Here is a 57,671-nt window from a genome sequence, read left to right on the forward strand (position 1 = left end):
GCTCGGAGTGGAACTATCAGAAATACGTTCAGTTCCGGTAGGATATTTAAGTATCAAGGAGACATATCCGCTGGATTTTGAAGAATTCATACTGAACTTAGGCGTCGCACAGTGCATAATTGACAGCGTAAGAGAATGCTGGACCGATTGCAGGCCTGTCGACCCGGTGATTCATGAGAAACTGCTCGAATTATACCGCCTTTATACTATAATCGGAGGTATGCCGGCAGCTGTGGAACAATACGTGACCACAAACAATCTCAATATTGTCAGCCGGACTCAATCAGACATTGTTGCCCTTTACCGCAAAGATATCTCGCAATATGCAGAGAAAGACAAGCTCAAGATTAAGGAAATTTTTGATCTCATCCCGTCTGAACTTGACGCTAAAAACAAGCGCTTCATTTTTAAACGGCTTAACGAACACGCAAAGTTTGACAGATTTCAGAACGACTTTCTATGGCTTAAAAATGCAGGCGTAGCGATTCCGGTCTACAATGTCGAGGAACCTAAGATGCCGCTGAAACTGGCTGTCACACGCAATCTGTTCAAACTGTTTTCAAATGATGTGGGTCTGCTGACGGCCCAGTATGCCGATGGCATTCAAACCAAAATTCTGTCGGGAGATCTGACAATCAATTTCGGTGCGATATACGAAAATGTTGTGGCCCAGGAATTATTGAGCCATGACTATCAGCCGTATTACTATAACAATAAGCGGATGGGCGAGCTGGATTTTGTGATCTCAGACCTCAACGGAGTTGTGCCGATTGAAGTGAAATCAGGCAAAGACTACGAAAGACACAATGCTCTCAGCAATGTATTGGCTTGCAAGGACTACGATATAGAGAAAGCCTATGTCTTGTGCAATGGAAATATCCGCCGCAGCGGACCTGTGATCTATGCGCCTGTCTATATGACCATGTTTATCCGTCGGCAGACTGACTGCGGAGGTGTTTTCCAGGTGGATCTGAGCGGACTGGTTTAGGAGGTCGGAAATTGGGGAGGGACACCCGGTTTCCTTTTTCTCTTTCACTGCATATCAGGGCTCTTTCATTTAAGCACAGAATAACGACAAAAATCACTTTAAAAAGAGAGAATGAAGATTTTGGGGTAGTGCTGTCCGTTAAGGCCGTTCATTTCTGTATCTACATTATGGTTAAGGAGAGCAAAAAACAGGTCCTTGTCATCGGGAAAGATCATATCGGCAAACGATGATTTTTCCGGCCAATAACGACGTTCGATTTTTTGGGATTCTACGCGCAGAATTTCGGCTTTCTGTTTAAGGATCTCCTTTTCCGGTTCTCCATCGGCAGGAATGTTTTCAAATCTCTTGAAAGCCTCTATATTGCCGGTCCTTTTCACTGCTTCGGCTATGATGGATTCACGAATCTGGCTGATATATCCGCTATAAAGCTGCTGATTGGAGACGTTTGCCTTAATAAACGAGATCCTGTCGAGACAACCGGCCAGGAAAGGATATTTCGAAAGGAAGCCATATCTTTCCTTTGAGACATCCTCACAAAGATTCCTGATACAATCGAGAAAAGATCGGCATAAAAGATCCGGCTTGAATATCAATGTATTCAGATCTCGTTCTTTAGCATAAGGCTCCACAGACCGAGAACACAAATGTTTTTCGGCCACATCGACCTCTATATTGTAGTTCCTCAATAGAAGAAGGAGCTTATGGATTTGATTGTATTTCTCCTTACTATGAAAAAAGGCTTCCGGGTGAAGCACTTCAAGATCAATTGTGAGTTTTCGAAAATGCTCCTCGGAAGGATAGTGGGAAGAGAATCGTCCTTTAAGTTTTTCAGTCACGGAAATGATGACCACAAGATTTGTATAGAAATGACGGATATAATCGACCAGCAGGCCAATCTGTCCCTCCTTTGTAATTTTCATCGTGTTCCGTTCCGTGCGTTTTTGCCATACAGCCATAAGCCATGCTATTACCAAAGAGATAAAGGCAATCACGATAGCTAGCCAGTCCCAAAGATCTAAACCTCCGTCACGTGCGAGACGTTCCACATACGAACGAATCACACTGATTGAAGCTGAATCAGAGGCTGAGTGATTCTGAACTTGTAATAAAAGATGAATATAGAGATTCGTCATACTTTATGAGATGTTTGAATAAATGGGAAGAAGTCACCGCAAGGGACGCCAATACTTCGATAAGTGCAAAATTACGTTTTTTCGTAAGAATCCCAATAAAATAAGCTACTTAGTTTTATCCTAAATAGCTAATTGCGTTATTATTGAATAGCAATTTTCTTATATCGAACTCACGTTATGTAGCTACTGATGCACATTATATCGGTTAATTTTGAAGAGCTGCCAATGATGCGGGGGTGGAAAGGGTGATGGGGGAGTGAAGTGTTATAATTGCTTTATTAAGAGATTGTTCAGAGAGTTTGACTTGTTTTTATTCGGCAGTTACGGAGCTTTTTTGTAAATTTGTAGCCAAATTGCCCGCCTTAGGGCCAACAGCATTACTAACAATCTAACCATCACCATATTATGAACGATAAAGAAGTGGTTCTCTCCGGCATACGCGCCACCGGAAACCTTCATCTCGGAAACTATTACGGAGCTTTGAGCAAGTTCGTCAAAATGCAGAACGACTATGACTGCCTGTTCTTCATCGCCGACCTCCACGCCCTGACCACCAATCCGGACCCCGACGCGCTGCATGAGAACGTAAAGAATATCCTTGCCGAATATCTCGCCGCCGGCATCGACCCCGAAAAGGCGACTATCTTCGTGCAGAGCGACGTGCCCGAAATCTCGGAAATGTATCTCCTGCTCAACATGCACGTGGGCATCGGCGAACTCCTGCGCACAGCCTCTTTCAAAGACAAGGCCCGCAAACAGCTCGGACTCGGAGCCGCCGGCGCTGACGACGATATCGAGAAGCAGATCATCGGCTCGGACACCAACAAGCGCGTCAACGCCGGCCTGCTCACCTACCCCACCCTCATGGCCGTCGACATTCTGATACAGAAGGCCCACAAGGTGCCCGTAGGCAAAGACCAGGAACAGCACCTGGAGCTCACACGCCGTTTCGCCCGCAGATTCAACTCGTTCTACGGCGTAGACCTCTTCCCCGAACCCGAAAATTTCAACTTCGGTGACCACGCCGTAAAAGTGCCCGGCCTCGACGGCTCAGGCAAGATGGGCAAGAGCGAAGGCAACTGCGTCTATCTTATCGACGAGGAAAAGGTGCTCCGCAAGAAAGTGATGCGCGCCGTGACCGACGAAGGTCCCAAGGAACCCAACCAGCCCATCTCACAGCCGGTTGAAAATCTGCTCACCCTCATGGAGCTGACCTCCGCTCCGGAAATCGTGCAGAGCTACCGCGATGCATATGCCGACTGCTCGATCCGCTACGGCGACATGAAAAAGCAGCTTGCCGAAGATATACTCAAAGTCACAACCCCCATCCGCGAACGCTATCATGACATCCGCAACGACGAGGCCTACATCTCACGCGTAGTGCGCCAGGGAGCAGAACGCGCCCGCGAACGCGCCGCCAAGACTCTCGAAGAAGTACGTCAGGTGATGGGTATCCGCAAATTCTAATACACAATCCTCCCGGAAATCCTCTTTAGCTCTCCCCTCCTCCACATTATTTTACAAACTTCAAAATGAAGAGATACAACCTCATCAACAACTCGCTCGGCTGGCTCTGCTTTGTGATCGCAGCGGTGACCTACCTGCTCACCATCGAGCCTACAGCAAGTTTCTGGGACTGCCCGGAATTTATCTCGCAAGGCTACAAACTTGAGGTCGGACACCCGCCGGGCAACCCGATCTTCATGCTTGCCGCCCGCTTCTTTGTCAACTTCGCCTTCGGCGATGTCAGCAAGGTAGCCGTAATGGTCAACTCCATGTCGGCTCTGCTCTCGGCAGGCACCATACTGCTGCTGTTCTGGACCATCACCCATCTTGTCAAGCGGCTGACAGTCAAGGATGACGCCACTGAAATCAGCCTCGTGCAAATGATGGTGATCTTTGGATCGGGCATCTGTGGCGCATTAGCCTACACCTGGAGTGACACCTTCTGGTTTTCGGCAGTCGAGGGTGAGGTCTACGCCTTCTCCTCGTTCTGCACCGCCCTGGTGTTCTGGCTCATTCTGAAATGGGAAAACCGCGCCGAACAGCCTCATAGCGACAAATATCTGATACTCATAGCCTACGTGATCGGCATCTCGATCGCCGTCCACCTTCTGAACCTTCTGTGTATCCCCGCCATCGGCCTGGTGATCTACTACCGTCTGTGGAAGAACACCACCGCCAAGGGCTCGCTGATCACTCTGGCCTTCTCGGCCATCGTGGTGGGCCTGATCCTCTACGGCCTCGTGCCTGGCTTCATCGAAGTGTCGCAGTATTTCGAACTCTTCTTCGTCAATGTGATCGGATGCAGCTACAATGTCGGTGTACTGATCTACGCTATCCTCGCCGTCAGCTGTTTCATCTGGGCCATCAGCGAGCTCTACAAGCAGAAGAGCGTGGGCAAGATACGCCTGAGCGTCATTCTCAGTATCTTCTTCTCAGGCATCCCCTTCATCGGCGACAACATGCTGATACCGGTGATCATCATGGCCGGAGTCATAGCATATCTCTTCCTCGCGAAGAAACTTCCGGTGCGCATTCTGAACCTTGTGGTGATGAGCATCTTCGTGATCTTCATAGGCTACTCGTCATATGCCCTGCTGCTCATACGCGCCAGCGCCAACCCGCCTATGAACCAGAACGCACCTGACAACGTCTTCGCCCTCGCCTCCTACCTCAACCGCGAGCAGTATGGCGAACGCCCGCTCTTCTATGGCCAGACCCACCAGTCGCGCGTGGTCTATGACGTTAAAGACAACGGCGAGGTCACACCTATGTATAAAGAAGGCCGTCCGATCTACGCCAAGACTGTCAAGACATCCGAAGACCAGCCGGACCACTATGAGATCACCGGCTACAAGAAAGACTATGTGATGGCTCCTGAGCTGAACATGCTCTTCCCGCGCATCTACAGCGGAGCGCATGCCGCAGCTTACAGCGACTGGATCGGCGGGCTGCACGGCAAACCGGTAGAAGCAACCAAATATATGCGCAACGGACAGCCGCTGCAGACAGAGATGCTCGTGAAACCGACTATGGGCGAAAGCCTCCGCTTCTTCCTGGTCTACCAGCTCAACCATATGTACTGGCGCTACTTCATGTGGAACTTCGCAGGACGCCAGAACGACATCCAGGGCAACGGCGAGGTTAACCACGGCAACTGGATCTCAGGCATCCCCTTCATTGACAATCCGCGCCTCGGCGACCAGAGCCTGCTGCCTTACAGCGACGGCGAGGGCAACAAGGGCCACAACGTCTTCTTCATGCTTCCGCTCATCATGGGCATCATAGGCCTCGGCTGGCAGGCATTCACATCGAAGCGAGGCATAGAGCAGTTCTGGGTGATCTTCTTCCTCTTCTTCATGACGGGTATCGCTATTGTGCTCTATCTGAACCAGACTCCGACCCAGCCGCGCGAACGCGACTACGCATTCGCCGGATCATTCTACGCCTTCGCCATCTGGGTAGGCATGGGTGTGGCCGGCCTGTGGGCGCTTCTCAACGAACTGCTCAAAGACAAGAAAACGGCAGGAACCGGAGCCAAAAAGCAGTTGGGCACCGCGATTTTCGCCTGCTTCGTAGGCCTTGCAGTGCCCTTGCAGATGGTTTCGCAGACCTGGGATGACCATGACCGCTCAGGCCGCTACGTGACACGCGACTTCGGCATGAACTACCTTGACTCCGTTGACGAAAACGGTATCATATTCACCAACGGTGACAACGACACCTTCCCCCTCTGGTATGCCCAGGAAGTAGAAGGCCACCGCACGGACGTGAAAGTGGTCAACCTCTCGTATCTGACCACCGACTGGTATGCCAACCAGGTCAAGCACCCCTCCTACGAGGCTGCCGGAATCGAGACCCTGGCCAAGCCTGAAGACTACGGCTATGACCGCATGAACTTCAACTACTTCTCGGCCGAATGTGACACCACACCGGTCCACATCTTCACCGCCTTGCGCCAGCTCTATGACAAGAAGTCGAGCGAGAACCCTTGGGGCGCCCCGATGATGGACTACAACAACTTCATCATCCCCGTCGACATCCCCGCCGCAGTCAAGGCCGGCCGCATCTCCGAGCATGAGGCAGACATGGCAGACACTGCCATCCAGGCCAACATGACCAATGACCGTGAGGCAATGCGCCACGGCGGTCTGACCCTCAGCCAGGTACTTTCGCTCGACATGCTCGCCACTTCGGTGAAAAACGGATGGAAAAACCCGATCTACTTCGCATCGACCGTGCCTTCGGACTATTATCTGGCCCTCCAGCCCTATATGCGCTCGACAGGTATGGCCTACGAGGTGACACCGGTGCGCAACGATGAAAACAGCGACTATGAGATCTCGGCCGTCAACACCGACAAGGCCTACCGCAACATCACCGAAAAATTCCGCTGGGGAGGTCTGGACAAGGTGACAGATCCGAGCCAGATCTATCTCGACGAGACCGTGCGCAAGATGGTGACCACAACCCGCTCCTACATCATCTCTGCAGCCACCGGCATGATCAACGAGGCCGCAATGGCAGAGAGAGCCGACACTGTGGCCGAGCTTGATGACAAAGCGCGCCAGGGACTCGCCGAGTTCAAGGCCGACCGCTACGCCAAGGCGCTCAATCTGCTGAAGCTCATGGAAGAGAAGCTGCCCGAAGCAGCATCGCCCTACGCCATACAGGTGCCACAGAGAATGGCCCAGATCTATGCCCGCATCGGCATAGCCACCGGCAACAAGGAGGCATCGGGCCGTGCGGTAGAGCTGCTTGAGAACGAGCTCATGCGCTATGGCAAGAACGTGAAGTATTACCAAAGCCTCAACCCCTGGCAATACTCCACACTGCCGCAGACCGACAAGTTCATAGAGACCTATTATATGGTATATCTGCTTCAGGACCTGAGCGATGCCGGCGGTGACACCGAGAAAATGGTAGACCGTCTGACCGATCTTGGTATCAACTTCGACCGAATCGTCTCGATACTTCAGAAGTAACAGAGGCTTATCGGATAAGCTACAAGAAGCTGACAGAGCGCATATGTGGATCGAACAACCGCCATTTTTCTACCGCCTGCTGTTCACAGAGGCCATATGGCGTATATTGCAACGCGGGAAGAAGGTCGTCTATCTGACTTTTGACGACGGCCCGATTCCCGAAGAGACCCCTTGGGTGCTTGATGTGCTTGACCGCTACGGAGTCAAGGCGACGTTTTTCATGGTTGGCGACAACGTGCGCCGATACCCCGAACTTTTCGAGGAAGTGAAACGCCGCGGCCACTCCTACGGCAATCACACCATGCACCACCTGCAGGGGCTTAAGGTCGATGCCAAGACTTTTTTCCGTGACATAACGGAAGCTGACAGGCTTATCGGCTCGATACTCTTCCGGCCGCCCCACGGCATCATATCGCCGCTGCAGACGAGCCTGATCAAGCGCCACTACAATATAATAATGTATGATCTTGTGACGCGCGACTATTCGAAACGTGTAAACGGCGAGGAGGTGCTCGACAATGTCAAGCGCTATGCCCGCAACGGGTCGATAATCGTGTTTCACGATTCAAAGAAAGCGCATGTCAACATGCGCTATGCGCTTCCGCGGGCTATCGAATGGCTCAAGGAACAGGGCTATGAGTTCCTGCCGCTGCCTATGTAAGAACATCATATGACCAAGGCCGAGATCAAAGAGCTTCTTGCCGGAGCCGGGGTGTTTCGCTCGGCTGTGGCTCAGGTGTGTCAGGTCGACGAGGCCTCTGCCGATGATTATCGCGCGTGGATTTCCGAAGGGAAGCACGGTGAGATGGCTTATCTTGAAAAATATGACGATCTGCGCTCCGATCCCCGCCGTCTGCTCGACGGGGCCCGGAGCGTGATTTCATGTGCTTTCAATTATCATTGGGGTAATGGCGGCGCTACCGCTGACAGCTCCGGCGGAGACCTCGACGGCTCCGGAGTGATGCGCCCGCTGCTGTGGGCGGAATATGCCTTGGGCGATGACTACCATGATGAGGTCAGGAAGCGGCTGTCAGAGGTGGCGGAGAAGATCAGCAGCGCTACAGGTGCGGAATGCCGCGTGTGTGTCGACACGGCTCCTCTCAGAGAGCGCTACTGGGCGGTGAAGGCCGGACTCGGTTTCATCGGGCTTAACAATCAGCTGATTCTTCCGGGAGCCGGGTCGCGCTTCTTTCTCGGCGAGATTCTTACCACTCTGCCTCTGGAGCCTGACGAGCCTGCGGCTCCGGGAAGCTGCGAAGGCTGCGGATGCTGCCTGAAAGCCTGTCCGGGCAAGGCTCTGAGCGCGGGGGCCGACGGGAGGGTGACGCTTGATGCCCGCAGGTGTCTGTCGTATCTCACAATAGAATATCGCGGCGAACTGCCGGAGGATGTGCGTCTGGGCCGACATGTGTATGGCTGCGACGAGTGTCAGCGTGTATGCCCGCACAATCGTGTCTCGCCGCTGAGCGAGATCGTGGAGTTCAGGCCCCGAGAGGCTGTGGTCGCTCTGAGCGCGGAGCGGATCGCAGAGATGACGCAGGAGGAGTTTTCAGCGATTTTCCGCCGTTCGGCCATCAAGCGGACCAAGCTTTCAGGGCTGCAGCGCAATGCGTTGAGGATTATTGAAGAGGAGACAAGGCGTCGGTCTCGCGAAGACGACGGTCAGGAGGAGTGAGGGCGAAAGATTCGGGATTGTATTTCGCTCCGAACGAGAGGTAGAATCCGTCAGCAAGGAGCTGACGCGCGAGTTGCGGTCTGCCACGGAAGCCGTGTATGATCCAAGGCTGTGCGGGTTTCCATTTACGGCGGAGTCCGATGATTTCAGGGTAGGTTCTGACGATATGGAGCAGGAGGGGTTTGCACCAGAGTTCACTCAATTCAAAATGCAGGTGAAGCAGGTCGGTCTGGAGACTGATCAGGCTTGCTCTGCCTGCAATGTTGAGGTCCGCGTTGTCAGGATTCTGCCGCAGAGGGTCAAGGCCGCATTCGCCAATGGCTTTGACCTGCGGCTGGGCTACAAGGGCGCGGAGGAGGCGCAGGTCGGCAGGGGCAACGCGAGTGGCGTTCCAGGGGTGGATGCCGACCGAATAGCTGTAGCCGGGGCGCAGAAGAGGTATGGCTTGAAGATCCAGCTGACGCGCAAACGCGCTGCAGGGAGTCCGATGATCTACGGGATCAAGATCGACAAGGGCGTTGCGGCGCAGGATGTGGGTGTGGACATCGAAATTCATAGCCTTTCAGGTTACAGGATCATAGCCTGAGCCTCCCCAGGGATGACAACGGCCAATGCGCTTTATGGCGAGCCAGAGGCCGCGGACGGGGCCATGTCGGGTTATCGCCTCGACAGCATATTGGCTGCATGTGGGCGTGAACCGACAGGCTGCAGGAAACATGGGGGAGATACACAGCTGATAGAAGCGGATCGGCAATATGAGGAGGCGACGGATCAAGGGTCTGATTTCAGGAGTTTGCTGATTCGCCTTGGCCGGCTGAGGCGGCGAGGGCCTGGGAGATGCGTGAGAGGATGCGGACCACTGATTTTTCGACTGTGGCGTAGGTCTGAAGGTCAGAGGCTACGTAGACAAAGGCAATGTCAAGCGGGAGGTCGCGCGGAATGAGGTGGCGGTTCAGCCGGTAGGCTTCGCGGATGCGGCGGCGCATGTAGACTCGTTCCACGGCATGGCGCAGCTTTTTCTTTGGCACTGCGATCAGAAACTGAGGGCATGAGGCCGAGCTGCGGGCTTTGTTGACTGTCCAGACAGCCCTCAGGGGGTAGGCCATAACAGACAAGGCAGCGGGATTGCTGCGGTCAAAGAGCTGACCGATTGCAATCTCGCTGCGGAGTTTTTCTATCTTATAAAGCCTGAGGCCGAGCATAAGTGCGAATTGAATTGGAGAGGAGGGGGTTGTTATCCGTTCTTGGCATCCTCTTTCAGGAAGTTGTCAAGCGCTGCGGTCATCGATGGAGCTTTCACCGAGGGAGCTTCGAGGTCGAGGCGCAGACCAGCGTCGCGCACAGCCTGTGCGGTTGTTCCGCCGAAGCATCCGATGCGGATGTCGTTCTGCTCGAATCCGGGGAAGTTCTTAAGCAGGGAGTTGATTCCCGAAGGGCTGAAGAAGAGGAGCATGTCATAGTCGAATTTCTCGTCAGGGCCGAAGTCGTTCGAGACTGTACGGTACATGACTGCTTTTGTGTAGTTGATACCGTTGCTGTCGAGGATGCTTGTGTCTTCCTTGTGTACATCCGAGACGATGTAGAGGAAGCGTTCTTTCTTGTGCTTGATCAGCAATGACATGAGACCGTCGAGCTTGCCGGTCTCGCCGTGGAAGATCTTGCGTTTGCGGTAGACGATGTATTTCTGCAGATATAGAGCTATCGACTCTGTGGTGCAGAAATATTTCATGGTGTCAGGGATGGTGACTCTCATTTCCTCACAGAGGCGGAAGAAATGGTCAATCGCAGTGCGGGCTGTAAAGATAATTGCCGAAAAATCGGTAATTGCTATCTTAGACTGACGAAATTCCTTAGCTGTAAGCCCTTCTACTTTGATAAAAGGCCGGAATACAATTTCAACCCCATACTTTTCTGCTATATCATAGTAGGGAGATTTGTCGGAAGCAGGCTTCGGCTGGGAAACTAATACTTTTTTTACTTTCACTGTCGGATAGTGCTTGTTTAACGTAGGTTAGGACTGCATAGTAGTATTTTGCAGCGAATTGTCTCCATCGGAAGCTTAAACCTCTCAATTTCAAGCTTCCAACTGGCTGAAACGGCCGATACAGCGGAAAATCAGTACCACGGGCACGATTTCGAGCGTGCAAAGATACAAAATAAAATAAAGCAATGAGCCAAAATTATCGTAAAAAAGCCTAAAGCCCTTGAAAATAAATATCAGCCGGGCCATCAGATAGCAGACAATTCCGATTGAGGCCACGGCTGCTGCGCCGCCGGGGTTGAAGAGCACTATGAGGGCCGGGATGGTGAGCAGCAGGCCGAGCAGGGCCTGGGAGGCATTGAAGCCCTTGATCCACTGCCGGGCCGAGAGTTTGTCGGTAAACACATAGCCCACAATGCGGTAGGCACACAGCTGCCAGAGATAGTAGACTCCGGCCACCACAAAAAAAGCGGCTATCTCAGGGAAAGTAGCCAGTGGGGTCGACAGTCCGTGGGAGGTCAGGGCGGCGTTTATTATTATTCCCTCGCAGAGGCAGGTGAGCAACACGATGGAGATCTGGATTCCGGTCTCGCTGAAGGTGCGGACGGTGAATGTGCTGTCTGTGCGGCGCACCGACCAGAGGTCGTAGGAAAAGTTTTTGATGTAGGTGGAGCAGTGGCGCAGATTGAAGGCAAGAATCAGAAACACGGCTATCAGCAGGCAGAGCACTCCGGAGTCATAGCCCGGCAGAAGGGTGCGCGACGCCGGGCGCATGCCGAGTGTGTAGGGGACGGTGCCTATGGTCATTCCGGAAGTCTCCGAGACCGGTGCTTCCCACCGATGGCAGAGCTTCGGGGCAAAGGGCGCTACAGAATCCTGGCTGAATGAAAGCGGGTTCATTTTTCCGACTCTTCTACGTGGTTTCCGATGAGTGAAAGAGCCTCCTCCGGAGTGGCGGCCACCAGCGCGGGAATAAGTCCGTCGCGCATGAAACCGAGTTCGGTCATGCGGCGGAACATATCGAGTAAGGGATCATAATATCCGTCGGTATTCACTATTATGACCGGCCCTGTAAACAGTCCGAGCTGATGCCAAGTCATGATCTCGGCGAGTTCGTCGAGGGTGCCAATGCCGCCGGGAAGGGCTATTGCCGCGCATGACATGGAGGCCATTGTCATCTTGCGCGAGTGCATCGAGTCGGTCACTATGCAGCACGAGAGCCGCGGATGGTTCCAGCGCTTCCGCATCATGAATTCCGGGAGAACGCCAACGGCCTCTCCCCCGGCTTCAACGGCACCTTCAATAGCTGCCGCCATCATGCCGCCGGCACCTCCGCCGCAAACCAGCGGCCGTCCCGACGAGGCTATCAGGCCACCCGTCTGACGGGCCACCTGCAGATATTTCTGATCAATTTCTGATGATGAGGCGCAGTAGACAACCACGCCATTGCGTTCGGATTTGGAATTCATGAGTGCAAAATTAGCAAGATTCTTCAAGAGAAACAAATGATGCACCCATGATGGTCATGCAAAAAAATAGTATTACATAAACCGTTGCCTTACGAAGGGGGCTGCGGGTGCGCGCAGGAGGGCTGTCAGGGAGTCAAGGGCCGTGCGGAGCTTCGAGGCGTAGGCGCCGGCAAGTTCACAGGCCGATGCTCCGCCTGCGGCGAGCAGGGCGGTGTGGATGACGCGGCTGACTACCGTCATTTCCAGCTGACGCCTTATCAGCCCGTGGATTCCGGCCGGACGCTCCCCGCCCGGAGTCGCAGGCACCCGCAGAACGATCTGCATCAGATGGTCGGCAGAATCGTCGGCCGGGTGCTCTCCGGGAGAGACTGCGGGCTTCTCGCCGTCGAGATCGGCATCGTCGACATATGGCATCAGATCAAGCACTGTCTCGGCAAAGGCGTTCTTGATCATCAGAGTCAGCATCCCCCGCCGCTCCGGATCGAGGAGCGGCGAGAGAGCGGTGCGGGTTGGTTCAGAAGCCGAAAGAAGTTCCAGGGCCACAAGCGCATGGACCGTGTCGGCTATAACCTGTGTTGAAAGTGAGTAGAGCATAGCGGGTGGTGACTGTTAGGGAATTACAATACGGCGTGATTTTTGGTCGAAAGAGTTACGCAGCAGGTCCATAGCCCTTGCGGGAGAGATGAAAAACTGCGAGGCACGACCGGAGGCAAGCACGTCGGCGAGAGCATCGCCCAGACGGCAGCCACGGCGCTCCATCAGGCGCGAGGCCCGCGAGTTGAGTTCTTCCCAGAGGGCCAGACGGCGGTCATTGCGCAGCTTCAGCCGTCCGTGGCGCAACACGCGCAGCATGCGCAGGGAATATTCAAACGTGCAGTAGTAGCAGGGGGCGGGCTCAAGAGCTGTGAGCGAGGCAAGATGTTCGAGGCTCACCGGGCGGCCGGCGGGAAGAGTGGAGAGAACACGGCCTGCGGCTTCGAGGAAATGGCGGTTGCGGAGGGTTACTAATGAATACATAAGGTCAGGAGCGGGGGAAAAGGGGGGGTGCGTGTGTGTGTGCGAATGATTAGTAAATGTGCTTCGGAAACGTGAGGTTTTCCATAGGCAAAATTAAGTTCGGAGTCAGGCAGAAAGCGGACACATCAATGTGAAATTGTGTTAATCATCTCGATTGCAATGCGGTCACGGGCTCCGCGGAAAGAGTTGAACGACTCATAGATGTCGAGCAGAGCTATGGCTGAGTTATTTATCTGGCTTTCATAGAGCGAGGCCGAAACATTTGAAGCCTGCAACTGCCCCTGGAGCGCTCCGGAGACTCCTGAAATCTGCTGGAATAGCTTCATTTCGGCATCAAGAAGCTGCGAGGCGTCGCGTGAGGCTCCTGAGGAGACGCTTACCTCCTGAGGCATCATCCGCGCGGCGGGGTTTACAGGAATGACACCGCCCGGACGACTCCAGACGCGGCTGACGTCACGGATGTCGGATTCAGGCATGATGGCATCCATAGGCATCAGCAGCACACCCTTGGCACTGTTGGCCAGAATGTGGTCTATCATGGTGATGAGGATGTTGATGTGTTTCTGCTGCCCTATCAGATCCTCGATGAAGGGATGGACCTTGCCGTCGGTCAGAGGATAGAACTTGAAGGCATAGGGATGTCCACCTGAGGGAAGAGTGGAACGGGTCTCGTCAAGCACGGTGCCGTTTGGCGCCATGAAGCGGCAATGCCAGTGGGGATCATCGGCCGGAGAGGACGGGTCGATGTCAAAGCTCCAGACTTCGGCCACGTGGCAGACCGCGGCGTGGTCTGTGGCGTTGAATCCTGAGGAATTGGCATAGCAGCGTTCGAGCATGGCACAGCGCGAGGCCGATCCGTGACCGAAGCGAAGTTTCAGCTCGGCGAGGCTGACGCGGAAAAAGTGTCCGATGATGCGCACATCGGCCCCGCGCGGATCGGAGAAGCGGTTGACGAAGAAGTCGTCAGGACAGATACTGTCGGCCCATACGGCAAGCGGCGAACCGGGGCGGCGTTCGCAGACGAGTTTCTGGATTACGCAGCCTGAGATCAGAAACTCCTCCAGGCAGCGGCTGTCGAGCTCGTTGATCTGATTGGCCTCGCGGAAAGCCGTCAGGTCTCCGCTTCCGTCCGGCTTCTCAACGGTGGAAAGATTGTAGCGGAAACGGCCCACGATGCTCTTGACAAGCGAGCGCAGAAGATTGTTTGTCAGCGGACGCATGCCCGATTCCAGAGCGTGGTCATACTCGGAAAGTATGCGTCCGTCATCAGTGGTGATGAGGTCGGACCACTGACGGCCATAGGTGTGTTCCATCAGCCTCAGGCGCAAGGCGCGCAGACGCGAAAGCCCGCGGTGGGCATCGACCGCACGGCGGTAGAGACCCGGATTGTATTTCAGCTTCATTACTCGCAGGTGTAGTTGTGAAGGCAGGCAAGTGCCGAATCATCGAATTCATAAAGGCCGTCCTCGCAGACAGCGCAGTCAAGCGAGAGAAGACGGTCAGCGGCCGTGGCGGCCGGATAGAGCCTGAGTTCACCGCCGCTGAAGAAGGCCACAGGCGATGCGGAGGTGGCGCGGGTGAAGCGATGGAGCTGGAGCGGCAGCTGCGGAGACGAAGGGTCGGTGATCACCTCGGCAGGACGCAGCCAGGAGGCAAGACGCACCTCCAGAACGCGGACGGTCCCGGCGGGAAGGGACAAGACTGTGGAAGCGTCGGCCGACGGCGGGGGCAAGGGCAGATCGAGCCTGCTGGGCGCAAGCATGGAGGCGGGGGCTTCGCGAAGCAGTCGGCTGTACCAGCGGTTGATGGCGGCGATGTAGACGGCGGTACTGTCGATTCCGTCGTTACGGCGGAACACAGCATCGGCAAGCGGAGGAGATCCGGCGTAATGCAGGCGCCAGAGATCAAGCATTTCGGATAAATCGAGTGTCAGTTTCATAGTGCGGGAGAATGGAGGGGTGATGTGTGGAGGGTAAATGGTTACGGTGCGGAGGGGGTGTGGAGGGGGGTGTGGTGTGGATTCACTGCAAAGTTAAGACCGCAGGCAAGCGATTTTGGTGCGATAATACGGAGAGGCATGAAATTTTTTTTATTAATTTTGTCAATACATTATCAAGACTCCAATCCTATGACACCGGATGCAATAAACAATCTGAAGGAAAAAATACTTGCCGGGGACAGCCTGAGCACCGTGGAAGCCATGAGTCTCATAGACCTCAGCCCGCAGGAAGAAGATGCCCTGATCGAAGCCGCCGCCGAGATCACAGAGCGCTTCGGAAGCCGCGATTTCGACTCGTGTTCAATCATCAACGCCCGTTCGGGCCGTTGCAGCGAAGACTGCAAATGGTGTGCACAGTCAGCTCATTACAAGACCGGAACGATGTCCTATCCGCTCGTAGGCCATGACACCTGCATGGCTCTTGCCGCCTACAACCGCTCGCGCGGCATAGGGCGCTTCTCGCTCGTGACAAGCGGACGCGCTCTCAGCGGCGAAGCCCTCGAAACTCTCTGCGGCTACTACCGCGAGCTGCGCCTGGCAGGCGGCATGGGGCTATGCGCCTCGATGGGCCTGCTCGACGCGGAAGCCCTCGCCAAACTGAGAGACGCCGGAGTAGAGCGCTACCACTGCAACCTCGAATCGGCACCCTCTCACTTCTCCACCCTCTGCTCCACCCACTCCATAGAAGACAAGATCAAGACCATAGAAGCCGCCCGCGCCACAGGCATGGAGATATGCAGCGGAGGCATCATAGGCATGGGCGAAAGCCGAGCCCAGAGAGTGGAATTCGCCCTGACGCTCAGAAGAGTAAACCCGGTGTCGATCCCGATCAACATACTCGTGCCCATTCCCGGCACTCCGCTTGAAAACGCCGAGCCACTGAGCGGACGCGAGATTCTGCTGACGGTGGCCATCTTCCGCATGATCCACCCCCACGCCGTGTTGCGCTTCGCCGGGGGACGGGCCTCGATCGCCAAGGAAATACAGCGCGAATCGCTCCGCATAGGCATCAACGGCAGCATCATGGGCGACCTGCTGACAACCATCGGCTCGCAGATCGACGAAGACATAGAGCTGATACGCTCTTGCGGCTATAACTTCAAAACTCCACAGCAATGAGCAATCCACTGCCTGATCTGGACCGCGGACAGCAGACCCGCTACCGCGGCCACCTGTCGCTCTGTGAGATTGACTTCGCCGGCCAGAAAGCACTGGCAGCCTCACGGGTACTCGTGGTAGGCGCCGGAGGGCTCGGAAGCCCCGTGAGCCTTTATCTGGCGGCTGCCGGCGTAGGCACCATAGCCCTGATGGACGCCGACACCGTGAGCCTCAGCAACCTCCAGCGCCAGATAATCCACTCCACCCCTGATCTCGGAAGGCTGAAAACAGACTCCGCGGCCGAAAAACTGCGGGCGCTTAATCCGGAGGTCAGCATCATCACCATCAACAGCCGCCTCAGCGAAGAAAACGCCGAAAGCATAATGGCAGGCTATGACCTTATAATGGACTGTACCGACAATCTGCCCACACGACTGCTGATCAACGACTGCTGCGTCAGACTGGGCAAAAAGATGGTGTTCGGCGCCGTGTCGCGCTTCTCCGGCCAGGTGTTCAGCCATGTGCCCGGAAGCGCCTGCTACCGCTGCATCTTCGACCCCTCGTCGATCAGCGGCGACGGCGAGGAACTGCCATGTGCAATCAACGGAATCCTCAACACCGTGGTTGGCGTCATCGGCTCCCTCCAGGCTACCGAGGCCATCAAACTGCTCGTAGGCACAGGCGATCCGCTGATCAACCGCATGCTGACGTTCGATGCCATCACAATGGACTTCAACATCTTTGCAATCAGTCCGATGGAGGGCTGCAGGTGCGCCTCCGTTAGCAAATTTTAACTTCCAATCTTAAAAAATCGAAAAATTTATAGCTACCTTTGCACCGCGGAAACACTGTCACTCACCTCTTCTCTGACAACCAATCAAGTGACACAGTATCAAAAACCACAGATTTATCATGACTCAAGCGATCAACATGCCCCGCGTTGAAATAGTGGGCAGCTTCCTCCCTCCCGAAGAACTTGAAAATGCTTTGAACGAAAAAATCCGCGGCAATCTCAGCGATGCTGACTATCATGCCGTTGAAGACCGCGTAATCGACCGCCTGATCGACCGCGAGATCGAAGCCGGACTCCAGATTGTGACCGACGGCGAAATGCGCCGCAAAAGCTGGGACCGCGACTTCTGGGAAGGATTCGAAGGTATGAGCCGCGAACGCATTGACACCGGCAACATCTATCAGGACGACATCCTGCGCCATGACCTGCTCCGTTTCAGCGGAAAGATCGAATTCAATCCCGCCCACCCCTTCTTTGACAAGTTTGTCCACATGCAGGAACTGACTGCAGGCCGCGCCGAAGTCCGCCAGACCATCCCCTCGCCCGGCCAGCTCTACATGCGCATGTTCCTCTCGTCAAACGGAGATCCCGGCAAGTTCTATGCCACTCCTGACACCCTGATCGATGATATAGTGGAGGCCTACAGCCGCACAATTGCCGAATTCTACCGCCTCGGATGCCGCCACATACAGCTCGACACCGAAGTCTGGGGCCGACTGAGCAGCCCTGAATTCGACCGAATGCTCCTGCTCGGAGGCGCTGACGTCAACGAGATCACCCGCCTGCTTCTCGACCTGATCAACCGATCCATAGCAACCCGCCCGGCCGACCTCGAAATCACCTTCAACATCGCCGCCAACGAACAGGCCGTGCCCCGCTGGTATGACGAAAAGGAACTCGCCAACCTGCGCCTGATGCTTGAGACCATTGACGCCGACGCCTTCCTGCTCCCATTCGAGATCAGTTCTCCGGAGGCCATCAATGCTCTGCGCTGGCTCCCGGCCGGAAAGCGCGTGATCCTCGGGCTGGTTGACGGCAGCCTGCCCAACCTCGAAAGCGTGAATGACATCGTCACAGCTGTCAGAATGGCCCGCCGCTACGTGCCGATGGAAAAACTTTCAATCAGCCCGACCTGCGGCTTCAAGGTCCGCGACCGCGAGCGCCAGGGTCTGAACTACGAGACCCAGTGGACCAAGATAGCCCTCCTGCGCCAGGCAGCCGAACTCGCAGCCGAATAAGAGGGTGTCAGACTGAACAGCCTCTAAGAGCCGACGGGACAACAGATACATCCGGTCTGCACCGGAAACCCGCACAATATATACACACAATGCCACCCCTCGATCTGCCATGACAGGGAATGTGAGCATTGTGTGTTATATTTTAACACAGCTTTACAACCTCAGTTTCCTGATTTTTATTAACTTTGTAGCTCATTCAAAATAGTAGCTTACAACCCTAATAAAGCCGGATTTCCACAAACCCCGGCACTTCTCCGATCATGAAACACTTCTCATCACAGACTAAAAACGCACTTCTCTCACTGATCGTTGCCACCGGCGCGCTTCTGGCGTCATGCGGTCCGGCGAAAGATATCGCCTACATGCAGGACCTCCCTGACAACGCCGTGCTCACCCTCCAGGAAAACGGCGAACTCCGTCTGCAGCCCGGCGACAAGCTCCGCATCAAGGTCCACAGCCGCGACGAGGAGATGGTCAAGATGTTCAATCTCTCGCAGACAAGCAACTCAGGCTCCGTAGAGCATGACATGTACACCGTCGACAAGAACGGAAAGATCGACGTCCCGGTGCTCGGACAGCTCTCGGTCGAAGGCATGACACGCCTCGATGTGGCCCAGATGATAAAATACCGTCTGCTTGCCGGAAGCCTGCTCCGCGACCCGATAGTCACCGTGGAGTTTCCGCAGATGGCCTATTACGTGATCGGCGAATCAGGCGTGGGGCGCCATGAGTTCCCGGCCGACAAGCTCAACATCATGGAGGCCCTCTCGATCTCCGGCGACCTCGCTATCAGCGGAAAGCGCACCAACATTCTGGTGCTCCGCACCGAAAACGGCAAGCAGGTGCCCTATCGCGTGGACCTCACAAGAGCCGATGGCGTATATGCCTCGCCGGCCTACTACCTCAAGCAGAACGACATGATCTACATCGAGCCCACCCAGGTCAAAGCCAACCAGTCGACGGCCAACGGCAACAACTACATGACTCCCTCGTTCTGGATCTCGATGTTCTCTTTCGCCACCACCATCGCAGTGCTTCTAACAAAGTAACAGATACCACACCTAACCTCCTAACGCCAATTCTTCTCGACTGATGCAACGAAATCTCAACCAATCACCCGCCACAGGGACCGAAACTGCCGCACAGGCCGCATCGTTCCGGCAGAATGCTGAAGGCTTCGCCAAGATAAAAGACATAATCTTTCTGATGCTCGGCCACTGGAAATGGTTTGTCCTCTCCCTGGCCGTGGCCTTCGGAGCGGCATACTATTACCTGCAGATCACCCCCAAAGTCTACACAGCCTCTGCCGCCATACTCGTCAAAAGCGATGAAAAGAACTCCGGATCGGAAGATATGCTGCTCGACCTCGGAATCAAAACCCAGAAAGTAAATATAACAAACGAAATAATGTCGATGCTCACCGGCTCGGTGGCCGATGAGATAACCCGCCGCCTGCAGCTCAACACCGAGTACTACCATCCCGGAACTTTCCACAAGACCGTGGCCTACGGTGTGGAACTGCCCGTTACCGTCGAACTGCCCGACCTCGGACAGGCCGAAAGCGCAAGCTTCAGCCTCCAGCTGCGCAAAGACAGTACCATAAGAATCTCTTCTATGGTGCTCAATGACAAAGCTCTTGACGGCTCTCTGACCTTCAGCATGGGCAAGCCGGTGAAGACTCCGCTCGGCATCATGACCGTCAAGCCTTCGCCCTACTACCGCGAGGGATTTCAGGACGAACTGACAATAAGCCGCATCCCGTTCAGCACCGCATCGGCCCAGATCAGATCATCGGTCGACGCACGTCAGCGCAACAACCGCGCGTCAATAATCGACATCACCTACAGCGACCAGTCGCGCACACGCGCCGAAGACATCCTCTCGACCCTCGTGGCCGTCTACAATGAAAACTGGATCAAAGACCGCAACCAGGTGACGGCAAGCACCACGGAGTTCATCAAGGAACGCCTGTCGATCATCGAAAGCGAACTCGGCAACGTGGACAGCGACATCTCAGACTACAAATCGCGCAACCTTGTCACCGATGTCAGTGCGATGGGCGGCATAGCGCTCTCGCAGATGAACTCATCGCAGGAAGCCGGACGCGAACTTGACAACCGCGTCTACATGACCAAATATCTCCGCAACTACCTGACTGACGGAATGCACGAGAAAGAACAGCTTCCGGCCAACTCCGGCATAGACAATCCCAGCATCGAGGCCCAGATCCAGGCCTACAACCAGCTCCTGCTCCAGCGCAACAACCACCTGTCAATCTCCTCCGAACAGAATCCGCTCGTCATGGACATAGACCAGAAGCTGTCGACAATGAAGGGCAGCATCCTCGGATCGCTCGACAATGAGCTGACCATGCTCTCCACCCAGAAAAGAGCCATTTCATCGGCCCAGTCGCAGGCTGTGTCGAAAATCGCGGCCAATCCGCAGCAGGCCAAGTATCTTCTCTCGGTCGAACGCCAGCAGAAGGTCAAGGAGTCGCTCTACCTCTTCCTGCTCCAGAAGCGCGAGGAAAATGAACTTTCGCAGGCCTTCACCGCCTACAATACCCGCCTGATCGAACATCCTACGGCATCACCGGTGCCCGTCACCCCGATTCCCTCCCGGATCATGACCTTCGCCCTGGTAGCAGGTCTGTTTGTTCCGGCCGGCATCATAATGCTCATCGAGTCGTTCAACACCGCCGTGCGTGGCCGCAAAGACCTCCAGGACCTCCATGCGCCATTCGTCGGTGAAATTCCTCTGGCCACCCACCGCAAAGGCAAGCGCCGTGTGGCCCGCGAGGTTTCAGACAACCGTGTGGTGGTCAAATCAGGCAGCCGGAGCATCATGAACGAAGCCTTCCGCGTGGTGCGCACCAATCTGGAATTCATCCTCGGCTTTGACGGCGGCCACCATGTGGTGATGCTCTCGTCAATGAATCCCGGCAGCGGCAAGACCTTCACCTGCGCCAACCTGTCGACAGCTCTCGCCATCAAGGGAAAGAAAGTAATAGCCGTTGACCTCGACCTGCGCCGCGCTTCGCTCTCGGCCTATGTAGACAATCCAGCCCTGGGTGTGTCAAACTACCTCAGCGGACAGGTGGCCGACTATCATGACGTGATAGTGCGCCTTGGAGAGCTCGATGTGCTCCCCGTAGGCACAATTCCGCCCAACCCTACGGAACTTTTCTTCCATCCGCGCTTTGCCCGCATGATGGAGGAGCTGAAAGAAAACTATGACTACGTGATACTCGACTGTCCGCCGGTTGAGATCGTGGCCGACGCCGCCATCATCTCCCGCTATGCCGAGATGACTCTCTTCATAATCCGCGCCCACCTCATGGACCGCTCTTTCCTCGCCGACATCGAAAACTGGTATCAGGAGCGCCGCTACCCGAACATCTCCGTGATCCTCAACGGCACCCGCAGCGAGTTCTCGCACTACGGAGGCAGCCGCTACGGCTATCAGCGCTACGGCTACCACTACGGCCACTACGGCGAGTACACAGATTCAGCCGAGGAATCCGAAAAAAGATCCTGATCACCAATGAACGGCTCCGGACGCAGAAAAATACTGTTTGTGATCGACTCCTTCAATATCGGAGGGGCCGAACGCAGTCTCTGCACCCTTCTCGGCCTCCTTCCGGCTGAGAAGTTTGACATCAGCGTGATGCTCGCCTCCGGCGGTGGCCCGCTTGAAAAATATCTTCCGCCGGATGTCAGGCTCAGCGAGATTCCGCTCTGCGCCGATGACCTGAAATCGCGGCTCCGCTTCCGCTTCCATCATCTGCGCCACGCCCTCATCTCCCGCATGGCCCGGCAAAGGAACCTCAGGAGCAATCCCGTGGAGCTTTACTGGACAGAGATGGGATGTCTGGCTCCCGCGCCGGCCGAATCATATGATGTGGCCATAGCCTACCATCAGGGCTTCCCTACTTACTTTGTGGCTGAAAAGGTGAAAGCCGCGCGGAAAATTGCCTGGATCAACGCCGACATCGTACGCGACAACTACAGCGAGGCTTTCAACCTCCGCTTCTACCACCTATATAACAAGGTAGTGACAGCCTCCGCACGCTTGCGCGATCTGCTGCTCGATGCCTGGCACTTCCGGCCGGAGCAACTGCTCCCCATACGCGACATTGTCTCCTCCGCACTGCTGCGCCGTCTTGCCGGCGGTGATGACAGCGCGCCCGGACAGCACTCCGGCCCACTGCGCCTGCTCACAGTGGGGCGGCTCGCCCCCGTCAAAGGCTATGACCTGCTCATAGCCACCGCCGCACTGCTGCGTGACCGTGGATTTTCATTCCGCTGGGACATCATAGGCGACGGTCCAATGCGCGAGGAGATCCGCCGGCTCATCTCCCGACACTCTCTGGAAGAACATGTCACACTGCTCGGCCCGATCGACAACCCATATCCCTGGATGCGCTCTTGCGACATCTATATACAGCCCTCACGCTCCGAAGGCTACGGAATAGCCGTCTGCGAAGCCAAAGCCTTCTGCCGCCCAGTCATAGTCACTGACTTCAAGGTAGCGCCGGAACTCATTGACCACGGCCGCGACGGACTTATTGCATCAATGACCGCCGAGTCGCTTGCCGATGCCGTCACCCGGCTGGCCTCACCTCAGCTCAGAGAAAAAATATCGTCCCAGATAGCCGCCTCTGACTCCGATGACACCTCCGAAAGCCTCCGCCTCGTGCTTGAACTTCTTGACTGACACAAAAACTGCCTGCTGACCGCATCTCCCCGCCCGACATAACCCATGAAACGAATCTTCATCGCAATGCACTATCTCGAAATCGGGGGCGCCGAAAACGCTCTCATCGGCCTGCTGCATGCCCTTGACTATTCCGAAGTGTCGGTCGACCTCTTCCTCTACGCACGCCGGGGCGAAATGCTCCCCTTGGTGCCGCCGGAAGTCTGCATACTGCCCGAAATCCCGGCCTACGCCCACATCGAATCACCGCTGAAAGACGCCTTTCTCCACGGCCACATCCGCGTGGGACTCGGACGCCTGCACGCGAAAGCCCTCGCCGTCATGCGCCGCGGCAAAACCACAGCCGGAAGCGACCACACGGCCATTTTCTCCTACATAGGCCGCTGCGTCACCCCAGCCCTTCCCCCGGTCACCGACCGTGTCTATGATCTGGCTGTCTCCTTCCTCACCCCGCATGACATTGTGCTCTCAAAAGTCAGGGCACACAAAAAAGTCTGCTGGATCCACACGGACTACTCCCGCATCTCCCTCGACCCTGCTTTCGAGCTTCCGGTCTGGCAGGCCTATGACCATATCGTCTCCATCTCGCCTGACGTAAGCCGTGGCTTCATAAAAGTCTTCCCCTCTCTCGCCCCGAAAATCACCGAGATAGCCAACATACTCCCCGAAACCCTCATCCGCGGGAGAGCCGGGTCAGGCTCGGCACCCGAACTGCAGCCCGGCCGCCTCAATCTGCTCTCCGTGGGGCGCTTCACCCATGCCAAGAACTTCGACAACATCCCCGACATAGCCCGCCGCCTGCGCGACGACCACCATGCAGCCCCTTTCCACTGGTATCTGATAGGCTACGGCAGCGACGAGGCTCTGATTCGACGCCGCATCGCAGAGACCGGGACGGAAGACTGCGTCACCATACTCGGCAAGCGCGCCAACCCCTATCCCTACATCAGCGGCTGCGACATCTACGTGCAGCCCTCGCGCTATGAAGGCCGCTGCGTCACCGTCCGTGAAGCCCAGCTCCTCGGCAAGCCGGTGGTCATCGCCGCCTATCCCACCGCCTCATCCCAGGTCAGCGACGGCAAAGACGGCTTCATTCTCCCCTCTGACAACAGCGGCTTCGCTGCCGGACTCGCCAGCCTCGCCGCCTCGTCTGACCGCCTCAAAACAATAGCCCACAAACTCTCCTCCGCCGATTACTCCGACCGGTCCGAAGCCAGCAAACTCGTCTCTCTCATCTGATCAACCCGCCCGATGTCAATACCCCGCATAATCCACTACTGCTGGTTCGGAGGCAAGCCATTGCCGCCGAGCGCTCTCCGTTGCATCGACTCCTGGCGCCGCAACTTCCCCGGATGGGAAATCCGCCGCTGGGACGAAAGCAATTTCGACATCAACGCCATCACCTATACCCGCCAGGCGGCATCCACCGGCAAGTGGGCCTTTGTCAGCGACTATGCCCGCTTCCTGATTCTCTACCGCCACGGAGGAATCTATTTCGACACCGATGTGGAGGTAATCCGCCCGATGGACCACATCACAGCCGCCGGCGCCTTCATGGGCTTTGAAAAAAGCCACACCGGCATCGGAGTGGCCTCCGGACTCGGCATAGGCGCACCCGCCGGACATCCGTTCTATAAAAAAATCATAGACCTCTACTCCACTCTCACCTATCTCGACAGCGAGGGCCGACCCCTGCCGGGCACAGTCGTGGCCCACGTCACCCGCCTCTTCCTTGAAGCAGGACTCCGGGAAGAAGACCGCCTCCAGACCGTAGAAGGCATAACGGTCTACCCCAACGAATTCTTCAACCCCCTCGACGATGCCACCGGACGCCTGCGCGTGACACCATGCACATGCTCCATACACCACTACGACAAGACCTGGTGCGACAACTACGGCCCGTTGCGCACCCGACTGACGCGCCTCCTCCACCGCCTGTTCGGAGTCACCACCTTCACCCGCCTCCGCAAACTCATAACCCGCAACTGACATTGGAAGCATCACTATACGAACCGATCTATCTGACCCTGATCAGCCTGCTCTCGCTCGTCACAGGCATGTGGCTGATAATCTCCGGAGGCAACACTCTTGCCATCGGCGAGCACAACCGCGGCAATTCCCTCGGTCCGCTGATCCTCTGCCTCATCCTGGCCATATGGATCGGCCTGCGTCCGGTTTCATTCCTCTTCGGCGATACGGTCAACTACGCGATGGTCTACAACGCCATCGAGCCCGGCAACCTGCATGACTACCGCATATCATCAGAATGGCTCTGGGACATCTTCACCTACCTCTGCCGCACGGCCGGACTCTCGGTCAACGTCTACTTCATGCTGATTGACCTGGTCTACATACTCGTATCTTTCGCCGCGGTCAAAAAATTCGTACCCACCTCCCCCTGGCTCGGCACCCTCTTCCTCATCGGAGCCCTCTTCTTCTTCTCATTCGGCACCAACGGCCTGCGCAACGGTGTGGCCTGCAGCATAGTGCTTCTCATCATGGCCTACATGCTCGAAGAGCGTTATGTCTCAGCGGTAGTCCTCTCACTCATAGCCCTGAGCATCCACCGCAGCTCCGCCCTTCCGCTCGGAGGCGCCATCCTCGCCCTGACAGTGCTCAAGAATCCGCGCTACGCCCTCTATGGCTGGATCACCTGCATCCTCCTGTCACTCATAGCCGGAAACTACTGGACCGAACTGATAGCCGACATCGGTTTTGACGACCGTCTGGCCCAATACACCGACACCTCCGATGAAAACCTCAGCACCTGGGGCTCCACAAGCTCCTTCCGTTGGGACTTCCTCGCCTACAGCGCCATTCCCGTCATATATTTCTTCTATATCTGCAGGCGGGGGCTGCGCGACGGATGGTTCAACACTCTGGCCACAACCTATCTCGTGGCCAACTCTTTCTGGGTACTGATGATCCGCGCGGCTTTCTCAAACCGTTTCGCCTACCTCTCCTGGTTTCTCATTCCGGTGATATTCGTCTACCCACTCTGCAACATGAAGGTATGGAAAGACCAGAACTTCGTGGCCGGAATGCTGCTGATAGCCTATGTATCCATCACTGTAATCTTCCTTTCACTGATATGGTAACCCGACTCACAGTCTTCACACCTACATATAATCGCGCCCACACTCTGCGCCGCGTCTACGAAAGCCTCTGCACACAGACCGTGCGCGAGGGCTTCGAATGGCTCGTGATCGATGACGGCTCCACTGACTTCACCCGTCAGCTCGTCGAGGGCTTCATCAGCGAAAAGCGCATCCCCATACGCTATATATATAAGGAAAACGGAGGTCTCCACACCGGCTACAATACAGCCTATGCCAACATCGACTCCGAACTCTGCGTCTGCATCGATTCAGACGACTTCATGCCCGACGATGCCGTGGAGCTGATCCTGAAAAAATGGGATTCGGAAGGCTCCTCCAAATATGCCGGGCTCGTAGGCCTCGACTACTACCTCGACTCCGACACTCCCATAGGCGGCAAACTCCCCGACGATATGGCCAGTTGCTGGCTCAACGAACTGGAAACACGCGGCATACACCGCGGCGACATGAAGCAGGTGATGCGCACCGAACTGATGAAGGAAGTGGCCCCGCAAATCGGTTACCCCGGCGAAAAAAACTTCAATCCGGTCTATATGCTCCTCCAGGTCTGCGACCGCCTGCCACTGCTTGTCATCAACCGCAACCTCTGCTACGTAGACTATCAGACCGGAATCGACAGCATGTCTGAACGCATCTTCCTCCAGTATCTCGACTCGCCCCGCAGCTTCGCCAAACTCCGCCGCCTCGAAATGACGCTCCGCCACACCTCAGCGGTCCGGCGTTTTCGCGTAGCCATCCACTACGTGTCGAGCTGCATCATTGCCCGTGACAGCCGCTGGCTCGCCGACTCTCCTAAAAAACTGCTGACGCTTCTGGCTGCTCCGGCCGGTTATCTCCTCTCCCGCTACATACGCCACAAGGCAAAACAATTCACATGACACAATAAAATGTGACACTATGAAAATCCTACACGTAATAACCTCCATGCGCACCGGCGGGGCCGAAAAGCTGGTATGCGACATGCTGCCTCTGATGCGCGATCAGGGTCATCAGGTCGAACTCGCTGTCTTTGACGGCACTCCGGGCCATCTGCTGGAGTCTGTCAGGCAGCACGGAATCACTGTCCACATTTTCGGATACGGGCTGAAATCCATCTACAACCCACAGCATATCAATAAGTTAAAATCAACAATAGGGGGGGTCAACATTGTCCATTCCCACAACACATCGGCCCAGCTGTTCACCGCACTCGCAGCTCCGGCCGGAACCACACTCGTAACCACCGAGCACAACACCGACAACCGCCGACGCCACCTACGACTGCTGCGGCCTCTGGATATCCGGCTCTATCGCCGCTACAAAGCCATAGCCTGCTGCAGCGAAGCTGTGGCATCATCTCTGCTCAACTATCTCGGGCCGGAATTCGCAGACCGCACAAGCGTGATTGAAAACGGGATTGACCTTTCGACATATTCTGCCGCAGCTTCCGGCACACCAGCCGCCTCCAATGAGACCGACATCCTGATGGTGGCCGCTTTCCGCCCGCAGAAAGACCACCTGACCGCACTCCGCGCCCTCCCGCTCCTGCCCTCGGAAACAACTCTCTCATTTGCCGGAGAAGGCTCCACACGCCCGCAGATCGAAGCCGAGGTCCGCAGACTCGGTCTTGAAAAGCGGGTCAGATTTCTCGGTCCGGTCAGCAATGTGGCCGAAAGACTGCAAGCCGCCGGAATAGCCCTGCTGTCGACCCACTACGAAGGCCTGTCACTGTCAAGCATCGAGGCAATGGCTTCAGGCACACCGCTTGTGGCCTCTGACGTGAGCGGAGTCCGTGAAGTCTGCGGAGGCGCCGCACTTCTCTTCCCCGAAGGCGATGCCGAAGCTCTCGCCGCAATCCTCGCCGACCTGCTTAAAGACCCCGCCTTGCGCCGCCAGACAGCCGACCGCTGCCGCAAACGCGCCGCCCGCTTCGACATCCGCACAACCACCCAAGCCTATCTCGACCTCTACACCCGCCTCCTCCAGGCCCCCGAAATAGTGCGATAATTCGAAGACACCACATCCGGAGCGGTAAAACGGTGTCCTGACGGACACCACATGCAGGGCGGTTTGCAAACCCGTGACACCTCTGCGCTGTGCGCTGCGGTGTCACGGGCTACGAGTAAAACGGTGTCCTGACGGACATCACCAAACGCCCTGAAGGAAACGCCCCGCTGTCATTTTCAATTTTATTGACATTTTTGACTTTGTATCCGAATTTTTCTGTACTTTTGTGCTTTGCATACATTGCTGATTCATTCGACTATTCTTCTCATACAACACTCTAACCGATCAATCTTTATGAAAACCTTTGCACGTTTGCTGGCTTTGTTTGTGCTCCTTTCCGCCACATGCGCCTCAGTCTCGGCGCAGGACAAACCACGCTGGATCACCAAAGGAGTGGCCTCGCTTGAAAAAGAGCGCAGCAACGACTCATATACCTTCCGCGAATTCGAAATTTTCGGCGGTGACATCGACCTCTTGCGCAAAGAGCGCTTCAATCCGCTCGTAGGCTATCTCGCAAACACCTTCGGGGCCGATTCCGCATCAGCGCAGGTAACGCTGCTTTCCGCATCATCACCGAGGCCCGCCACTCTCAATGATGCCGAAGGTGACCGCTCGGTGCAGGCCGAATATCGGGTGACATTCTCCGCCCCGACGCCAATGACCTTCTATGCCAAGCTCGTCGACGAATATGTGAGCTTCGATGAAAACGTTGACATGAGCTTCGACTATACACTATATCAGCTCTTCGCCATCTCGTCAACAGCTGACGGAGCCGTGCCGCAGTTCGACGACTATTCATACTCCCGCAAATACAATACCCGCGCGCTTGCCCTCTCGATCGTCCCCGGCCTCGGCCAGATGTACAAGGGCCACAACGCAAAAGGCTGGGTTATCATTGGCGGCGAGGTAGTGTTTATCGGCGCGGCTATCTATTCGCAGATCCGCCAGCACAACTATAGCGACGATGCCAAAAACGCCTCCGATGCGGTAGCCCCAAGCTACCGCAGCAAGTCGAAAAGCTGGCGTCAGGTGCGCGATGTGGCAATAGTGGGAGCATGCGGACTCTACGTCTACAACCTTCTTGACGCAGCCCTCTCGAAAGGCGCCCGCCAGGTGGTCGTGAACAAGGCTTCCGGCACCCGTCTGGCCTTATCGCCCTCCGTGATGGCTGACCCTATGGCCTCGCCCGCGCCGGCCGTAACCATGTCGCTGACTTTCTGAAACACTGATAGTTCAGATGGCGGTCAAGATCATACGCATGGCCACTATCGGGCTTTCGCTCGACACCTTCTGCCGCGGACTGCTGCAGGAACTTTCGGCTGACTATGAGGTGGTGGCGCTTTCATCGCCTGACAGCCACCTCGACAGCCTCGGAAAGCGCGAAGGAGTGCGCACCATAGGCGTGGAGATGAAGCGCGAGATAGCCCCTCTGGCAGATCTCCGCTCCCTGATCAGGCTGGTCAGAGAGTTCAGGCGCGAACGTCCGCAGATGGTCCACACAATGACACCCAAGGCCGGCCTGCTCGGCATGATGGCCGCACGGATTGCCGGAGTGCCCCTGCGGGTCCACACATTCACCGGACTGCTCTTCCCTACTGCAACCGGGCTCAAAAAACAGATACTGCGTCTGACCGACCGCCTGACATGCGCCTGCGCCACTCACATCATCCCTGAAGGCGAGGGAGTCAGAAACGATCTTATTGCCGGAGGCATCACCCGAAAGCCCCTGCGCGTTCTCGGCCACGGCAATGTCCGCGGAGTGGACCTTGACCATTACAGGCCATCGGAATCCATTGACGCTCAAGCCGCAGAGCTCAGACGTAGGTTCGGAATCCGGCCCGGCGACAAAGTGCTACTCTATGCCGGACGTGCCGACCGCGACAAAGGCATAGCCGAGCTGACCAAAGCATTCCGCACCCTCGGCCGCAAGGACACCCACCTGCTTTTGGCAGGTGACTTCAAAGACTCTCCACTACTGCCCGCCGACATGAGCAACATCCACCTTTCCGACGGATGGACAGCCGACATACGCCCCTGGATGCGTGCCGCCGACATCTTCATTCTCCCAAGCTACCGCGAGGGCTTCCCCAACACCGTGCTTGAAGCCGGAGCGATGTGCCGCCCATCGGTTGTCACTGACATCAACGGCTCGCGGGAGATAATAACCGACTGTGTGAACGGACTGATTGTGGAACCACGGACCGTGGCTCCTCTGCGCGAGGCAATTCTGAAACTCATATCCGACCCGGCTCTCTGCCACGAAATGGGGCTGCGGGCGCGTAAAAACGTAGAGCTTAAATTTTCGCAGCCATATGTCAGATCCTGCCTGAAAGAATTTTACCGGACCATTATCCCGACAGCACAATGACAGGCTTCCTTATCAGCATAAAACACCGCTTCCCGGCCATCTGGCGCGCCGTAGAGTGGGCCAACGGCAAAGCCATGCGCCTGCGCTACCCCCGTCTCGGCATGATAGCCACTGAGAAAGCCTCGTCCGTCTCACTCGCCGGATTCCGCTTCTCGCCCCTGCAGGAAACAGATCTGACTGATCTTCACCGCTTTCTGATGACACTCCCGGAGGACAGCGTGGCCTACTTCAACCCCCATGCCTTCACGCTGCCCGCCCTGCGCAGACTTCACCGCAGCGGATCGTTCGTCATGCTCGGAGTCAGACAGGGAGACACACTTGTAGGCTACCACTTTCTGCGCTGTTTCGCCAGCGGACGCTGCTTCCACGGGCTCGTGGTCAGCCCCTCGGCGCAGGGCCGTGGCATCGGCACCGCCATGTGGGATCTCGGAGCCCGCATAGCCACAGCCGCAGGCCTCGCCATGTTTGCCACCATATCCGAACACAACCACCCCTCACTGACATCCTGCACCCGCGGCTGCCACACCACCATAGCCGACCGCCTCCCCGGCTCCTACCTCCTCATCCGCTGCCAACCGAAAAAACACAAAGCATAAACACGGCATCAAAGGCACAATTTTATCCATTTTTTTCACATGAGCCATTTTTATGTTAAATCTCTTTGTGAGATTTTTGGAATTTAGTATTTTTGCGAACTCGGATGAATTATCTTCTACTGCTTTAACAATCCGGCATTCAACTGATTCTTATATAACGCCTTGATTCATCCCTGTCTTATTGATAGTAAACGCGATTCTTCTTTAAAAAACACAGTTAATTTAACCTTGCTGACAAAAGAAATCTTTGACCGCTTTGCAGGCTTTATCGGCCTTGCTGTAGCCATCCCTGTCATTTTGCTGACATGGATAGCGATAGCGATCGTCATGCCCGGCGCTCCGGCCATCTTCCGGCAGAAGCGCGTAGGCAAGGACGGCAGACTGTTCACGCTGGTCAAATTCCGCACCATGCGTCCGGCTCACGGAGGCTCTTCGGTCAGCGTGGCCGGCGAAAGCCGCATCACTCCTCTCGGAGCCGTGCTGCGCCGGTGGAAGATCGACGAACTGCCGGAACTGTGGAATGTAATCAAGGGCGACATGAGTTTCGTGGGCCCAAGACCCGACGTGCCCGGCTATGCCGACTGCCTCGAAGGAGACTGCAGACGCATACTCAGTCTCAAACCCGGCATCACCGGAGCCGCGACTCTCCGCTACCGATATGAAGAAGAAATACTCGCCTCTCAGGAAGATCCGCAGACATACAACGACAGCGTGATCTACCCTGACAAGGTGCGTCTGAACCTGCTCTATCTTGATAGCCGCTCGTTCGGACTTGACCTGCGGATGATACTCTCCACCGCTCTCCCCTCGCTCCAAAGCCGCCTTCTCCCCTCTGAATTCCATGCAATCATGCCCGGAAGCGAACTGAACACCCCGACCACACAATCAGTCAACATATATGCAAACTAAGAAAATACATCTTTGCCTCGCCCATATGAGCGGAGCCGAACAGCGCTTTATCGATGAAGCTTTCGCCGACAGTTGGGTTGTACCCCTCGGCCCGAATGTGGACGGTTTTGAAGAAGATCTCAAAAAGTTCCTTACTGACGGAGATCCCCGGTCAGAAGGAAAAGAAATAGCCGCCCTCTCGGCAGGCACAGCCGCCATCCATCTTGCCCTTGTGCTTCTCGGTGTGGGCCAGGATGATGAAGTGATCTGCCAGAGCTTCACGTTTGCTGCCTCGGCCAATCCCGTGGTCTACCAGGGAGCCAAACCGGTGTTTGTCGACAGCGAGGCCGGATCATGGAACATGGATCCCGACCTGCTCGACGCTGCCATTGCCGACCGCATCGAAAAAACCGGACGCAAGCCGAAAGCCATCATTGCCGTGCATCTCTACGGAATGCCCGCGCAGATGGACCGCATCTGCGCCGTGGCCGACAAATGGGGCATACCCGTTGTGGAAGATGCCGCCGAAGCCCTCGGATCGAAATATCAGGGCCGCATGTGCGGAACTCTTGGCCACTTCGGCATACTGAGTTTCAACGGCAACAAAATGATCACCACCTCAGGTGGCGGAGCACTTGTGTGCCCCGATGCCGAGAGCAAGAAACGCGCACTCTTTTTCGCCACCCAGGCCCGCGAGCCATTCCCCTACTACCAGCATGAGCATATAGGCTACAACTACCGGCTGAGCAACATTTCAGCCGGAATAGGTCGCGGGCAGATGACGATTCTCGACGAGCACATAGCCCATCACCGCCGTCTGGCAGCTCTCTATCAGGAACTGTTCGCCGAAATTGACGGCATCAGCTACCACGCCAATCCGTCAGCCGAAAGTGACAGCAACTACTGGCTGAGCACCATCGAGATCGACCCTCAGGTGACCGGCAAGACCCCGGAGGACCTGCGCCTGCACCTTGCCGCCATCAACGTGGAGACCCGCCCGCTCTGGAAGCCGATGCACCTGCAGCCGGTATTCGCCCAGGCCCCGGCCTATGTCAACGGCGTCAGCGAAGCCCTCTTCGGCCGCGGCCTCTGCCTCCCCTCCGGCCCCTGCGTCAGCGAAGACGATGTCAGAATGATCGTGAACGAAATCAGAAACTGCATCAACGGCTGACCCTTCCGCACCTAACAAGACTCACACCAGGCAACACCACATAACAACACACACCACCGTGAACCGGACACTGCTGACAAGAGAATTTGCGCGCCACAATCTGTCGAGATGGATTGTGCTGCTTCTCGACTGCTCGATGGTCTATCTATCGGGACTTGTGGCATGTGTGGTGAACCACGGACTGGCCAACACCGTCAGCAATCTCGGCCTTATACTTCAGACCATGCTGATCTATCTCAGCCCCTTTGCCGCCGGTTTCCTCCTGTGCGGGACCTACCGCAACATCTTCCGCCGCACCTCTTTCCCCGACCTTGTCCGCGTCTGCATGGCTCTTGCGTTTGCCGTAACAGTCATCATGCTGCTGCGCATATTCCTCCACGCCGACAATGTGCTCTTTGCCATCCGCCTGCGCGACCTAATTCTGCTCTCGCTTCTTGCAGTCACCACCATCTGCGGAATGCGAGTCGGAGTCAAGACTCTCTATGACCTCTATCTGCGCTACACCACCAGCGGCGGAGCCTATGGCTACAGTGAGCGCCAGCTCATCGACCTCGAAATGGCCGATCTGCTTGACCGCAACCCTATAGAAGTTGACATGGACGAAATCCGCGCCAAACTTTCAGGGCGCCGCATTCTCGTCACCGGCGCAGCCGGAAGCATAGGCAGCGAACTTGCCCTGCAGCTAGCATCGCTCCGCCCGCAGAGACTCATTCTTATAGACCAGGCCGAGTCGCCGCTCCATAACCTGCGGCTCGAACTGGAGCGTCTGTATCCCAAAACAGACTGCGTCTACATAGTAGCCGACATCTGCAACGGCCCGCGCATGGAGCGCATTTTCGCCTCGGAAAGCCCTGAAATCGTATTCCACGCCGCAGCTTACAAGCATGTGCCCCTCATAGAGGAGAATCCGGTTGAAAGTGTGACCAACAACGTAGGGGGCACCCGTCTCATAGCCGACCTTGCCGTGAGCTACAAGGTGGAGAAATTCATACTCGTCAGCACCGACAAGGCCGTCAACCCGACCAATGTGATGGGCTGCACGAAACGTATCTGCGAGATGTACTGCCAGAGTCTTTCAAGCAACCGCCCCGACGGCTGCCGCTTCATCACCACCCGCTTCGGTAACGTGCTCGGCTCACAAGGCTCGGTAATACCGACCTTCCGCAGCCAGATACGCCGCGGAGGTCCGGTAATGGTGACCCACCCAGACATAATCCGCTACTTCATGCTCATACCCGAAGCCTGCGCGCTCGTGCTCGAAGCCGCTATCCTCGGCAAAGGCGGCGAAATATTCGCCTTCGACATGGGCAAACCGGTCAAGATCGTAGAACTCGTCCGCCGTATGATAGCCCTCAGCGGCCGTTTTGATGTAAAGATAGAATACTGCGGACTGCGCCCCGGCGAAAAGCTCTATGAGGAACTCCTCACTGAAAAAGAACAGGTGATACCGTCGTCGCATCCAAAAATCAAGATTGCAAAGGTCGAGCCAAGCGACAAACGCCGAGTGTCAGCCCAGGTCAACGAACTTCTCGCCACGGCCCACACATTCAACGCCATCGCCACCGTGAGGTCCATGAAACGCATGGTGCCGGAGTATATCTCAAACAACTCACCCTACTCCGCCCTCGATCCCTCACCTTCGGGACCGCAACCTTCGCTCGAAGTAAGCCCGACAACAACCGATATATATCATAACAAACCTGAAATCCAACCTATCGCATAAAGCTATGTACCTTCTCAAGCTCAAGACTTTAAAGCGTTTGCTCTATCCCGCGCTGTCACTGGCAGCTCTGTGTCCGGCCTTCACAGCCGCCGCGCAGGCTCCCTCGTCATACGAGGACTTTGACCGGCAGTACAAAGACTACCGGACAGTCTATTCAGACACTACTGACACCGACTTGCCTACCCGCACCGAGGTTGTCAAGGAAACAAACCAGCCATTCGGAGTGGTTACAAACAAGTTCGGCAAAAACTGGTTTGTATTCGCCACAGCCGGAGCCCACACATTCCGCGGCGACTACTCCGGACGCGGAAAGTTCGGCGGCACCATCTCGCCTGACTTCGGTATCGGCGTTGGAAAATGGTTCACTCCGGGCGTAGGCGTGAAATTGGAATTCATCCGCTCCGACTCCAAGGGCTACACCGAATACCTCACCGGCCACTATGGCTACGGGGGTATCATGCAGGCTCCTGACGGAACACCCTACCGCAAGATGAGAACCCGCTGGTGGGATATCGGCGCAAGTGTCATCTTCAACCTCTCGCGCCTTATCCAGGGCTATGAAGGAGCTGACAGCCCCAAACTCATGAACCAGTTCATGCTCAACGCCGGTATCGGCGGTGTGCACCACATGGGCTATGGCCACAGCCACGGATCAGACAACGAGCTCAGCGCACATCTGGAGCTGCAATACAGCCGCTTCTTCACCCGCTCGAAGCGTTTCTCGCTCGACTTCAAGCTCCGCGCTCTTCTCTATCAGACCAACTTCGACCTCGAATACGGCCAGGCAAATCATGCGGCCAACAAGTGGGACTCGAATCTCGGCGCCGATCTCGGCTTCACATTCTATCTCGGCTCAAAACGTGCCCGCAGCTGGCGCATGGGCGCTACCCACACCTACACCCGCGACTACCGCGAACGTCAGATCCGCGAAGTACGCGTCAAGGAGGGCGATCCCGCCAAGTTCACCGAAATCACATTCTACGTGTTCTATCCCAACAACTATTCCGGACGTAACGATGCCCCGACCATAGCCTCAAGTCCTGTCAACGCCATTGACTACCTGACAGGGGGTATCTACACCCAGCGCCGCTTCGAGGACAACGGTGATGTGGCCTCGCGCCTCGTGGCCGGACGCACTCTCAAGGGTCTGCCCACCGAAGACCTGCCCACCGAACCGGCTGACCGCGACTTCGCCATCACCTCAGTGCCCCGCGGATATGAAATGGGCGAAGGTCCGATCTCTCTGAGCCTCGCTCCTTCCGACATGTCTGACTTCCGCCAGAGCGCAGGCTTCTACTACGCCCCGATATATGGCGACCAGCACCTCTGGCACTACCGTATCGACGATGCCACCCGCTCTCAGAAGCTTCTGAGCGAAGACAACTACTATGAGACCCAGACCTTCGGCCTCAACGCCCACAAGGGTCTTGAAACCATCCGTGAATACTTCGACATAGACCGCGGCGAATATCTCGTCAGTCTTGCCGACATCTATGCGGCCGTGAAGTCAAACCAGGGCCATATAGCCAAGCATGCCGATCAGGAGACTGTCGATGACATCCGCCACATTATTGAAAACGGTGTGATCACAGGCATTCTGGTGGAAGGTCTCGCCACAAGCCAGGACAACTTCACCGGTCCTGACGCCAAGCAGGTGGGTCTCGACCGTAACACAACCCTCTCGGACAACCGCGCCACCACGGTGCTCAACTGGCTCCGCGAGTCAGGCAAATTTGACGGTGTAGACTCCAAGACCTACCGTGTCAACTCGTTCAAGAACTCAGTGCGCGGCATAGGCCGTGTGGACGATCCTTCTACCCGTGGCATTGATGCCAAGATGAACCGCTGCGTGAAGGTGCACCTGCAGTACATCCTCCCGCAGAAATAACATATTTCCCCGCACATAAAAACAATAGAAAAAAACTCCGGACGGAAGCTTCCATCCGGAGTTTTCTATTATGCAGTCTTAGAGATACTATAATTACATTTATCTGATGATATATAGTCAATATGTCATCGGATACCACATATCTGACATTTCTGTAGGCAATCTGCGCGCTGTGGCCGTTCAGCGGATTTCCTCCCAGTCGGCGTCGCTTACCTGTGGTTCGCGGGGAGTGTATGAGGAGCCTTGTTTTTCATTGGTCTCCGAGGCCGAGAATTCGGTTTTAACTTCAATCTCTTCGAAGTCCACATACTCGCCTTCGTCGCGGCTGAATATCTTTTTGCGCCCCCTTGGCTTATGCTGCTGCCTGCGCTGCTGCCCGAAAGGCGATGCTCCGGGACTGAATCCTGTTCCGCCTCCGAAGGCCTGGTTAAACATATCGTTGACCTTCTGGGTATATTTCCGCCGGGCATAGCTCAGCAGGAGCGGCTTGACGATAAGCCACACCAGATAGAGTATAAGTATTGTTCCAAAGAAAGTTAACATGTCAGAAAGATGAAGGTTTTGCTGAATGCTGACCGTGGGGAGGTCTACGGTTACTTCTCATCCGCCTCGGATGCGTCAGGATCTGTGCGCTTGCCAAGAAGCGAGATCAGAATGTAGAGCACAATTGTCCAGGCAAAGCCCGAAACGCCGTCGGTGATGACGAAAAGCACTGTGGCCGCCATGATCACATAACGTCTAACATTCTCGCGCAGCGAAAGGTTGGCGAATTTGAGTGAAAACATCTTTATTTCGCTCACCATAAGCAGCGAAACCACTGCAATGAGCACTGCCATCACCGCATCGCCGGGATAGGCGTGATCGGTGATCCAGGCGAGTGCACCCACCCAGAAGATGGCGTTGGCCGGAATAGGCAGACCGATGAACGAGGTTGTCTGACGGGTGTCGACGTTGAATTTGGCAAGACGCAGGGCACCCATCACGGCTATAAGCAGCGCGAATGCGCTCACCCAGAGCGGACTGCCGGCCCGAAGCATGGTGTTCATCACGAGGAATGCCGGAGCGAGGCCGAAGCTGACAAGGTCGCTCAGCGAATCAAGTTCCTTGCCAATGGGCGAATAGGCGTGAAGAAGGCGGGCCGACATGCCGTCCCAGAAGTCGAAGGCGGCGGCGGCGCCAATGCACACGAAAGCCCACTGCAATGCGCTCAGCCCTGCGGTGGGCAGGTCGAGATTAAAAGCTAAAAACACCGCCGTACATCCTGAGAGGAGGTTGAGGCAGGTGATTGTATTCGGAATATAAGTGCGGATTGATTTCAATTGATGATACTGTGTTTTATATGATAACCTTATTAGTCATCAGGATGTTCGCGCAGACGGGCCACTACCGAGACACCGCCCGTGGTCTTATCGCCGATCTTGACGAAGACTTCGGCATCAAGCGGGAGATAGATGTCGACACGCGATCCGAATTTGATGAAGCCCATGTGGTCTTTGATGTCGGCGATGTCGCCCGGTTCGGCATAGGTGACAATCCGGCGGGCAACGGCTCCGGCAATCTGCCTCATGAGCACTTCCTGGCCATTGGTGGCGCGGATAAGCACTGTCGACCGTTCGTTTTCGATGCTCGCTTTCGGGAGATAGGCACTGAGGAAACGGCCGCTGTGGTGGCGCACCATCAGCACCTCGCCGTCAACCGGAAACCAGTTGGCATGTACGTTGAACACCGACATGAATACCGATAGCATTCTGACACGGCGGCGCAGCACCTCCGGCTCGAATACTTCCTCAAGCGCCACGACGGTACCGTCAACCGAGCTTACCACCACATTGTGGCGGTCGCCGTGAAAGGCACGTTTCGGCGAGCGGAAAAAGTTGACTACGAGCAGATAGAAGATCGCGGAGATGACAGTGAAAGTAGTTGGGATCGCAGCGGGACGGATGAACATCCATGCCGACAGATTGATCACAATCATTATCAGCATGACAACTATCAGTATATTGATTCCTTCGCTGTGGATCTTGACTTTCATTAGATTCGAGGATAGGGGTAGTATCAGAGGGGCTGACAGCCCGTTGCGTTCTCTTAATTTGCAAAGTTATGCAAACTTTTCCATTTATCAAAACCGACTGTTAAAAATTTCCGTCCGCCTGATTTCTAATTATGGCGAATTCGCCATAATTAAGAGGGTGTTTAAAAAGGCGTCCGACTCAGGCGTAGAAACTGCGGCGGATGGTGCGGGTGATGGCCGCGAGGTTGCCGAGGGTTATCAGGAGCATCAGGCCGATGCCTGTGCCGACGGTAAGCCATGCCGACTCCGGTTCGCTTCCAAGCGCGCGGAGCGGGGCACTCCACCAGGCGGAGGCGGCAAGCATTACTGCCATTGCGGTTAAAAGCACTCCGGCATTGACGGCGATGACTATCAGATGGTAGTGGCGCGACACCTGGGCCGGTGAGTAGCCGAGCTGCATGAGATCATGGATCTTGGTGCGGTTTTTCTGCAGCAGGAGGTAGATGCTGAGCATGAGGATGAAGAACGCGAGGATGCTGATGATCAGCCCCACGCCGATGACCACCGTGGTCACGACCGAGAGGAAAAATGCGGCCTTGCCGTTGTCGGCACGGTCGCCGGCCGTTTCATAGCCGTGTTCCTCAAGGTAGCTTTCCACCTGCGGATCGCCGGGACGGTCGAGCATCACTATCAGTCGCGACGGCGCTTCAGCCGGAGTTTCGGAGAATTCTTTATTGGCCCACTGCATGAACTCCTCAGGCACAGCTATGGTGTTGAGACGCGAGGAAAAGCCTACAATGCGGGCGTCGACCCACTCCTGACGGCCGTTGCCGCTGAGCGAGAGTTTCAGAGGCACCATGCCGATCACTTCTTCTGAAACCTGCGGCATGCCGCGCGAGGTGGCGAAGCCGAAATTGTAGAGCGAGAGATAGTCTTTGGAGAGAATCACGGGCACATATGACGAACGGCCCGGCTCATAGGTCCATTCTTTGGGGGTGACATCGAAAAATTCGTCAGGGATGGATTCGAGAAAGAGCGCCGACCCCATCGAGCTGCCGCCGAGTTCCACTTTGGCATAGACATTGAACGAGGCCGAGCTGAAGCGGCCAACCTTGCGGACCCAGGGCCGCGAGGCTATGTCGGCGATATCTTGTTCACTGAAACGGGTGTCACCGGCCGAGGCGGATGACCGGCCGAAGAGACCGCTGACTCCCTCCACCCGCTTAGATAGGATCAGGTAGTCTTTGGAGATGAACGAGTCATCGTCATTCCAGACCGAGCTGACATCTCGGTAAAACTGAATGGCGGTAAGCACTATGGAAAGGCCCACGAAACTGGCCAGTGCATAGCCGGCTATCTGACCGGCGCTTATATTGTGGCGCAGGAGGCGCCAGACTGTATTGTTTGACATTTTCAGAAGTTGTATTTGTCTAGGCAAAGCCGCCGGACAGATTAAGAGGGTGCATATCAGAGCCTCATCAGCTCAAACTCTTCGAGGCGGATCTTGTTGCCGACCGAGGTGGCGATTACAGCCGCACCCTGCCGTCCGGCTTCCTCGGCTATGAGAGAGGCCACGGCCTGATTGTTGCGGGCATCGAGATGGCTCACCGGCTCGTCGATAAGAATAAAATCAAACGGCTGACAGAGAGCGCGGATGATGGCCGCCCGCTGCTGCTGCCCTACTGAAAGGCGTCCGGCTCTTTCGCCGGCTTTACCCTCGATCTCAAGGCGCGAAAGCATACGGCGGATTTCGTCACCGCTGCGGAAATCGGTCAACCGGTTTTTTATCATCACGTTTTCCATCACGGTCAGCTCAGGGAACAGGCGCATCTCCTGGGGCAGATAGGCTAGAGAGCGGCGTCGCAGCTCACACCAGCGGTCGATGCTCAGGGCTGCCGCATCCTGCCCGTCGAAGAGAATACGGCCCTCATAGTCGCGGCGGCTTCCGTAGATGAAGGCGCAGAGCGACGATTTGCCCGTGCCGCTCTCGGCCTCGATGATATAGTTGTGTCCGCGGCTGAAAACCACACTTTCTCTGAGCCAGAGCTCCGAATCCTTGACCGGAGCCTCTTTCTCGCTGCCGCGGAACACCTGCGGCAGCACTCTATTCAACTCAATGTTCTCTATCATAGCAATGCTGAAAGTATGGCCTGGAGGATGGGCTGCGTTGTGCCCGTGAGAGCCAGTTCGGCCGTGGTGCTGCCCTGACCGGTCTGGCCGGTAAGTCTGAAACCGAAAGCGGGAGCCGCCGGACTGAGGCTGCGCAGCGATGGCAGTTCAAGCATAACGGCTCCGTCCTTGCCGGAGAAGAGCGGCGCGAGACTGTTCTGACGTGTATTGTCGAAAGGCATGTTGCTAACGGCGAAATAGCCATCGACATTGCCGAGATAGAGATTCATGCCGTATTGCGGCACGATCAAAAGCCCCTGGTCGGTCATGCGCGGACTCATTCCTGCCACAAACATAGAGTTCCGCACCATGTTCATGATCTCGGTGATTTTCTGCTGAGGCATGTGGGCCATCAGTATGAAGTGCCAGTTGCCGGGGTCGATCTCACTGTAGGCCTGATCATTGGCCGGACCGGCGGCAAGCATTACAGTGCCGTTGATCGACTGCAGATAGGGAGTGACCACAGCCATCATGCCGCGTGCCTGGAAGCCTCCGAAGGCGCTGACAGCCTGAGTCAGTACACTCCAGTCGAAATCCGGTGTCAGCCCTACGGCAAAGGCGAAGCTGAACGAATCCGGAATATATGAGAGCACAGCCTTATTGACAGGCTGGAGTCCGTCTGCGGCCACGGTGGTGCCATCGGCCTGCATGACCACGCTTCCGGCTACGAGTTTATTGTCCTTGATATCGCAACTGATAGTGGCCCATAGGCTTTCCTGAGCCGCCTGAGCGCCATCGTCCTTCTTGCCGCCCTTTGCTGCGGCATCACAGCTGAGAGCCATGTTGAGCAGCCCCTGGCCTTCAAGCATCCCGCAGATTCCGGAAAGAGCCGTCAGCGGAGACTTCCCGGCTTTCTTCTGCAGCTCTCTGACAGCCTTGACGGCATCTTTTGCATCGGTCAGCCAGAAGCGGTCGTCGCCTGTAAGAGCCGTGAAACCGCCCCACTGGCCCTGCCGGAAACCGTCTTTGGCCTCAGTCCATCCGATCTCTCCGGAAGTAGCCTCGGCAAACTTGTCGCAGTCGCTGACCAGAGCCGTCACATAGATGACTCCGTCGCGATCCCTTGCCCAGGCCATGCGGTCGATATCGCAGACCCCGGAGCGGTCCATGACATCGGCAAGGTCCACAAGATCCCGGAAGCGGCCTTCCGGAGCAGCGAGACCATCGGTAGTGACTCCATTAGGTCCGAATTTGAATCCGGACTGGCTGAGCACACTTTTCAGACGCACGAACCCTACATTGTCGACCTCAGCCGGAATCGCGTCAAACAGCGCCTCGTCTTTCGAACACGACGCCACCGCGACCCCAAGAATAACCACAGCCACCAAAGGCATCAGAAACGACCTCACAGCAGCCGCCCTAAAAAATTTCATATTCATAAATATTGCAGGAGTTGTTCATCAGAGGAACTATATTTGTAGGGCCCTCTGATGGTATGTTATACAATTTTTCAAAATGATGAAGAGATTTTCCAAGCACAAAGATAATGATTAGCCCTGACATTGTAACGTTCAGTGCTCAAAAATCATTGGTTCTGAGTTCAGAAGACCATAACTGCCACAGGCAGCAGACTGCCCGGCGATAAGAGCCGGAGCGCCAGTAAACAGAAGAAGCCGTTGCAGACTATCCGCAACGGCTTCCAGAGGCATGTTTTCTGTGTGTTTCAAGATTTTTTACAAAATCGCATCTTCTGCCACATGCAAACAGAGATTGTAAATAAAATCAGAATTCATTATTCGATTTTTCCTTTTTTCTTTGAAAGGCGAAGGTAGTAGCCTGAGAAATCGTTTTTCTTGCCTACTTTCAGCTTGGTATAGCCAAGTTCCTGAGCAGCCTTCATGGCCTCAGCCTCAGCACCTTCGGCATTTGCTATGATTTCATCGGCACCGGTGGTGTTGAACCACACACCGTTTTTCTCGACCTTTGCAGAAGCTACTTTCTTATAGATCATCTTGTTGGTCTTCTCGTCGAGCTGCTGTTCGAGCACTTCATATTCGTCTCCTTCATTCACACCTTCCTTCGATCCGATCTTTGCGTAGAGAAAACCATCAGCCGATTTTGAAATAGGCACCGTGGTGCGGAACACTTCATTCTCAACCTGCAGTTTGGCGAGGGCCATATCAATCGCACGGGCTGTTGCCGAAGCGGCGAGCTGGTCAAGAGTCTTGGTTTTATCTTTCTTAACGCCTGAACGGGCCTTGGTCTGTCCGACATATGACAGCTTGCAGAGGCCGGCGTCAAGAAGGTCCTGAAGAGTAGCGTTTTCGTTATAAAGCACCTTGTCGCTCAGAGCCATGTCGATATCATCGTTCCAGTCGAGTTTATAAAGGTTGGTGACGGCGGTCACGGAATACATATCCTTCATGAGACCGTTGATGGCCGCTTCGGTTCCTTTCTTGGCGCCGAAAGCCGCAAGGCTGCCGAGAGCGCCGGCATTCTGTGCGGCCACAGCAGCAACGCCGCCCACCATGTCAGAGATTTCCTGGGCTACAGCCTTGTTGTTGCGGAAACGCAGGTTGGTTGCCACGACAAAGGTGTTGTTGAGCAGTTCGAAGCCCTGTGAAGAAAGCATTGCCTTGAATTCGGCATTGGCATTTGCCTTTGACAGCTCTGCGGCAGAAGCGTTTTCCAGTCCGCGCTCCTGAATGAGTCCGGTGTTGAACTGGGGTTTGCCTTCAGGATTATAGCCATACCACTTGGCCACCATGTAGTCTGCCACCTTGTTGTCGGCAAGGAACTTGTTGACAGCCGCATGCATGTAGTCATCCACCTTTTCCACTCTGACAAGCGAAGATTCCTGCTTTCCGGAAGCACCTGCAAGCAGAGATCCGCCGAGGCCTTTCATGAACTTGCCGGCACCGCCGCTTTTGGGGCGAGCGGACTTGGCTTCTTCATCGGTCATATCGGCAGTCAGCGCATCAAAGTCGATGATACGCCACTGGAGATTGTGGTCATTGAACTGTTCGGGAATAGCGATCGAAGGGAACACCATCTGGGGCACACCGCCGAGGCTCGAAAGGCCTGATTCCTGAAGAGTCAGGGCATAACCGGCCGAGTCGGTTTCGATAGCCTCTCTGTCGAGACGCTGGTTCTGGTCATTGGAATTAACGAGTACCGTGTAGATTGAACTGCGCATGAATTTCACGTCTTCGCCTTTCATGATTCCGTGTGTTCCCAACATAGCCACAAAGCAACTTGCCAAGATAAGTCTGTTGATTTTCATCTGTTTCTGATTTTTATATGTTGTATAATATATTAAGTGCGTGTTTTTACATCATCCGGCGACAGGTCACCAGGCAATCCAGTTGTTTTTGACCACTGTCTTGGGCTGGTTCTGAGCCCAGGCCACAGCCACCTGGCGGGCAGCGTCGATGCGCTGCTTTTCAAGTTCGACCGCATTGCGGTATTTCTCCTTGGTCTCGAAAACATAATCCTCCCTGACCGATGCGCTTATCTTCTTTCCGAGAGCCTTGGCTTTGGCATAGCATGCAGCCGAGGGATCAATCCGGCTAAGATAGCCGTAGGCCGCGCGTCCGCCTTCAGCCGATGGATCTGAAGCCCATTCGCCTTCGGCCTGTGCGAGGAGCATGGCGCCGTCATAGTCGATCTTGTCCTGATAGATACTGCTGGCCAATTCAGCGGCCTGTGCGTAGCCGGCACAGCATTCCGGAATCGACGTTGACCAATAGAGAGCCTCGTCATAGTCACGGGCTTTCAAAGCCTTCTGAGCCTTGGCCATGTAGGTGGGATAGTTTTTGTCGAAATAGTCCACTATCTTGGCCTTGCCGTCTTCCACGAAGTTGATAAATGACGGATTCCGGGCATTTAGGCTTCCGAGTGCGCGAGTGAGCGCCTGCTGGTCAGAGGCTCCTACGCCTTTGAGCGGGAATGTGGCGGTGGCGAACACCTTTCTGTTTTCACCGTCGCAGATGGCAAGCTGAAGATTGGTCTTCACAAGCACACGTCCGCCCACTCCGCCGGCTTCCTGGCTGAAAGCCTCGTCGAAGCGTCCGGTCAGAAAGAACTGGCAGTCATAGTCACCTGCCGCAACTCCTACATGGGTCAGCACCGTTTTCAGCTTGGCTTCAAGCTGACGGGCCACAGCCGCCGGCACCTGGTCACCTTCCATTATGGGCGCGATGCCCATACCGATCTCGCAATCGGCTGCCGCTGCTGCCACCGGCATTGCGGCTATGGCCGCGCCAAGCAATATCTGTCTGAGTTTCATATTTTTGTTTAAGTTAGGGTTCTTTATTTTACACTCTTGTTATTTCTCTCCGATATAGATACGGGCGGCACCAAGACCGGTTGATGCGTTTTCAGCCACGAGACCAAGTGATTTCAGCTTGTCCTGAAGACCTTTGACCCAGCGAGACGCATCCTGCGGACGACCGTCGGAGCCATTGAGAGGGATTCTCACCTGATCGTAGCGGGCCATGTTGCGGCCGCCTGAACGCTGGCTGAACTGATGGTTGACAGTGTTGTCGCTCACCCAGTTATAGATGATTTCCGAGAGTTCCTGACCTTCGAACTCCTGGTTCATGGTAGTGCCCGAACCGTTGTCGATAATGCGTACATCAAGGCGGATCTCACGGCCGTTTGCATGGATATCATCAAAATAAGTTTGCAATTTCTGGCAGAAGTCATCCATATTGTTTTTAGCCGTCTGCTTGAGAGCCACGCTCAGAGGCACTGTGCGCCGCATCTCTCCGGTCTGGCCGGCGATAGGAGCTACCGACTTGTTTGAATAGGTGTCAATGGCTTCGATGCGATAGTCTGCCGAATAGATCGAACCGGCATTGTTTATATTCCAGCCAATCTTAAGAGTGATGTCCGGTTTGTTGCGCTTGAGCAGTTCATCATAGGCATTTGTCTGCACACCGGAACCGGTTTCGGCACCCTCAAAGGCTTCGTCAAGCATTTCATCCTCATCGTCAGTTTCAGACTGCGACTCTCCGCTGATAACAGGGAAGTTACGCTCGGCCATGATCTGTGAGATGGCAAGCTGCACATTTTTGAAATCCGGGTCGACAAGAGCCTTGTCATAGTCCTCGCGCTGACGCACTTTTCCATTGCGTTCGGTCTCGATGACATAACCTTTTTCGATACACCAGGTCTTGTCCGGGACAATCATCAGTTTGGGAGGAGCGGCAAGCAGTGTCTGTGCTGACAGGACCATACAGGTGCCTGCCAGTATTTTTGCGAATAATTTCATAAGATGGTATTCTATATATTGTTTTGATCAGGTTAAAATAGTATGCTGTATGGCTCTTATAAGAGGGTGTTTCATAACAATAGTTAAAATCTGAGCGAAAGATTTGAGATGGATATGGCTCTGAATTGAAGGAGCATAGCGAGCTATGTGACTGAAATGAAGATCCATAGCCGCTCAAAGCTTTCGGAGGCGATTGTATTGTCTTTTTGTAAATAGTATATTCCATTTGTTAAAATTTTTAAGTTACCTGAGCCTTGGTGTCTCTTTTGCTAAATTGTTGAAGCTCGTCAGTCGCATAGCTCGCTATGCTTCTTCCTCCCTTCCAACAATTTATCTAAAAGATACACCACTCAGATTTTAACTCTTGTTATGAAACACCCTCTAAATTTCTCAATGACGGGTTCCTTCCTTGAGCACTCCGTCTTTTTCAAGTTGTCGGCGCAGGCCTTCACGGTCTACAGTCACAATCACGCCATAGTTTGAAATTGATTTTCCCTTGGCCTGAAGCCTGCTGGCCTCACCGCCTTTTTCCTCTTTGACAAACTTGCGGTATTCTCCGCCATCGCTGAAAAACGGATTGAAATATTCCGAATAACGCTCGCGGGCATTCACTTCCGGAACAAGCGGAGTCTGATTGCACTCGCCGGTGCCTTTGATGCCTTTGAAAAGCACATCATAGACGGCGTTTTTCTTGGCCTGCTCTATGGCATCGCCCTTGGAAGTGCCTTTGCCCCAAGCCCGAAGGGTCTGAGAACCGTCATGTTCAACGCCGAGACACTGAGTCTCGAAAGAGGAATAGGCCGCGGATGAAGCCACCGGAGTGGTGATTTTTTTTGAGCATGAGCCTAATGAGGCAACGATTCCTATCGCAGCCGTTACTAATATTGCTGTTTTCTTCATAAATATTCAGATAAGCGGATTTCAGAATTCATATCCGAGGCGGAGACAGGCAAAACTTGTGTATTTGCACGTCTTCTCCAGCCGGGAATTATAGGTGGCTATGTCCTGCCCCATGTAGCTGATGCCGATGGTGAAGGCATTGCGGGGCTCGCCGATACGCAAGCCGAGTGTGGGGCGGAAAAATGCGCCGTCACGCACCGATGCGCCGGCCTCTATGCCCCAGTAAGGCACCACCGTGCGGTAAAGGCCGGGTATCAGATTGCCTCTGACGGTTGCAAACAGCGGCATGCCCCACTTGATGTCGGAGCGACGGAGAGGCCCCTGGTCGATGTAGTATCTCGGACCGATGCCTACGCCTACTTTCAGATACTGGCAGAAACGGTAGCCTACGGTGAAATCTACCTCGGCAAGGCCCATGTTGTGGCCTCGCAGATGGCACGACACACCGCCGAGCACCTCGGCGCTGAACCACACCGAGCGTTCAAACTGGGAATATTGCTGCTGATTGGGGTCATAGCCCTTTCCGGGGATTCTTTTTACCTGGTTTTCCTGCGCCGATACTCCTATGGAGATCAGCAGGGCGGCGATAAAGGTGAGTATCTTTTTCATAGTTTACCATCCGCTTCTGAGTGACTTGATGATATTGTCTTTCTCTAACTTGCGGCGCAGTTCCGGCTCATTCACGGAAACAGCCTGGCTTACATGATATACCTTGCCGCTTTTGACCACCTTGCGGGTGTCAGGAAGCACCGAGGCATATTTTGAAGCGGCGCCGCTTGCAAAGAAGTCTGCGAAATAGTCGGCATGTGCGTCCTCTGCGTCAGGGCTTCCGGCAACTGCGGGATGGCTGACCGAGGCATCGAATGACGAAGTGTTTGATTTATCGACCCATCCACTGAAAAGCACAGCTCTGACGGCACAGCGTGTGAGATCGGCATCAGTAACCTTGTCGGCTTTCTTGGCGGCACAGGTAGCCACAACCACCGGACGGCCTCCGTTTCCGACACCTTCGCCTGTCACGGACACATCTGTGACCTCAGGTGCTTTTGCATTTGTAAACAGACTGACTACTATGCAGGCAAGCATAACGGCAAATTTTTTCATAATTCTATCAGTATTGATTTTGGTTTAGATTTAAAAAATAAGTGATCAGAGCATTCTGCAAAGCCTAAAAAAAAGATTTTTCCATAGCAAAGATTACCACTGTAACACAAAGCAACAGATAGCTTTTTCAGAAAGCAGTTTTGCAAATGTATAAAAAATGTTACTTTTTACCCCCCCCCAATAGTTAAAATACGTTAATTGTAAAATAAATCTAAATAAAACCCACGGCTCTTTCATTTAAGATTTCGTCTCATTCTCGACAAATGTGTTATTTTATAGCGAGAGCAGTACGGGTGGAGAGGCTTTAACCTCTGATTTTCAAGAAAATAAGTGCAATGAAAATTTGGCCAAGTGGCAGATTTTTAGTAACTTTATAGGTGATAATCAAAGAGTTACGCCAAAAAAAATGAAGCCACTTGACCAAGTCTGTTCGACTGACGCCTATGCGCCTGATCATACCGCAAAAGTACACAATAAATTTGACACAAGGCGCAGTATCATGGAAGAACTTCGAGCGTTTGCCTCATCCGTGCCGGATTTCCGTAGATTGGACAAAGGCAATTTCCGTCACAGCCTCAACGATATCATCATGCTGATGATACTCGGACGTATGGCCGGATGCATCGGACGAGCCGAGATATTGGAGTTCGGCAGATACAACCTCAACAAATTACACAAAATGGGCCTGTTAAGGAACGGCGTACCATCTGAGGCCACGCTTTGCCGTGTGGAGAACGGCATCAACGATATGGATATGGCCGACAGGATGCAGCAGTTCGCAGACATATTCCTTGAAAGACTTACTTGCGCCAGCCGCATCATTGAAATAATCTGCATTGACGGCAAAGCCGAGCGCGGCACCGTTCAGGAAAACGGGCGAAGCCCGGATATCGTCTCTGCCTATTCGTTCAGCACCGGCATAACAATCGCCACCGAAGCCTGTCAGGAAAAGAGCAACGAGATAAAGGCCATACCGATACTTCTTGATAAAATAGATGTCGCAGGAAAGATTGTCACAGCCGACGCAATGTCTATGCAGAAGGATATTGTCGAGAAAATCAGAAAGAAAGGCGGAGACTTTCTGATAGAACTCAAAGCCAACCAGCCGTCATTGCGATACGGCATTGAGGACAGGCTAGTGGAACACACACCGGTATATTCTTACACCGAAGGTCCCGAACTGGCCCACGGCAGGATAGAGACGAGAACCTACCGCGTATATGACGGACTGGACATTATCGCAGACAAGAAGAAATGGGGCGGAAACATGACCATCATAGAGTATGAATCGTCCACAGTCAAAAAGTCAACAGGAGTACACACCTCAGAAAAACGCCTGTACGTCAGCAGTATGCCTACGCATACTCCGAAGCCAGGAATCTTCGTGCGCAACCATTGGTCAATAGAAAGTATGCACTGGGGGCTGGACTACAATCTTCAGCAGGACAATATAAAACGCAAGTCGACGAGAGCCGCCAGAAACCTCGATACCATACAAAGAATAGTTTACTCGGTGTTCTCAATATGGAAAGGACTTCGCAAGAAACAATCAGATAAGAATAAAGGCATAGCCGAACTGATCAGACATATCTCGATGAGCTTTACCAGACTGATTCGATTTTTAAGTCAAAAGTGAAAAAAATAAGATTTTGATACCAGAATAACTCTTTGATATACAGACATGGAAAAATTACCCGATTCTCAATGAACCGGGTAAGGGAAGATATGCTATTTATTTTAGGTTAAATGAAAGAGCCGTGAATAAAACCCCTTTTTCATAAAAATATACACAATGCCGTACGTGCCGTTAAAAAATCTTTTTCAGGCAATAGAAGGAGACAGCGGCAGTCAGCACTCCCGGCACGAGAGCCCAAAGATGGCCGGCGGTCATCGCCACTATCACGCAGATGGCTATCGCCACAACCTCCAGACACACCGCAAAAACAAGCCGGCGCGGCACCCGCAGGCGGTAGCGACGGCAGTAGACCACGGCGATGATCGCCACATAGAGCAGATACCACAGAGTGTAGCTCACACCCAGGCCGCTGACACCCCACAGCCTGAACGCTACGATGTTCAGGCCGAGCGCGGCCACAGCGCTTATCGACTCGGTGAGGAGGAATGTCGGGCCGTCGCCCTTGGCGAGGATGACATATGACATGCAATAGGAAACCGCCCGCAGCATGACTCCGACCATAGCGATTGTCACAAACGGCACTGCCACATCAAACTCAGCCGAGTAGAGCAGGCGCACCGCCAGTTGGGCCAGCGGCACGAACATGGCCACGAATGCTGTCAGCAGCAGGGTCAGCAGCCTCATTTCATGGGCCACGAAAGTGCGGATTCTGAGCGGCGAGGAGGCCACAGAGGCCAGGCGCGGATAATATTCCATTGCTATTGCGCTCATTATCAGAGCCGGATAGCGGTTCACCATCGTGAAACCTGCCTGATAGAAGCCCACGGAGTTCTCTCCGCCGGTCTGGTTGAGCCACGCAATGAACACATAGTTCAACACTTGGGCTATGACATCGGTGGCAGTCATATAGATGCCGAGCATGATGAAGTGACGGCCTGCCTGCCAGGTTTCGCGCAACCCTGTGCGCAGAGCTTTGCCCGGAAACTTTACGCGCCGGCCCATAAGAGCCAGATTGGTCACAAGCACATAGGCTATGATCGAAGGAACAACGCTTTCAAGACCCAAGAAATAGAACATAGGAACTGAAACGGCCAAACCGCCCACCATTCCCCAGAGCGAAGCCCGCGCCAGTGCGCGCAAGCGGCCTGTGCCCTGCAGCACAGCCTCTTCAGAGGCCGAGACAGCCATGAGGAAGACAGCGATCGCAAGCGCCATATAATATAGGGTGCGATCATATGACCCGAAAGTCGACTTGCTCAGAAACGGGGCGGCGACAAGCATCGCCACGCAGCCTAAAAGGCCGAGCATCAGTCCCCAGCGCCTTACCACGGCCACGATCCCTGCCAGCGAGGCGCTTCCGGAATGAGAGGCGATGTCACGGACGGAACTTGATCTGAATCCAAGCTGCGAGAATGACTTTACCATGTCAACGGCACTGTTGAAAATGCCGAACAGCGCCACTCCCCCCGGACCGAGCCAAAGCGCCACAAGCTTTACCCTGACCACGCTGCACAGAATGCCTACGCCCTGAACCCCTCCGAATAGGCCCATTGCCTTCAGCACCTTGGCACTCAGCCCGTGGGCGCCACGCAGTTTTCCGATGCCCATCAGTCAGCAGCCCTCCTCCCGAAGGGTCTGACACGAAGCGCCATGTAGGCGGCACCGTAAATAAAATTGATGAGAGCCGGAAAAAATTTCATGATTCCGCGCTTCTTCCCGCGCCATGCCGCCAGTACGAAGCGCGGCAGGAAGGTCAGCGGATAGATCAGCGCGGTCACGGCTCCCATGCCTCGGTAGACCCCGCGGTCGGCAACCCGGCGGTTTCCGGTGGTCAGCCCGCGGTGCACACAAAGATCCACAGGAAACAATACTATCTTATGTCCGGCCCGACGCGCTGAAAGAAGAAACAGTTCTTCCTCACCGCATTTCAGCACCGGAGCCCCCAGCCCGAACTCTTCATGAAACCTCAGCGAGCCGGAGCGGCCCTCCCTGCGGATGGCAATCTCCATTGATGTTGTATAGTAATCTTTCGGCAGATGCCCGGCTATGCGTACCGGGCTTTGCGGATAGACCTTCTCATAGCCACCGCAGCCATTGCTGTAGCGGAAGAGACCGATGTCAAGATCCGGATCGGCTTCAAAAGCCGTTCTGACGGCCTCAAGTCCCTGCGGAATATAGTCAAGGTCATCATCGGCAATAAGCAGCACATCGGCTGACGCATGGTCAAGCGCATGGTTGCGGTTGCGGCTCAGCCCTTTGGAAGCGGTACGGATCACCCTGACATCTGATCGCGCCTCAAGCTGCTCAGGCAATAAGGAGTCCTCTCCTACCGTCTGCCAGCTGACAAGATAGCTTACGCCGGCCATCTGCGGCAGCGTCATGGCGGCTACACGCTTTATGCCGTCGCTTCCGAGAGTCGAGATCATGACTTCAAGAGACAGAGGCCGCTTATTCATGGCACGCCCCTCCCCTTCTGCCGTCACAGCAGCCTGCGGCGGCCAGACGGTTCTGCCAGAACTCCAGATTGCGCCGGGCCACCGTCAGATAGTGATTGTGTCTGATGACGAACTCCCGTCCGGCCAGACCGCGCGGACGTATGGCTTCGGGATGCAGTACTGTCTGCTCCAAGGCCCGGACGACGGATTCATAGTCAGGCTCCACATGTATCACCGGCTGCAGTTCCTTCTCTCCGATAAAGTCATAGAACTCCGGCGCTCCGCCTGACACGGTGTTAAGCCCGTAGGCCATAGCCTGCAGGGCGTTTGTGGCGGGCGTGTAGGAGTAGAGCTGGTCAAGGACCACATGAGCCGAGCGCATCAGTCCGAGATATTCCTCATACGGCCTGTTTTCCACTATTATAAGCTCGGCGCGTGAAGGATAGCGGCCGACCACGGCGCGGGCGGCGGCTTCCATCACATCGGTTCCCTTTTCAAGATAGCGCCCGCGGTAACGTCCGAGAAAAAAGCGCACTTTCTCTATCCTGTCAGGCAGGCTGACCAGCTGCAGGTCATCGACATTGATCGGAATGCCGCCATAAGCGATTTTTTCAGGAGGAAGAACACGCCGGAGCGCCACGTCATATTCATAGAGGGCCGAGACGGCACCGTCAGCCGTAGCCCAGATGTGATTTCCGAAATTTTTCAGCGGTTCGGAGAGCCATTCGGACACGAGTGATGGCTGCGCCTTGCACAGCGGCGACTGAGCGCCGAAGAGGCGGAACTCGCTGTAGCGTATTGGACTGGCGGGATCAATACACTCCTCCACATAGTTTGAATCGGTTCCGAGAGCCGTGCAGAACATCGAGCGGTTATTGGCGCGGAGATAGTCATAGATAGCCTGCGCTCTGTGCGGGCGCAGCTCGATGAAACTCTGGGTGGCGATGGAGACCACGTCGAAACCTGTCATTTTCTGCTTCAGCCCCAGGTGCCACCGCAGCCATAGCTCCAGACCTCCGGCCTTGCTTTTCCAGCGCCGCCCGGTGTCGATGTCGCGTCCGGTGTCGAGCCAGTGGCCTCCGTGAGAGGCAACAACGGCCTCATGACCGAGTTTCCGAAGACCCTCGGCCAAGGTGTGGTGAAATGATGATGCGTCACCTACCAGCAGTATTTTCAGGCGGTTGTTGTTTCCCATGACAGATCGGGGTGATTAGGCGCCGGAGCGACGGCGGTTCAGAGCTGCTTGCGGAAGGCACGGCGGCGGCGGTGCTGCCGCCGTTCGAAGTATTCCCACTGCGACTGCACCTGCGAGTTGCTTTCAAGCTCAAGATTGGTCTCAGCATACTTGACTCCGTTCTTGATATAGAGATTCAGCAGGTCATAGAAGAACAGCGCGTTGACTCCCTTAGACTGATATTCGGGAGCCACTGCGATGAGCAGCAGGTCAATAACGTCGTTGTGGCCGCGGATTGCGCGAAGGAGACGGAGCCAGCCAAGAGGAAAGAGACGTCCGCGCGACTTGCGCAGGGCTGCCGAGAGCGACGGGAGCGTGATGCCGACCCCCACAAGCTTGCCTTTGCTGTCAACCACCACACTTACATAGTCAAGGCGCAGAATGCTCAGATACATGTCAACATAGTAATCAATCTGACGCTCCGTGAGCGAACAGTAGCCGTAGAGGTTGGCATATGTCTCATTGATGAGCCGGAAAAGCTCCTGACCGTAGTCGCGCTTTATTTTTTTGCCCGAAGTATATTTGAGAATCCGGAGATCATATTTCTTCATCACAATCTCCGAGATGCGGGTCATCTTTTCCGGCACCTTGTCGGGGATGGTTATGCGGTATTCCACCCAGTCGGTGTCCTTGCGGTAGCCAAGGCGCTCCACATGGGCGGGATAGTAGGGATAGTTGTAGATGGTAGCCATAGTGCCCATCTCATCGAATCCTTCCACAAGCATGCCCTCGCGGTCCATGTCGGTGAAGCCCATCGGGCCTATCATTTCGGTCATGCCATTGTCGCGGGCCCACTGCTCGGCGGCACTGAAGAGAGCGTCGGTCACCTCGCAGTCGTCCACGAAGTCCACGAATCCGAAACGGGCCTCCTTGCGGCCTGTGGTTGAGTTGAGACGGTCATTGATTATAGCCGTGATGCGTCCTGCGGGCTTGCCGTCGCGATAAACCATGAAGGACTGTGCCCGGCAATAGTCAAAGGCCGGGTTCTTGGAGGGGATCAATGTATTGATTTCGTCGAAAATGAGGCTCGGCACAAAACAGTCGTTTCCGTCATAGAGATCTATTCCGAAGTTGACATATTCGCGCAAGGCCTTCTTTACGGGTTCTATTGCCTTTACGGTTACTGACATATCTTTTTTTACTTTGGAGCCACGCATTCCGTTGACTGGGAGCTGTGGAGAGGTTCCGGGCGGTAGGGGGAGTTAAGCCACAGAAGCAGGGCTATCATGGCCACAAGGAAAGCGATTATTGCAAGATAGATATTGTTGGTCTTACGGTCGGCCAGGGCAAGGCGCAGGGCATTGACATCCTGATAGCGTCTGGCCGGATCAGGGTTCATGCACTTCTCGGCCACACGGCGCAGACGCTGGTTGGTGCTGCCGGCGGCATCGAGGGCTGCCATGAGCACCTCGCCGTAGTTCTTTATGTCTTCGCTGACATCCTTTGGAGTGATGTGGGTGTTCTGGTCAAAGCCCACGTCGATAAGCTTCAGATTGCCGATGTTCTCGGTGAAGATTATTCGCGAGGTTGACAGCGGATGGTGTTCGAGATGCTTTGCCTGGATATAGTCAAGGGCATCAAGCAGCTGGTGCTGGATTTTGAAGAGATGGTCTTCGGTCACTTTGCCCTCGCGGATGAGCTTGGCAAGTGAGTCACCGTAGACGTCATCGGTTATGATACACATCCCCAGTCCGGGCACTTCCTCGAAGTCATTGATCATGATGATGTGGGGATGCGCCAGGTTGTAGCGCACCTCAAACTCCTTCTCGATCATGCGGTCGAACTTCTCCTGCCCCTTCAGTTCAGGACGCAGTGTTTTGAGCATTAGCCATTTGCCATGCTTCTTAGCGGTATAGACGTGGTAGAATTCCTCATCCCATTCGGGAAGATGTTCGATCTCGGTCCATTTAGACGAGGAGGCGGAAAGAGTGGTGTTGTCCATGACTGAAACGCGTATTTGTTCAAGATGCAAATTTACAATTTTTTTTGCAATCGGGCTATTTCTGTGGCAAAATGCGCATAAGGAGTGGCAAACTGAAAGACAGCGGGCCGGACGGTCCGGAGCGCTCAGTCATCTGCCAGTGCCGGGTTCATGTAGTAGAGCCGCGAGGTGGCGCGCGAGGTGGCGGTGTAGAGCCAGCGGTAAAATTCGAGTCCCTGCTGGTCAGGAGCGATTCCGCCCATGTCGATGAACACGTTGCGCCACTGCGCTCCCTGGGCTTTGTGGCAGGTGACGGCATAGGCATATTTGACCTGGAGGGCGTTGAAGTATTCATCGGTGCGAAGTCGGCGCAGACGTGTCTCATAGGCTACGTCAGGGGCATTGACTTCAGGATCGGCCATGCGCGCCTGCGCAAGCTGCTCCATGCGCTCGCGCGAGAGCGATGCGCTTTCATCAGTCAGAGTCTCAAGGAAGATGCGGCAGTTCACCTCTACATCGCGGTCGGGCAGGTGGAGGGTGACACTGGCGAAGCGGAAGCCGTATTTCTCCTCCGTGCCGTGCACACGGCTGACCACCGCCACATCGCCGTTGGCTATGAAATCGAGGCCCTTGACTTTCGAGGCCCAGGTATAGTTGTTTTTAGCCACCAGCAGGCGCTCGCCTCTTACCAGTTCCTCCTCGCAGTCGAGGATGCGCGAGCGGATGCCGAGGTTGAAGCCGGTGGCCCGGCGGTTGGAGCGGGTGATTACAGCGGTCTCCCCCGGACCGTCGGAGCGGTAGCAGTCGGCAATAGTGTCGATCACATCATCGCCTTCCACCACCCTGACATCGTCATAGCCTTCGGTGAACAGGCGCGGAGCGGGAAGTGGATCGAGAAGCATGGCCCTGCGCAGCCAGGTGGCATTGCGCAGTATGCCTGAACGGCGCGACTGGCGGACGGTGTCGGTCAGCACAGCGCGACTCACGTGGAGACCGAGCGCCTTGAACGTCGAAGGCTGCATGGCGGGGCTTTCCGCGGAGCCAACCGGCGGCAGCTGGGCCACGTCGCCGAGCAGTATCAGCCGGCAGTTGTCGCCGGTGAACACGTATTCCACAAGGTCTTCGAGCAGGCTCTGCCTGACGAAGCCTGAGGCATCGGCCGCCGAGGGGCTGTCAGAGATCATGGAGGCTTCATCGACAATGAAAACGGCATCGGAGAGACTGTTGCGCTGCATCACTGTCATGCCTCCTGAGAGTTCGCCGGGCGCACCGCGGTAGATCTTGCGGTGTATGGTATAGGCCGGATGCCCGGAGTGGGCGCTGAACACCTTGGCGGCTCTTCCGGTCGGGGCAAGCAGCACCACCGGTCTGCGTACCTCTTCGAGGGCCTTGACGAGCGCGCCGGTAAGCGATGTCTTGCCCGTGCCGGCATATCCGTTGACAATGAAGACCGAATCAGAGGGGGTGGAGGCCGAGCAGAAACGCGCCAGTGCCTCAATGAGCAGGTTCTGCTGCCCATTGGCGTCATAGGGCAGTCTGGCCCTCACAAGATCCGCGAATTCACCTACAGTCATCTGAGTTTTGGATTTTGTTTTCCGGCACCGTCAGGATGGAAGTGCGGCAAGCGTCCACTATCGGTTTTGCATCAACCTCCTTGATACCGGGCGCAAAGATACGTATATTCACTGAAAAAACGAAAGCGTGGCAGCCTGCTTCCGTAGAGCAGAGCCGCCACACTGCGTGGTTTTCACATTATGAACTTACTTAAAGCCTCCTTTCCGGAGACCAAGAGTAAAGGCTATGGGATTATATTGACTTAGAAGTTATATCCGAGCGATACGTTAAAGCAGTCCCAGTGAGATTTGCTGTCTTTGACAACTTCTGTCAGACCCCACTGATACTGAACGCCGAGGTAGAATTTGCGGAATGTATAGCCGGCACCGAGACCGAGGCCCATCTGGAAACGGTCACAGTCTACTTCTTTCTTGAAGGCATCACCTGCAACACCGAAGTCGAAATAGGGGCCGAAATTCACCTGAAGCTGTGAAGCTTCGGCGAAATTCATGCGATAAGATGCGTAGACGGGAAGTTCGATGAAGTCAGCCGAGATGTCTTTGGCGCCTTTGCCTGCATAGAAGAGACCTGAGTTGATAGAGAAGCTCTGCACAAGGTTGAAATCGGCAGACACACCCGCGAGGAAGCTTGTGCGCGA

General features: G+C 55.1%; 54 protein-coding genes (2 of these 54 only partly in view). 24 read left to right on the forward strand and 30 right to left on the reverse strand.

The genetic code is table 11. The annotated features are described in order from the left end of the window. On the forward strand, positions 1-988 hold the 3' portion of the coding sequence (locus FDZ78_RS06335; protein WP_136408244.1) for an ATP-binding protein. It extends 362 nt beyond the left edge of the window; only the last 988 of its 1,350 coding nucleotides appear in the window; its start codon lies beyond the left edge, outside the window; the stop codon is at positions 986-988. A 98-nt stretch (positions 989-1,086) separates the two neighbouring features. On the opposite strand, the gene FDZ78_RS06340 is transcribed toward FDZ78_RS06335, so the two are convergent. Continuing rightward, positions 1,087-2,121, reverse strand: coding sequence for a hypothetical protein (locus FDZ78_RS06340; protein ID WP_107032778.1), 1,035 nt, complete (start codon positions 2,119-2,121; stop codon positions 1,087-1,089). Positions 2,122-2,526: 405 nt separating this feature from the next. On the opposite strand from FDZ78_RS06340, the gene trpS reads away from it, so the two are divergent. The 4 genes from trpS (at position 2,527) to queG (ending at position 8,784) form a co-directional block, all read left to right on the forward strand. Continuing rightward, positions 2,527-3,588 carry a tryptophan--tRNA ligase gene (gene trpS, locus FDZ78_RS06345; RefSeq protein ID WP_136408245.1) on the forward strand — a complete coding sequence of 354 codons (1,062 nt, stop codon included), beginning with the start codon at positions 2,527-2,529 and terminating at the stop codon, positions 3,586-3,588. 65 nt (positions 3,589-3,653) lie between these two features. Then, positions 3,654-7,109, forward strand: a complete 3,456-nt coding sequence (locus FDZ78_RS06350; protein ID WP_136408246.1) for a DUF2723 domain-containing protein — start codon at positions 3,654-3,656, stop codon at positions 7,107-7,109. A gap of 43 nt (positions 7,110-7,152) precedes the next feature. Next, positions 7,153-7,770 (forward strand): polysaccharide deacetylase family protein, encoded by a 618-nt coding sequence (locus FDZ78_RS06355; RefSeq protein ID WP_136408247.1) that lies wholly within the window; start codon positions 7,153-7,155, stop codon positions 7,768-7,770. Between the two features lie 9 nt (positions 7,771-7,779). Next, a complete protein-coding gene (gene queG, locus FDZ78_RS06360; RefSeq protein WP_136408248.1) occupies positions 7,780-8,784 on the forward strand; it encodes a tRNA epoxyqueuosine(34) reductase QueG in 1,005 nt (334 codons plus the stop codon). Here the strand turns inward: queG and FDZ78_RS06365 are convergent. The 10 genes from FDZ78_RS06365 to FDZ78_RS06410 form a co-directional block, all read right to left on the reverse strand. Continuing rightward, positions 8,729-9,340 carry a TatD family hydrolase gene (locus tag FDZ78_RS06365; RefSeq protein WP_136408249.1) on the reverse strand — a complete coding sequence of 204 codons (612 nt, stop codon included), beginning with the start codon at positions 9,338-9,340 and terminating at the stop codon, positions 8,729-8,731. The two genes, queG and FDZ78_RS06365, sit on opposite strands and share 56 nt — an antisense overlap. A gap of 6 nt (positions 9,341-9,346) precedes the next feature. Continuing rightward, positions 9,347-9,568, reverse strand: a complete 222-nt coding sequence (gene yidD / locus FDZ78_RS06370) for a membrane protein insertion efficiency factor YidD (RefSeq protein WP_205746920.1) — start codon at positions 9,566-9,568, stop codon at positions 9,347-9,349. A 1-nt stretch (position 9,569) separates the two neighbouring features. Then, complete coding sequence (locus tag FDZ78_RS06375; protein WP_107032785.1) at positions 9,570-9,986, reverse strand: ribonuclease P protein component; 417 nt, start codon at positions 9,984-9,986, stop codon at positions 9,570-9,572. 32 nt (positions 9,987-10,018) lie between these two features. Then, entirely contained in the window at positions 10,019-10,768 is a 750-nt protein-coding gene (locus FDZ78_RS06380) for a uroporphyrinogen-III synthase (protein WP_107032786.1), read from the reverse strand. A gap of 90 nt (positions 10,769-10,858) precedes the next feature. Further along, a complete protein-coding gene (locus FDZ78_RS06385; RefSeq protein WP_136408252.1) occupies positions 10,859-11,665 on the reverse strand; it encodes a DUF4271 domain-containing protein in 807 nt (268 codons plus the stop codon). Further along, positions 11,662-12,234, reverse strand: coding sequence for a TIGR00730 family Rossman fold protein (locus tag FDZ78_RS06390; RefSeq protein ID WP_136408253.1), 573 nt, complete (start codon positions 12,232-12,234; stop codon positions 11,662-11,664). The genes FDZ78_RS06385 and FDZ78_RS06390 overlap by 4 nt, the downstream gene beginning before the upstream one ends. A gap of 72 nt (positions 12,235-12,306) precedes the next feature. Beyond that, complete coding sequence (locus FDZ78_RS06395) at positions 12,307-12,828, reverse strand: hypothetical protein (protein WP_107032789.1); 522 nt, start codon at positions 12,826-12,828, stop codon at positions 12,307-12,309. 15 nt (positions 12,829-12,843) lie between these two features. Beyond that, the gene (locus FDZ78_RS06400) at positions 12,844-13,251 is read right to left on the reverse strand and encodes a hypothetical protein (RefSeq protein WP_123398478.1); all 408 of its coding nucleotides are present in this window, start codon (positions 13,249-13,251) and stop codon (positions 12,844-12,846) included. A gap of 125 nt (positions 13,252-13,376) precedes the next feature. Next, positions 13,377-14,654, reverse strand: coding sequence for a hypothetical protein (locus FDZ78_RS06405; RefSeq protein WP_136408254.1), 1,278 nt, complete (start codon positions 14,652-14,654; stop codon positions 13,377-13,379). Then, complete coding sequence (locus tag FDZ78_RS06410) at positions 14,654-15,190, reverse strand: hypothetical protein (RefSeq protein ID WP_136408255.1); 537 nt, start codon at positions 15,188-15,190, stop codon at positions 14,654-14,656. The genes FDZ78_RS06405 and FDZ78_RS06410 overlap by 1 nt, the downstream gene beginning before the upstream one ends. Before the next feature lie 189 nt (positions 15,191-15,379). Between FDZ78_RS06410 and bioB the strand changes: the two genes are divergently transcribed. From bioB to FDZ78_RS06500, 18 genes are all read left to right on the forward strand, one after another. Then, the gene (bioB, locus tag FDZ78_RS06415; RefSeq protein ID WP_168181958.1) at positions 15,380-16,369 is read left to right on the forward strand and encodes a biotin synthase BioB; all 990 of its coding nucleotides are present in this window, start codon (positions 15,380-15,382) and stop codon (positions 16,367-16,369) included. Next, positions 16,366-17,142 carry a HesA/MoeB/ThiF family protein gene (locus FDZ78_RS06420; RefSeq protein WP_123398474.1) on the forward strand — a complete coding sequence of 259 codons (777 nt, stop codon included), beginning with the start codon at positions 16,366-16,368 and terminating at the stop codon, positions 17,140-17,142. Before bioB ends, FDZ78_RS06420 begins: the two co-directional genes overlap by 4 nt. A gap of 118 nt (positions 17,143-17,260) precedes the next feature. Further along, complete coding sequence (locus FDZ78_RS06425; RefSeq protein WP_123398473.1) at positions 17,261-18,379, forward strand: hypothetical protein; 1,119 nt, start codon at positions 17,261-17,263, stop codon at positions 18,377-18,379. A 260-nt stretch (positions 18,380-18,639) separates the two neighbouring features. Next, on the forward strand, positions 18,640-19,428 hold the full coding sequence (locus FDZ78_RS06430; RefSeq protein ID WP_123398472.1) for a polysaccharide biosynthesis/export family protein: 789 nt from the start codon (positions 18,640-18,642) through the stop codon (positions 19,426-19,428). 43 nt (positions 19,429-19,471) lie between these two features. Next, on the forward strand, positions 19,472-21,916 hold the full coding sequence (locus tag FDZ78_RS06435) for a polysaccharide biosynthesis tyrosine autokinase (RefSeq protein WP_136408257.1): 2,445 nt from the start codon (positions 19,472-19,474) through the stop codon (positions 21,914-21,916). A 6-nt stretch (positions 21,917-21,922) separates the two neighbouring features. Then, on the forward strand, positions 21,923-23,095 hold the full coding sequence (locus FDZ78_RS06440; protein ID WP_123398470.1) for a glycosyltransferase: 1,173 nt from the start codon (positions 21,923-21,925) through the stop codon (positions 23,093-23,095). Positions 23,096-23,140: 45 nt separating this feature from the next. Then, positions 23,141-24,334 (forward strand): glycosyltransferase, encoded by a 1,194-nt coding sequence (locus FDZ78_RS06445; protein ID WP_136408258.1) that lies wholly within the window; start codon positions 23,141-23,143, stop codon positions 24,332-24,334. Positions 24,335-24,346: 12 nt separating this feature from the next. Next, positions 24,347-25,084, forward strand: coding sequence for a glycosyltransferase family 32 protein (locus FDZ78_RS06450; protein ID WP_136408259.1), 738 nt, complete (start codon positions 24,347-24,349; stop codon positions 25,082-25,084). A 2-nt stretch (positions 25,085-25,086) separates the two neighbouring features. Next, a complete protein-coding gene (locus FDZ78_RS06455; protein ID WP_136408260.1) occupies positions 25,087-26,193 on the forward strand; it encodes an EpsG family protein in 1,107 nt (368 codons plus the stop codon). Next, positions 26,187-27,092 (forward strand): glycosyltransferase family A protein, encoded by a 906-nt coding sequence (locus tag FDZ78_RS06460; protein ID WP_107032802.1) that lies wholly within the window; start codon positions 26,187-26,189, stop codon positions 27,090-27,092. Before FDZ78_RS06455 ends, FDZ78_RS06460 begins: the two co-directional genes overlap by 7 nt. Before the next feature lie 19 nt (positions 27,093-27,111). Then, complete coding sequence (locus FDZ78_RS06465; protein ID WP_124075657.1) at positions 27,112-28,200, forward strand: glycosyltransferase; 1,089 nt, start codon at positions 27,112-27,114, stop codon at positions 28,198-28,200. Positions 28,201-28,494: 294 nt separating this feature from the next. Beyond that, positions 28,495-29,421: a DUF5683 domain-containing protein gene (locus FDZ78_RS06470; RefSeq protein ID WP_124075656.1), complete on the forward strand. Its 927-nt coding sequence runs from the start codon at positions 28,495-28,497 to the stop codon at positions 29,419-29,421. 16 nt (positions 29,422-29,437) lie between these two features. Then, positions 29,438-30,568: a glycosyltransferase family 4 protein gene (locus FDZ78_RS06475; RefSeq protein ID WP_136408261.1), complete on the forward strand. Its 1,131-nt coding sequence runs from the start codon at positions 29,438-29,440 to the stop codon at positions 30,566-30,568. Further along, positions 30,565-31,164 (forward strand): GNAT family N-acetyltransferase, encoded by a 600-nt coding sequence (locus tag FDZ78_RS06480; protein ID WP_107032806.1) that lies wholly within the window; start codon positions 30,565-30,567, stop codon positions 31,162-31,164. The genes FDZ78_RS06475 and FDZ78_RS06480 overlap by 4 nt, the downstream gene beginning before the upstream one ends. 228 nt (positions 31,165-31,392) lie before the next feature. After that, positions 31,393-32,073, forward strand: a complete 681-nt coding sequence (locus FDZ78_RS06485) for a sugar transferase (protein ID WP_107032807.1) — start codon at positions 31,393-31,395, stop codon at positions 32,071-32,073. Continuing rightward, complete coding sequence (locus FDZ78_RS06490) at positions 32,063-33,223, forward strand: DegT/DnrJ/EryC1/StrS aminotransferase family protein (RefSeq protein ID WP_124075654.1); 1,161 nt, start codon at positions 32,063-32,065, stop codon at positions 33,221-33,223. The genes FDZ78_RS06485 and FDZ78_RS06490 overlap by 11 nt, the downstream gene beginning before the upstream one ends. Positions 33,224-33,281: 58 nt before the next feature. Further along, complete coding sequence (locus tag FDZ78_RS06495) at positions 33,282-34,946, forward strand: polysaccharide biosynthesis protein (RefSeq protein WP_370291791.1); 1,665 nt, start codon at positions 33,282-33,284, stop codon at positions 34,944-34,946. A gap of 4 nt (positions 34,947-34,950) precedes the next feature. After that, positions 34,951-36,834 (forward strand): hypothetical protein, encoded by a 1,884-nt coding sequence (locus FDZ78_RS06500; protein ID WP_124075653.1) that lies wholly within the window; start codon positions 34,951-34,953, stop codon positions 36,832-36,834. A 180-nt stretch (positions 36,835-37,014) separates the two neighbouring features. On the opposite strand, the gene FDZ78_RS06505 is transcribed toward FDZ78_RS06500, so the two are convergent. From FDZ78_RS06505 to FDZ78_RS06560, 12 genes are all read right to left on the reverse strand, one after another. Next, a complete protein-coding gene (locus FDZ78_RS06505; RefSeq protein ID WP_123398461.1) occupies positions 37,015-37,377 on the reverse strand; it encodes a DUF4834 family protein in 363 nt (120 codons plus the stop codon). 50 nt (positions 37,378-37,427) lie between these two features. Beyond that, a complete protein-coding gene (gene pssA / locus FDZ78_RS06510; protein WP_123398460.1) occupies positions 37,428-38,153 on the reverse strand; it encodes a CDP-diacylglycerol--serine O-phosphatidyltransferase in 726 nt (241 codons plus the stop codon). Between the two features lie 32 nt (positions 38,154-38,185). Then, entirely contained in the window at positions 38,186-38,866 is a 681-nt protein-coding gene (locus FDZ78_RS06515; RefSeq protein WP_107032090.1) for a phosphatidylserine decarboxylase family protein, read from the reverse strand. A 178-nt stretch (positions 38,867-39,044) separates the two neighbouring features. Beyond that, positions 39,045-40,256 (reverse strand): ABC transporter permease, encoded by a 1,212-nt coding sequence (locus FDZ78_RS06520; protein WP_136408262.1) that lies wholly within the window; start codon positions 40,254-40,256, stop codon positions 39,045-39,047. A 56-nt stretch (positions 40,257-40,312) separates the two neighbouring features. Further along, positions 40,313-40,975 carry an ATP-binding cassette domain-containing protein gene (locus tag FDZ78_RS06525; protein ID WP_370291793.1) on the reverse strand — a complete coding sequence of 221 codons (663 nt, stop codon included), beginning with the start codon at positions 40,973-40,975 and terminating at the stop codon, positions 40,313-40,315. After that, complete coding sequence (locus FDZ78_RS06530) at positions 40,972-42,387, reverse strand: hypothetical protein (protein ID WP_124075652.1); 1,416 nt, start codon at positions 42,385-42,387, stop codon at positions 40,972-40,974. The genes FDZ78_RS06525 and FDZ78_RS06530 overlap by 4 nt, the downstream gene beginning before the upstream one ends. A gap of 359 nt (positions 42,388-42,746) precedes the next feature. Then, positions 42,747-44,237, reverse strand: a complete 1,491-nt coding sequence (locus FDZ78_RS06535; RefSeq protein WP_136408263.1) for a hypothetical protein — start codon at positions 44,235-44,237, stop codon at positions 42,747-42,749. A 66-nt stretch (positions 44,238-44,303) separates the two neighbouring features. Then, a complete protein-coding gene (locus tag FDZ78_RS06540; protein WP_136408264.1) occupies positions 44,304-45,242 on the reverse strand; it encodes a hypothetical protein in 939 nt (312 codons plus the stop codon). A gap of 39 nt (positions 45,243-45,281) precedes the next feature. Further along, positions 45,282-46,229, reverse strand: coding sequence for a DUF6175 family protein (locus tag FDZ78_RS06545; RefSeq protein ID WP_107032085.1), 948 nt, complete (start codon positions 46,227-46,229; stop codon positions 45,282-45,284). Positions 46,230-46,619: 390 nt separating this feature from the next. Next, positions 46,620-47,129 (reverse strand): hypothetical protein, encoded by a 510-nt coding sequence (locus FDZ78_RS06550; protein ID WP_107032084.1) that lies wholly within the window; start codon positions 47,127-47,129, stop codon positions 46,620-46,622. A 21-nt stretch (positions 47,130-47,150) separates the two neighbouring features. Next, positions 47,151-47,738, reverse strand: a complete 588-nt coding sequence (locus FDZ78_RS06555; RefSeq protein ID WP_107032083.1) for a hypothetical protein — start codon at positions 47,736-47,738, stop codon at positions 47,151-47,153. A gap of 3 nt (positions 47,739-47,741) precedes the next feature. Then, entirely contained in the window at positions 47,742-48,233 is a 492-nt protein-coding gene (locus FDZ78_RS06560; RefSeq protein ID WP_107032082.1) for a hypothetical protein, read from the reverse strand. Between the two features lie 406 nt (positions 48,234-48,639). On the opposite strand from FDZ78_RS06560, the gene FDZ78_RS06565 reads away from it, so the two are divergent. After that, the gene (locus FDZ78_RS06565) at positions 48,640-49,869 is read left to right on the forward strand and encodes an ISAs1 family transposase (protein ID WP_240740280.1); all 1,230 of its coding nucleotides are present in this window, start codon (positions 48,640-48,642) and stop codon (positions 49,867-49,869) included. Positions 49,870-50,040: 171 nt separating this feature from the next. On the opposite strand, the gene FDZ78_RS06570 is transcribed toward FDZ78_RS06565, so the two are convergent. From FDZ78_RS06570 to FDZ78_RS06600, 7 genes are all read right to left on the reverse strand, one after another. Continuing rightward, positions 50,041-51,477: an oligosaccharide flippase family protein gene (locus tag FDZ78_RS06570; RefSeq protein WP_107032081.1), complete on the reverse strand. Its 1,437-nt coding sequence runs from the start codon at positions 51,475-51,477 to the stop codon at positions 50,041-50,043. Then, a complete protein-coding gene (locus tag FDZ78_RS06575) occupies positions 51,477-52,325 on the reverse strand; it encodes a glycosyltransferase (protein WP_124075648.1) in 849 nt (282 codons plus the stop codon). Before FDZ78_RS06575 ends, FDZ78_RS06570 begins: the two co-directional genes overlap by 1 nt. Further along, on the reverse strand, positions 52,318-53,499 hold the full coding sequence (locus FDZ78_RS06580) for a hypothetical protein (RefSeq protein WP_124075647.1): 1,182 nt from the start codon (positions 53,497-53,499) through the stop codon (positions 52,318-52,320). The genes FDZ78_RS06575 and FDZ78_RS06580 overlap by 8 nt, the downstream gene beginning before the upstream one ends. A gap of 38 nt (positions 53,500-53,537) precedes the next feature. Further along, entirely contained in the window at positions 53,538-54,668 is a 1,131-nt protein-coding gene (locus tag FDZ78_RS06585; RefSeq protein WP_124075646.1) for an N-acetyltransferase, read from the reverse strand. 8 nt (positions 54,669-54,676) lie between these two features. Next, the gene (locus FDZ78_RS06590) at positions 54,677-55,480 is read right to left on the reverse strand and encodes a protein kinase (protein WP_107032077.1); all 804 of its coding nucleotides are present in this window, start codon (positions 55,478-55,480) and stop codon (positions 54,677-54,679) included. A 125-nt stretch (positions 55,481-55,605) separates the two neighbouring features. Next, complete coding sequence (locus tag FDZ78_RS06595; protein ID WP_107032100.1) at positions 55,606-57,033, reverse strand: ATP-dependent RecD-like DNA helicase; 1,428 nt, start codon at positions 57,031-57,033, stop codon at positions 55,606-55,608. 242 nt (positions 57,034-57,275) lie between these two features. Further along, positions 57,276-57,671, reverse strand: the 3' portion of a protein-coding gene (locus tag FDZ78_RS06600; protein ID WP_107032076.1) for an outer membrane beta-barrel protein. 159 nt of this gene lie beyond the right edge of the window; the window shows 396 of its 555 coding nt (coding positions 160-555); the start codon falls outside the window, past its right edge — the gene reads right to left on this strand; it ends in the stop codon at positions 57,276-57,278.

Origin of the sequence: Duncaniella sp. B8 (genome assembly GCF_005304985.1) — a bacterium.
Taxonomy (GTDB): Bacteria; Bacteroidota; Bacteroidia; order Bacteroidales; family Muribaculaceae; genus Duncaniella; species Duncaniella muris.

Coding starts and splice junctions, on each gene's coding strand:
- FDZ78_RS06430 (WP_123398472.1), top strand. CDS start 18,640: ATGAAACACTTCTCATCACAGACTAAAAACGCACTTCTCTCACTGATC.
- FDZ78_RS06500 (WP_124075653.1), top strand. CDS start 34,951: ATGTACCTTCTCAAGCTCAAGACTTTAAAGCGTTTGCTCTATCCCGCG.
- FDZ78_RS06565 (WP_240740280.1), top strand. CDS start 48,640: ATGAAGCCACTTGACCAAGTCTGTTCGACTGACGCCTATGCGCCTGAT.
- FDZ78_RS06425 (WP_123398473.1), top strand. CDS start 17,261: ATGACTCAAGCGATCAACATGCCCCGCGTTGAAATAGTGGGCAGCTTC.
- bioB (WP_168181958.1), top strand. CDS start 15,380: ATGACACCGGATGCAATAAACAATCTGAAGGAAAAAATACTTGCCGGG.
- FDZ78_RS06505 (WP_123398461.1), bottom strand. CDS start 37,377: ATGTTAACTTTCTTTGGAACAATACTTATACTCTATCTGGTGTGGCTT.
- FDZ78_RS06465 (WP_124075657.1), top strand. CDS start 27,112: ATGAAAATCCTACACGTAATAACCTCCATGCGCACCGGCGGGGCCGAA.
- queG (WP_136408248.1), top strand. CDS start 7,780: ATGACCAAGGCCGAGATCAAAGAGCTTCTTGCCGGAGCCGGGGTGTTT.
- FDZ78_RS06405 (WP_136408254.1), bottom strand. CDS start 14,654: ATGAAGCTGAAATACAATCCGGGTCTCTACCGCCGTGCGGTCGATGCC.
- FDZ78_RS06580 (WP_124075647.1), bottom strand. CDS start 53,499: ATGGGAAACAACAACCGCCTGAAAATACTGCTGGTAGGTGACGCATCA.
- FDZ78_RS06530 (WP_124075652.1), bottom strand. CDS start 42,387: ATGAAATTTTTTAGGGCGGCTGCTGTGAGGTCGTTTCTGATGCCTTTG.
- FDZ78_RS06340 (WP_107032778.1), bottom strand. CDS start 2,121: ATGACGAATCTCTATATTCATCTTTTATTACAAGTTCAGAATCACTCA.
- FDZ78_RS06350 (WP_136408246.1), top strand. CDS start 3,654: ATGAAGAGATACAACCTCATCAACAACTCGCTCGGCTGGCTCTGCTTT.
- FDZ78_RS06390 (WP_136408253.1), bottom strand. CDS start 12,234: ATGAATTCCAAATCCGAACGCAATGGCGTGGTTGTCTACTGCGCCTCA.
- FDZ78_RS06475 (WP_136408261.1), top strand. CDS start 29,438: ATGGCGGTCAAGATCATACGCATGGCCACTATCGGGCTTTCGCTCGAC.
- FDZ78_RS06595 (WP_107032100.1), bottom strand. CDS start 57,033: ATGACTGTAGGTGAATTCGCGGATCTTGTGAGGGCCAGACTGCCCTAT.
- FDZ78_RS06410 (WP_136408255.1), bottom strand. CDS start 15,190: ATGAAACTGACACTCGATTTATCCGAAATGCTTGATCTCTGGCGCCTG.
- FDZ78_RS06420 (WP_123398474.1), top strand. CDS start 16,366: ATGAGCAATCCACTGCCTGATCTGGACCGCGGACAGCAGACCCGCTAC.
- FDZ78_RS06480 (WP_107032806.1), top strand. CDS start 30,565: ATGACAGGCTTCCTTATCAGCATAAAACACCGCTTCCCGGCCATCTGG.
- FDZ78_RS06435 (WP_136408257.1), top strand. CDS start 19,472: ATGCAACGAAATCTCAACCAATCACCCGCCACAGGGACCGAAACTGCC.
- FDZ78_RS06440 (WP_123398470.1), top strand. CDS start 21,923: ATGAACGGCTCCGGACGCAGAAAAATACTGTTTGTGATCGACTCCTTC.
- FDZ78_RS06400 (WP_123398478.1), bottom strand. CDS start 13,251: ATGTATTCATTAGTAACCCTCCGCAACCGCCATTTCCTCGAAGCCGCA.
- FDZ78_RS06545 (WP_107032085.1), bottom strand. CDS start 46,229: ATGAAATTATTCGCAAAAATACTGGCAGGCACCTGTATGGTCCTGTCA.
- FDZ78_RS06590 (WP_107032077.1), bottom strand. CDS start 55,480: ATGGACAACACCACTCTTTCCGCCTCCTCGTCTAAATGGACCGAGATC.
- FDZ78_RS06375 (WP_107032785.1), bottom strand. CDS start 9,986: ATGCTCGGCCTCAGGCTTTATAAGATAGAAAAACTCCGCAGCGAGATT.
- FDZ78_RS06550 (WP_107032084.1), bottom strand. CDS start 47,129: ATGAAGAAAACAGCAATATTAGTAACGGCTGCGATAGGAATCGTTGCC.
- FDZ78_RS06560 (WP_107032082.1), bottom strand. CDS start 48,233: ATGAAAAAATTTGCCGTTATGCTTGCCTGCATAGTAGTCAGTCTGTTT.
- FDZ78_RS06585 (WP_124075646.1), bottom strand. CDS start 54,668: ATGTCAGTAACCGTAAAGGCAATAGAACCCGTAAAGAAGGCCTTGCGC.
- FDZ78_RS06355 (WP_136408247.1), top strand. CDS start 7,153: ATGTGGATCGAACAACCGCCATTTTTCTACCGCCTGCTGTTCACAGAG.
- FDZ78_RS06535 (WP_136408263.1), bottom strand. CDS start 44,237: ATGAAAATCAACAGACTTATCTTGGCAAGTTGCTTTGTGGCTATGTTG.
- FDZ78_RS06520 (WP_136408262.1), bottom strand. CDS start 40,256: ATGTCAAACAATACAGTCTGGCGCCTCCTGCGCCACAATATAAGCGCC.
- FDZ78_RS06450 (WP_136408259.1), top strand. CDS start 24,347: ATGTCAATACCCCGCATAATCCACTACTGCTGGTTCGGAGGCAAGCCA.
- FDZ78_RS06540 (WP_136408264.1), bottom strand. CDS start 45,242: ATGAAACTCAGACAGATATTGCTTGGCGCGGCCATAGCCGCAATGCCG.
- FDZ78_RS06445 (WP_136408258.1), top strand. CDS start 23,141: ATGAAACGAATCTTCATCGCAATGCACTATCTCGAAATCGGGGGCGCC.
- FDZ78_RS06570 (WP_107032081.1), bottom strand. CDS start 51,477: ATGGGCATCGGAAAACTGCGTGGCGCCCACGGGCTGAGTGCCAAGGTG.
- trpS (WP_136408245.1), top strand. CDS start 2,527: ATGAACGATAAAGAAGTGGTTCTCTCCGGCATACGCGCCACCGGAAAC.
- FDZ78_RS06490 (WP_124075654.1), top strand. CDS start 32,063: ATGCAAACTAAGAAAATACATCTTTGCCTCGCCCATATGAGCGGAGCC.
- FDZ78_RS06515 (WP_107032090.1), bottom strand. CDS start 38,866: ATGAAAGTCAAGATCCACAGCGAAGGAATCAATATACTGATAGTTGTC.
- FDZ78_RS06395 (WP_107032789.1), bottom strand. CDS start 12,828: ATGCTCTACTCACTTTCAACACAGGTTATAGCCGACACGGTCCATGCG.
- FDZ78_RS06365 (WP_136408249.1), bottom strand. CDS start 9,340: ATGAATTTCGATGTCCACACCCACATCCTGCGCCGCAACGCCCTTGTC.
- FDZ78_RS06460 (WP_107032802.1), top strand. CDS start 26,187: ATGGTAACCCGACTCACAGTCTTCACACCTACATATAATCGCGCCCAC.
- FDZ78_RS06470 (WP_124075656.1), top strand. CDS start 28,495: ATGAAAACCTTTGCACGTTTGCTGGCTTTGTTTGTGCTCCTTTCCGCC.
- FDZ78_RS06525 (WP_370291793.1), bottom strand. CDS start 40,975: ATGATAGAGAACATTGAGTTGAATAGAGTGCTGCCGCAGGTGTTCCGC.
- FDZ78_RS06575 (WP_124075648.1), bottom strand. CDS start 52,325: ATGAATAAGCGGCCTCTGTCTCTTGAAGTCATGATCTCGACTCTCGGA.
- FDZ78_RS06385 (WP_136408252.1), bottom strand. CDS start 11,665: ATGAACCCGCTTTCATTCAGCCAGGATTCTGTAGCGCCCTTTGCCCCG.
- FDZ78_RS06555 (WP_107032083.1), bottom strand. CDS start 47,738: ATGAAAAAGATACTCACCTTTATCGCCGCCCTGCTGATCTCCATAGGA.